This window comes from Rhodoferax sp., from assembly GCF_034519335.1.
GTDB lineage: Bacteria > Pseudomonadota > Gammaproteobacteria > Burkholderiales > Burkholderiaceae_C > Allorhodoferax.
The window spans coordinates 56,069-112,668 of sequence record NZ_JAXHOL010000003.1; the positions used below are offsets into that span (position 1 = coordinate 56,069).

At 59.3% G+C, this 56,600-nt stretch carries 58 protein-coding genes (1 of these 58 cut by a window edge); 14 read left to right on the forward strand and 44 right to left on the reverse strand.

The features are described 5' to 3' along the window. The 3 genes in view from ybgC to U5O12_RS04135 are tightly spaced (at most 53 nt apart) and all read right to left on the reverse strand, a layout consistent with a single transcriptional unit that may run on beyond the window. On the reverse strand, positions 1-235 hold the 5' portion of the coding sequence (gene ybgC, locus U5O12_RS04125; RefSeq protein ID WP_322577416.1) for a tol-pal system-associated acyl-CoA thioesterase. 197 nt of this gene lie to the left of the window's left edge; the window shows 235 of its 432 coding nt (coding positions 1-235); its start codon is at positions 233-235; the stop codon falls past the left edge of the window. Beyond that, positions 232-699 carry an SRPBCC family protein gene (locus U5O12_RS04130; RefSeq protein WP_322577417.1) on the reverse strand — a complete coding sequence of 156 codons (468 nt, stop codon included), beginning with the start codon at positions 697-699 and terminating at the stop codon, positions 232-234. Before U5O12_RS04130 ends, ybgC begins: the two co-directional genes overlap by 4 nt. Before the next feature lie 53 nt (positions 700-752). Then, complete coding sequence (locus tag U5O12_RS04135; protein ID WP_322577418.1) at positions 753-1,916, reverse strand: acyl-CoA dehydrogenase family protein; 1,164 nt, start codon at positions 1,914-1,916, stop codon at positions 753-755. 124 nt (positions 1,917-2,040) lie between these two features. Between U5O12_RS04135 and U5O12_RS04140 the strand changes: the two genes are divergently transcribed. The 7 genes from U5O12_RS04140 to U5O12_RS04170 all read left to right on the forward strand — a co-directional run bounded on the left by U5O12_RS04140 (position 2,041) and on the right by U5O12_RS04170 (position 8,439). Further along, positions 2,041-3,246, forward strand: a complete 1,206-nt coding sequence (locus U5O12_RS04140; RefSeq protein ID WP_322577419.1) for an acetyl-CoA C-acetyltransferase — start codon at positions 2,041-2,043, stop codon at positions 3,244-3,246. A gap of 69 nt (positions 3,247-3,315) precedes the next feature. Next, the gene (locus tag U5O12_RS04145) at positions 3,316-5,475 is read left to right on the forward strand and encodes a 3-hydroxyacyl-CoA dehydrogenase NAD-binding domain-containing protein (RefSeq protein WP_322577420.1); all 2,160 of its coding nucleotides are present in this window, start codon (positions 3,316-3,318) and stop codon (positions 5,473-5,475) included. Positions 5,476-5,487: 12 nt separating this feature from the next. Beyond that, on the forward strand, positions 5,488-5,637 hold the full coding sequence (locus tag U5O12_RS04150; protein WP_322577421.1) for a hypothetical protein: 150 nt from the start codon (positions 5,488-5,490) through the stop codon (positions 5,635-5,637). Continuing rightward, complete coding sequence (locus U5O12_RS04155) at positions 5,628-6,398, forward strand: esterase/lipase family protein (protein ID WP_322577422.1); 771 nt, start codon at positions 5,628-5,630, stop codon at positions 6,396-6,398. Before U5O12_RS04150 ends, U5O12_RS04155 begins: the two co-directional genes overlap by 10 nt. Next, a complete protein-coding gene (locus tag U5O12_RS04160; protein ID WP_322577423.1) occupies positions 6,398-7,222 on the forward strand; it encodes a metal-dependent hydrolase in 825 nt (274 codons plus the stop codon). Before U5O12_RS04155 ends, U5O12_RS04160 begins: the two co-directional genes overlap by 1 nt. A gap of 9 nt (positions 7,223-7,231) precedes the next feature. After that, positions 7,232-7,846, forward strand: coding sequence for a chromate transporter (locus U5O12_RS04165; protein ID WP_322577424.1), 615 nt, complete (start codon positions 7,232-7,234; stop codon positions 7,844-7,846). Beyond that, positions 7,843-8,439 (forward strand): chromate transporter, encoded by a 597-nt coding sequence (locus U5O12_RS04170; RefSeq protein ID WP_322577425.1) that lies wholly within the window; start codon positions 7,843-7,845, stop codon positions 8,437-8,439. The genes U5O12_RS04165 and U5O12_RS04170 overlap by 4 nt, the downstream gene beginning before the upstream one ends. A gap of 81 nt (positions 8,440-8,520) precedes the next feature. Here the strand turns inward: U5O12_RS04170 and U5O12_RS04175 are convergent, their stop codons facing one another. The 7 genes from U5O12_RS04175 to U5O12_RS04205 form a co-directional block, all read right to left on the reverse strand. Then, complete coding sequence (locus U5O12_RS04175; protein WP_322577426.1) at positions 8,521-9,102, reverse strand: hypothetical protein; 582 nt, start codon at positions 9,100-9,102, stop codon at positions 8,521-8,523. Between the two features lie 629 nt (positions 9,103-9,731). Further along, positions 9,732-10,223 (reverse strand): hypothetical protein, encoded by a 492-nt coding sequence (locus U5O12_RS04180; RefSeq protein ID WP_322577427.1) that lies wholly within the window; start codon positions 10,221-10,223, stop codon positions 9,732-9,734. Positions 10,224-10,234: 11 nt separating this feature from the next. After that, positions 10,235-10,585: a hypothetical protein gene (locus U5O12_RS04185; protein WP_416221441.1), complete on the reverse strand. Its 351-nt coding sequence runs from the start codon at positions 10,583-10,585 to the stop codon at positions 10,235-10,237. A gap of 32 nt (positions 10,586-10,617) precedes the next feature. Further along, entirely contained in the window at positions 10,618-11,397 is a 780-nt protein-coding gene (rlmB, locus tag U5O12_RS04190) for a 23S rRNA (guanosine(2251)-2'-O)-methyltransferase RlmB (RefSeq protein WP_322577429.1), read from the reverse strand. A 43-nt stretch (positions 11,398-11,440) separates the two neighbouring features. Next, entirely contained in the window at positions 11,441-11,809 is a 369-nt protein-coding gene (locus U5O12_RS04195) for a 2OG-Fe(II) oxygenase (protein ID WP_322577430.1), read from the reverse strand. A gap of 77 nt (positions 11,810-11,886) precedes the next feature. Further along, positions 11,887-12,879: an IS30 family transposase gene (locus tag U5O12_RS04200; RefSeq protein ID WP_322577431.1), complete on the reverse strand. Its 993-nt coding sequence runs from the start codon at positions 12,877-12,879 to the stop codon at positions 11,887-11,889. A 110-nt stretch (positions 12,880-12,989) separates the two neighbouring features. Further along, complete coding sequence (locus tag U5O12_RS04205; RefSeq protein WP_322577432.1) at positions 12,990-13,679, reverse strand: ABC transporter ATP-binding protein; 690 nt, start codon at positions 13,677-13,679, stop codon at positions 12,990-12,992. Between U5O12_RS04205 and U5O12_RS04210 the strand changes: the two genes are divergently transcribed. Then, entirely contained in the window at positions 13,678-14,319 is a 642-nt protein-coding gene (locus U5O12_RS04210) for an arylesterase (RefSeq protein ID WP_322577433.1), read from the forward strand. The genes U5O12_RS04205 and U5O12_RS04210 overlap by 2 nt on opposite strands. Before the next feature lie 6 nt (positions 14,320-14,325). After that, positions 14,326-15,381 carry a tRNA 2-selenouridine(34) synthase MnmH gene (gene mnmH, locus U5O12_RS04215; RefSeq protein ID WP_322577434.1) on the forward strand — a complete coding sequence of 352 codons (1,056 nt, stop codon included), beginning with the start codon at positions 14,326-14,328 and terminating at the stop codon, positions 15,379-15,381. A 58-nt stretch (positions 15,382-15,439) separates the two neighbouring features. Here the strand turns inward: mnmH and U5O12_RS04220 are convergent, their stop codons facing one another. The 23 genes from U5O12_RS04220 to U5O12_RS04330 all read right to left on the reverse strand — a co-directional run bounded on the left by U5O12_RS04220 (position 15,440) and on the right by U5O12_RS04330 (position 37,394). Then, positions 15,440-15,622 (reverse strand): hypothetical protein, encoded by a 183-nt coding sequence (locus U5O12_RS04220; RefSeq protein ID WP_296470801.1) that lies wholly within the window; start codon positions 15,620-15,622, stop codon positions 15,440-15,442. A 9-nt stretch (positions 15,623-15,631) separates the two neighbouring features. Further along, positions 15,632-16,486: a DUF2189 domain-containing protein gene (locus tag U5O12_RS04225; RefSeq protein ID WP_322577435.1), complete on the reverse strand. Its 855-nt coding sequence runs from the start codon at positions 16,484-16,486 to the stop codon at positions 15,632-15,634. A gap of 89 nt (positions 16,487-16,575) precedes the next feature. Next, on the reverse strand, positions 16,576-17,781 hold the full coding sequence (locus U5O12_RS04230; protein ID WP_322577436.1) for a PLP-dependent transferase: 1,206 nt from the start codon (positions 17,779-17,781) through the stop codon (positions 16,576-16,578). An 85-nt stretch (positions 17,782-17,866) separates the two neighbouring features. Then, positions 17,867-18,391, reverse strand: a complete 525-nt coding sequence (locus tag U5O12_RS04235; protein ID WP_322577437.1) for a phosphoribosyltransferase — start codon at positions 18,389-18,391, stop codon at positions 17,867-17,869. Positions 18,392-18,468: 77 nt separating this feature from the next. Further along, a complete protein-coding gene (locus tag U5O12_RS04240) occupies positions 18,469-19,845 on the reverse strand; it encodes an adenylosuccinate synthase (protein WP_322577438.1) in 1,377 nt (458 codons plus the stop codon). A gap of 11 nt (positions 19,846-19,856) precedes the next feature. Beyond that, a complete protein-coding gene (locus U5O12_RS04245) occupies positions 19,857-21,005 on the reverse strand; it encodes an ATP phosphoribosyltransferase regulatory subunit (protein ID WP_322577439.1) in 1,149 nt (382 codons plus the stop codon). A gap of 54 nt (positions 21,006-21,059) precedes the next feature. Further along, on the reverse strand, positions 21,060-21,251 hold the full coding sequence (locus U5O12_RS04250; protein WP_322577440.1) for a DUF2065 domain-containing protein: 192 nt from the start codon (positions 21,249-21,251) through the stop codon (positions 21,060-21,062). A 3-nt stretch (positions 21,252-21,254) separates the two neighbouring features. Beyond that, the gene (gene hflC, locus U5O12_RS04255) at positions 21,255-22,157 is read right to left on the reverse strand and encodes a protease modulator HflC (RefSeq protein WP_322577441.1); all 903 of its coding nucleotides are present in this window, start codon (positions 22,155-22,157) and stop codon (positions 21,255-21,257) included. Positions 22,158-22,167: 10 nt separating this feature from the next. Next, complete coding sequence (gene hflK, locus U5O12_RS04260) at positions 22,168-23,541, reverse strand: FtsH protease activity modulator HflK (protein ID WP_322577442.1); 1,374 nt, start codon at positions 23,539-23,541, stop codon at positions 22,168-22,170. 39 nt (positions 23,542-23,580) lie between these two features. Further along, complete coding sequence (hflX, locus tag U5O12_RS04265; protein ID WP_416221442.1) at positions 23,581-24,783, reverse strand: GTPase HflX; 1,203 nt, start codon at positions 24,781-24,783, stop codon at positions 23,581-23,583. 26 nt (positions 24,784-24,809) lie between these two features. Next, positions 24,810-25,055, reverse strand: a complete 246-nt coding sequence (gene hfq / locus U5O12_RS04270; protein ID WP_105263137.1) for an RNA chaperone Hfq — start codon at positions 25,053-25,055, stop codon at positions 24,810-24,812. A gap of 90 nt (positions 25,056-25,145) precedes the next feature. Then, positions 25,146-26,489, reverse strand: coding sequence for a ribosome biogenesis GTPase Der (gene der / locus U5O12_RS04275; RefSeq protein WP_322577443.1), 1,344 nt, complete (start codon positions 26,487-26,489; stop codon positions 25,146-25,148). A gap of 19 nt (positions 26,490-26,508) precedes the next feature. Then, the gene (gene bamB, locus U5O12_RS04280; RefSeq protein ID WP_322577444.1) at positions 26,509-27,642 is read right to left on the reverse strand and encodes an outer membrane protein assembly factor BamB; all 1,134 of its coding nucleotides are present in this window, start codon (positions 27,640-27,642) and stop codon (positions 26,509-26,511) included. 2 nt (positions 27,643-27,644) lie between these two features. Continuing rightward, the gene (locus U5O12_RS04285; protein WP_322577445.1) at positions 27,645-28,298 is read right to left on the reverse strand and encodes a tetratricopeptide repeat protein; all 654 of its coding nucleotides are present in this window, start codon (positions 28,296-28,298) and stop codon (positions 27,645-27,647) included. Between the two features lie 12 nt (positions 28,299-28,310). Continuing rightward, a complete protein-coding gene (hisS, locus tag U5O12_RS04290) occupies positions 28,311-29,636 on the reverse strand; it encodes a histidine--tRNA ligase (RefSeq protein WP_322577446.1) in 1,326 nt (441 codons plus the stop codon). 11 nt (positions 29,637-29,647) lie between these two features. After that, positions 29,648-30,910, reverse strand: coding sequence for a flavodoxin-dependent (E)-4-hydroxy-3-methylbut-2-enyl-diphosphate synthase (ispG, locus tag U5O12_RS04295; RefSeq protein WP_322577447.1), 1,263 nt, complete (start codon positions 30,908-30,910; stop codon positions 29,648-29,650). A 5-nt stretch (positions 30,911-30,915) separates the two neighbouring features. After that, positions 30,916-31,830, reverse strand: a complete 915-nt coding sequence (locus U5O12_RS04300; RefSeq protein ID WP_322577448.1) for a helix-turn-helix domain-containing protein — start codon at positions 31,828-31,830, stop codon at positions 30,916-30,918. Positions 31,831-31,837: 7 nt separating this feature from the next. Further along, the gene (pilW, locus tag U5O12_RS04305) at positions 31,838-32,665 is read right to left on the reverse strand and encodes a type IV pilus biogenesis/stability protein PilW (RefSeq protein WP_322577449.1); all 828 of its coding nucleotides are present in this window, start codon (positions 32,663-32,665) and stop codon (positions 31,838-31,840) included. Next, the gene (rlmN, locus tag U5O12_RS04310) at positions 32,658-33,818 is read right to left on the reverse strand and encodes a 23S rRNA (adenine(2503)-C(2))-methyltransferase RlmN (protein ID WP_322577450.1); all 1,161 of its coding nucleotides are present in this window, start codon (positions 33,816-33,818) and stop codon (positions 32,658-32,660) included. The genes pilW and rlmN overlap by 8 nt, the downstream gene beginning before the upstream one ends. An 8-nt stretch (positions 33,819-33,826) precedes the next feature. After that, on the reverse strand, positions 33,827-34,252 hold the full coding sequence (gene ndk, locus U5O12_RS04315) for a nucleoside-diphosphate kinase (protein WP_322577451.1): 426 nt from the start codon (positions 34,250-34,252) through the stop codon (positions 33,827-33,829). Positions 34,253-34,322: 70 nt separating this feature from the next. After that, entirely contained in the window at positions 34,323-35,603 is a 1,281-nt protein-coding gene (locus U5O12_RS04320; protein ID WP_416221443.1) for a pseudouridine synthase, read from the reverse strand. After that, positions 35,578-36,246, reverse strand: a complete 669-nt coding sequence (scpB, locus tag U5O12_RS04325) for an SMC-Scp complex subunit ScpB (protein ID WP_322577453.1) — start codon at positions 36,244-36,246, stop codon at positions 35,578-35,580. Before scpB ends, U5O12_RS04320 begins: the two co-directional genes overlap by 26 nt. Before the next feature lie 116 nt (positions 36,247-36,362). Further along, positions 36,363-37,394: an RluA family pseudouridine synthase gene (locus tag U5O12_RS04330; protein ID WP_416221440.1), complete on the reverse strand. Its 1,032-nt coding sequence runs from the start codon at positions 37,392-37,394 to the stop codon at positions 36,363-36,365. 13 nt (positions 37,395-37,407) lie between these two features. On the opposite strand from U5O12_RS04330, the gene U5O12_RS04335 reads away from it, so the two are divergent. After that, on the forward strand, positions 37,408-38,214 hold the full coding sequence (locus U5O12_RS04335; protein WP_322577454.1) for an outer membrane protein assembly factor BamD: 807 nt from the start codon (positions 37,408-37,410) through the stop codon (positions 38,212-38,214). Here the strand turns inward: U5O12_RS04335 and U5O12_RS04340 are convergent. Further along, positions 38,168-40,180, reverse strand: a complete 2,013-nt coding sequence (locus U5O12_RS04340; protein WP_322577455.1) for an ATP-dependent DNA helicase — start codon at positions 40,178-40,180, stop codon at positions 38,168-38,170. The two genes, U5O12_RS04335 and U5O12_RS04340, sit on opposite strands and share 47 nt — an antisense overlap. A gap of 3 nt (positions 40,181-40,183) precedes the next feature. Next, a complete protein-coding gene (locus tag U5O12_RS04345) occupies positions 40,184-40,387 on the reverse strand; it encodes a YdcH family protein (protein ID WP_322577456.1) in 204 nt (67 codons plus the stop codon). A 109-nt stretch (positions 40,388-40,496) separates the two neighbouring features. Between U5O12_RS04345 and U5O12_RS04350 the strand changes: the two genes are divergently transcribed. Next, the gene (locus U5O12_RS04350) at positions 40,497-41,261 is read left to right on the forward strand and encodes a PP2C family protein-serine/threonine phosphatase (protein WP_322577457.1); all 765 of its coding nucleotides are present in this window, start codon (positions 40,497-40,499) and stop codon (positions 41,259-41,261) included. A 25-nt stretch (positions 41,262-41,286) separates the two neighbouring features. Here the strand turns inward: U5O12_RS04350 and U5O12_RS04355 are convergent, their stop codons facing one another. The 6 genes from U5O12_RS04355 to U5O12_RS04380 form a co-directional block, all read right to left on the reverse strand. After that, positions 41,287-41,865: a hypothetical protein gene (locus tag U5O12_RS04355; RefSeq protein WP_322577458.1), complete on the reverse strand. Its 579-nt coding sequence runs from the start codon at positions 41,863-41,865 to the stop codon at positions 41,287-41,289. Then, positions 41,862-42,965 (reverse strand): cell division protein ZapE, encoded by a 1,104-nt coding sequence (gene zapE / locus U5O12_RS04360; RefSeq protein ID WP_416221444.1) that lies wholly within the window; start codon positions 42,963-42,965, stop codon positions 41,862-41,864. The genes U5O12_RS04355 and zapE overlap by 4 nt, the downstream gene beginning before the upstream one ends. Positions 42,966-43,040: 75 nt before the next feature. Beyond that, positions 43,041-44,468, reverse strand: coding sequence for a dihydrolipoyl dehydrogenase (gene lpdA / locus U5O12_RS04365; protein ID WP_322577460.1), 1,428 nt, complete (start codon positions 44,466-44,468; stop codon positions 43,041-43,043). 15 nt (positions 44,469-44,483) lie between these two features. Next, the gene (locus tag U5O12_RS04370) at positions 44,484-44,975 is read right to left on the reverse strand and encodes a hypothetical protein (protein ID WP_322577461.1); all 492 of its coding nucleotides are present in this window, start codon (positions 44,973-44,975) and stop codon (positions 44,484-44,486) included. 16 nt (positions 44,976-44,991) lie between these two features. Further along, entirely contained in the window at positions 44,992-46,254 is a 1,263-nt protein-coding gene (gene odhB / locus U5O12_RS04375; protein ID WP_322577462.1) for a 2-oxoglutarate dehydrogenase complex dihydrolipoyllysine-residue succinyltransferase, read from the reverse strand. A 45-nt stretch (positions 46,255-46,299) separates the two neighbouring features. Then, on the reverse strand, positions 46,300-49,194 hold the full coding sequence (locus tag U5O12_RS04380; protein WP_322577463.1) for a 2-oxoglutarate dehydrogenase E1 component: 2,895 nt from the start codon (positions 49,192-49,194) through the stop codon (positions 46,300-46,302). A 285-nt stretch (positions 49,195-49,479) separates the two neighbouring features. On the opposite strand from U5O12_RS04380, the gene U5O12_RS04385 reads away from it, so the two are divergent. Continuing rightward, on the forward strand, positions 49,480-50,763 hold the full coding sequence (locus tag U5O12_RS04385) for a tetratricopeptide repeat protein (RefSeq protein WP_322577464.1): 1,284 nt from the start codon (positions 49,480-49,482) through the stop codon (positions 50,761-50,763). A gap of 15 nt (positions 50,764-50,778) precedes the next feature. Further along, positions 50,779-52,089: a FecR family protein gene (locus tag U5O12_RS04390; RefSeq protein WP_322577465.1), complete on the forward strand. Its 1,311-nt coding sequence runs from the start codon at positions 50,779-50,781 to the stop codon at positions 52,087-52,089. On the opposite strand, the gene U5O12_RS04395 is transcribed toward U5O12_RS04390, so the two are convergent. The 3 genes from U5O12_RS04395 to U5O12_RS04405 all read right to left on the reverse strand — a co-directional run bounded on the left by U5O12_RS04395 (position 52,086) and on the right by U5O12_RS04405 (position 55,481). Beyond that, positions 52,086-53,987: a propionate--CoA ligase gene (locus U5O12_RS04395; RefSeq protein ID WP_322577466.1), complete on the reverse strand. Its 1,902-nt coding sequence runs from the start codon at positions 53,985-53,987 to the stop codon at positions 52,086-52,088. The two genes, U5O12_RS04390 and U5O12_RS04395, sit on opposite strands and share 4 nt — an antisense overlap. A gap of 150 nt (positions 53,988-54,137) precedes the next feature. Then, positions 54,138-54,746, reverse strand: a complete 609-nt coding sequence (locus U5O12_RS04400; RefSeq protein ID WP_322577467.1) for an isochorismatase family protein — start codon at positions 54,744-54,746, stop codon at positions 54,138-54,140. A 60-nt stretch (positions 54,747-54,806) separates the two neighbouring features. Next, positions 54,807-55,481 (reverse strand): helix-turn-helix domain-containing protein, encoded by a 675-nt coding sequence (locus tag U5O12_RS04405; RefSeq protein ID WP_322577468.1) that lies wholly within the window; start codon positions 55,479-55,481, stop codon positions 54,807-54,809. A gap of 217 nt (positions 55,482-55,698) precedes the next feature. Between U5O12_RS04405 and U5O12_RS04410 the strand changes: the two genes are divergently transcribed. Next, on the forward strand, positions 55,699-56,250 hold the full coding sequence (locus U5O12_RS04410; RefSeq protein ID WP_322577469.1) for a C40 family peptidase: 552 nt from the start codon (positions 55,699-55,701) through the stop codon (positions 56,248-56,250). The last annotated feature ends 350 nt before the right edge of the window (positions 56,251-56,600 follow it).

A 56,600-nucleotide genomic window follows, 5' to 3' on the forward strand; every position in this document is an offset into this window, starting at 1 on the left:
GCGCTAGGTAGCGCAATTGCACATCGGCCACCACGAACATGGCGCCGGTTTCGTCGCGAAGGGCCTGTTGGCCTACGCCCGCAGCGCGTAGCCATTCGGTGCGGGCACGCTCAAAAAACTTCAGGTAGTTGGCATAAAACACCACGCCACCGGCATCAGTGTCTTCCCAGTAAATGCGAATGGGAAAGGGATTGGGGATTGCGGGCACGGTGGCCACGCTGTCGACTGCGCTCACAGGGTTTGGGCCAGTGCCACCAGTTGGTCGGCGGCCACGCCCCAGCCTTCGTGAAAGCCCATGGCTTCGTGCTGCGCTTTGTCTTCCGCGCTCCAGTGCAGGGCGCGCGCGACATAGTGGGTGAGACCATCTGGCGTATCGGCCAGCGTGATTTCACCCACCATAAACGGCTTGGCCGGCACCCAGCCGGCCTGAAAGGCATCTGTAAACACCAGCTTGCGGCCAGGCACCACCTCCAGGTACACGCCTTCGTTGGGCACCTGTTCGCAGTTGGGGCCCACCATGTGGGTGAAGAAACGGCCGCCCGCATGCAGCTCCATCACCGCTTCGCTCACACCCCAAGGCTTGGGGCAAAACCATTGCACCAGGAGCGCGGGCTCCGTCCAGCAGCGCCAGACCGCGGCGCGCGGCACCGCCAGGTTGCGTTCCAGGGTGAGGCAATGGACAGCGGCAGAAGCAGTCATGGGCAGGCTCCAAAAGTTTCGCCGCAGTGTAGCGGAACCCTGCCCCGCGCGGCTTATTTGCCGCCCAAGCCCATGGACCGCGTGATCACCTCTTTCATGATCTCGTTGGTGCCGCCGTAGATGCGCTGCACGCGAGCGTCGGCATAGGCGCGGGCGATGGGGTATTCCCACATGTAGCCGTAGCCGCCAAACAGCTGGACGCACTCGTCCATCACCTTGCACTGCAGGTCGGTGGTCCAGTACTTGGCCATGCTGGCGGTGGCGGTGTCGAGTTGGTCCTGGCAGATCAACTCACAGCATTTGTCCACAAACACGCGGGCTACCTGCACCTCAGTTTGCAGCTCGGCCAGCGTGAAACGGGTGTTCTGGAAGGCCGCCACCGGCTGGCCAAACACCTTGCGCTCTTTCACATAGTCCACCGTCCAGTCGATGGCGGCCTGCGCAGAGGCCACCGCGCCCACGGCAATCTGCAAGCGCTCCCAGGGCAGCTGCTCCATCAGACAAATGAAGCCACGGTTCTCGTGTGCCTTGCCGCCCAGCAGGTGCTCCGGCCCCAACTTCACGTTGTCGAAGAACAGCTCAGAGGTGTCTTGCGCCTTCATGCCCACCTTCTTGAGCCGCTTGCCCACGCTGAAGCCGGGCATGCCGCGCTCCACCAGCATCAGGCTGGTGCCCTTGCCGCCGGCAGCGGGGTTGGTCTTGGCCACCACAATGACCAAGTCCGCATGCCAGCCGTTGGTGATAAAGGTCTTGCTGCCGTTGAGCAGATAGCTGCCGTCCGGCTGTTCCAGAGCCGTGGTCTTGACGCCTTGCAAGTCCGAGCCCGCAGCGGGTTCACTCATGGCGATAGCACCCACCAGCTCGCCAGTAGCCAGCTTGGGCAGGTACTTGGCTTTTTGCTCTGGCGTGCCGTAGTGCAGGATGTAGGGCGCCACGATCTCGCTATGCAGGCCAAAGCCGATGCCGGTAAACCCGCCACGCGCCAGCTCTTCCATCTGGATCACGGAATACAGCTTGTCCGCTTCAGACCCGCCAAACGCTTCGGGCATGGACATGCACAAGTAGCCGTTCTCGCCGGCCTTGTTCCAGACCTCGCGGGCCACATAGCCCTGCTCTTCCCACTCGGCATGGAAGGGGGCAATTTCTTTTTCCATAAAGCGGCGAAAGCTGTCGCGGAAGGACTCGTGGTCGGGGGAAAACAGGGTGCGTTCGATCATGGGGTTTCCTCGGGTCTTAGGGGGTTATTTTTACAAAGCGTTTGCTTGGTAAAAAGAATATACTGCAAATCAGCCAACAAGGGCAGGCCCTGACCTGCACCCGAACAACCCGAGGAGACACCCCATGAGCGAAGCATTTGTGTTTGACGCAATCCGCACCCCGCGCGGCAAAGGCAAGAAAGACGGCAGCCTGTACGAGGTCAAACCCGTCACGCTGCTGGCCGGCCTGCTCACCGAGCTGCAGCAACGCAATGGCTTTGACACCGCCCGCGTGGACGACGTGGTGATGGGCGTGGTGTCCCCCGTGGGCGACCAGGGAGCCGTGCTGCCCAAAGTGGCTGCGCTGAAGGCGGGCTGGGATTTTCAGGCTGCTGGTGTGCAGATCAACCGCTTCTGCGCCTCCGGCCTGGAGGCGGTGAACATGGCGGCGCAAAAGGTGCGCTCGGGCTGGGAAGACCTGGTGGTGGCCGGCGGCGTGGAGAGCATGAGCCGCGTGCCGATTGGGTCAGACGGCGGCGCCTGGGCCATGGACCCCGAAACCAATTCGCAAACCCTGTTTGTGCCGCAAGGCATTGGCGCCGACCTGATTGCCACGCTGGAAGGATTTACCCGCGCCGATGTGGATGCCTACGCGCTCGAATCCCAACGCCGCGCCACCAAGGCGCAAGCGGCGGGCTACTTTGACGCATCCGTGCGACCCGTGAAGGACGCGCTGGGCCAGACCATTCTGGCGCGCGACGAGTTCATCAAACCCGGCACCACGCTGGAAGGCCTGGCCGGGCTCAAGCCCGCGTTTGCCGACATGGGCGGCATGGGTTTTGACGCCGTGGCGCTGACCCGCTACCCGCAGGTGGAGCGCATCCACCACGTGCACCACGCGGGCAACTCGTCCGGCATTGTGGACGGCGCAGCCGCCGTGCTGGTGGGCAACGAGGCCGCAGCCAAGGCGCACAACTTGACGCCACGTGCCCGCATCGTGGCCACAGCCCTGAGCGGCGCCGACCCGACCATCATGCTCACCGGCCCCATGCCCGCCACGCGCAAGGCGCTGGCCAAGGCCGGGCTGACGGTGGACGACATCGACCTGTTTGAAGTGAACGAGGCCTTTGCCGCGGTGGTGATGCGCTTCATGAAAGAGATGCGCGTGCCGCACGAGAAGGTGAACGTGAACGGCGGCGCCATCGCCATGGGCCACCCGCTGGGCGCCACGGGCGCCATGATTCTGGGCACGCTGGTGGACGAGCTGCACCGCCGCAAACTGCGCTACGGCCTGGCCACGCTGTGCGTGGGCGGCGGCATGGGCATTGCCACCATCGTCGAGCGGATTTAAGGCTTTTTAGGCCTCTAGCCCCCGTATCTATTGCGCAAGCAGCTCCTCATTTGATAGCAGGTATCGACCATGAAAACCATCCGTTATTCCCTGGACGCCGGCATCGCCACCATCACCTTCGACGAGCCCGACTCCCCCGTCAACACCATGTGCCTGCAGTGGCAGGAAGACATGGACGCCGTGGCCGCGCAGGTGCTGAAGGACAAGGACGCCATTCAAGGCATCCTGCTCGCGTCCGCCAAAACCACCTTCTTTGCCGGCGCCGACCTCAAGGCCGCCATGCGCCTGACGCCGGCCGACGCGCCGCGCGTCTTTGAAGAAATCGAGCGCGTGAAAAAAAACTTCCGCACCATCGAGACCCTGGGCAAGCCCGTGGTCAGCCTCATCAACGGCACCGCGCTGGGCGGCGGCTGGGAGGTGGCGCTGGTGGGCCACTACCGCATTGCCGTGGACGACAAGAAGACCCAGCTGGGCCTGCCCGAGGTGACGCTGGGCCTGCTGCCCGGCGCCAGCGGCGTGACCAAGATGACGCGCCACCTGGGCCTGATGGGCGCGCAGCCCTACCTGGTGGAAGGCAAGACCTTTAACCCCAGCGAAGCCAAAGGCCTGGGCCTGGTGCACGACCTGGTGGCGCCCGGCCCCGATGCCGCTGCAGAGATGAAAGCCAAGGCACTGGCCTGGATTGCCGCCAACCCCACGGCCCAGCACCCGTGGGAGGCCAAAGGCTACAAGGTGCCCGGCGGCCTGCCCTCCTCGCCCGCCGTGGCCGGCATGCTGCCCATTGCGCCTGCCGTCATCAAGAAAAACACCCGCGGCCTCTACCCCGCGCCCGAGGCCATCATCGCCTGCATGGTGGAAGGCCTGCAGGTGGACATTGAAACGGCCCTGCGCATTGAGAGCCGTCACCTGGCCAAGCTCATGTCCGGCACGCAAGCCAAGGCCATGATCAACACCTTCTTCTTCAACCTCAACGCCATCAAAAGCGGCCAGAGTCGCCCGGCCGGCGTGCCCCGCTTCAAGCCCGCCAAGGTGGGCCTGCTGGGCGCCGGCATGATGGGCGCGGGCATTGCCTACAGCCAGGCCAGCAAAGGCATAACCACGGTGCTGAAAGACGTGAGCCAAGAAAAAGCCGACTTGGGCAAAAGCTACACCGCCAAAATTACCCAAGCCCGCGTGGACAAAGGCCGCATGAAGCCCGAGGCACAACAAAAGATCCTGGACCTGATCCAGCCCACCGGGAGCGTGGACGACCTCAAGGGTTGCGACCTGATCATCGAAGCCGTGTTTGAAAACCGTGAGCTCAAGGCCAAAGTCACCCAAGAAGCCGAACCGCAGTTGGCGCCCGGCGGCTTCTTTGCCTCCAACACCTCCACCCTGCCCATCACCGGTCTGGCCAAGGCCAGCCGCGATGCCAAGAAGTTCATCGGTATCCACTTCTTCAGCCCCGTCGACAAGATGAAGCTGGTGGAAATCATCAAGGGCAAAGAGACGGACGAAGAGACCGTGGCCCGCGCCTACGACTATGTGCAGGCCCTGGGCAAGTTCCCCATCGTGGTGAACGACTCACGCGGCTTCTTCACCAGCCGGGTGTTTGGCACCTTTGTGATGGAGGGCGCGGCCATGCTGGGCGAAGGCATTCCCGCTGCAGCCATCGAGAACGCCGGCATCCAATGCGGCATGCCCGTGGGCCCGCTCGCCGTGCTGGACGAAACCGCCCTAACACTGAGCCTGCATGTGATGGACCAGACCCGCAAGGACTTTGAGGCCGAGGGCAAAACTTATGTGGCCACGCCGGGCGAGCTGGTGGTGGAAACCATGGTCAAACGACACAATCGCCCCGGCCGCGCGGGTGGTGCGGGCTTCTATGCATACCCCACCGAAAAGGGCGCCAAGAAGTTCTTGTGGCCCGAACTCAAAGGCCTGTTCGAGAAAGCCGATGCCCCCTGGAACATCACCGACCTGAAAGACCGCCTGCTCTACCGCCAGGCCGTGGAGACCGCGCGCTGCCTGGCCGAGGGCGTGCTGACCAGCGTGCATGACGCCAACATTGGCTCCATCTTCGGCATCGGCTTTCCGGCCTGGACTGGGGGCGCCATGCAGTTCATCTACGGCATGGGAGTCGACACCTTTGAGGCACGTGCGGCCGAGTTGGCAGCCCAATTTGGCCCGGGCTTTGCTTTGGGGGATGATGTGAAGGCGGCCATCCGCCGCCATCAACCCCAGTACTGAAGAGATCGCTCCATGCTTGCCCAACTGCTGCGCCGTATTTTGCTGGTCCAAACCCTGGCGGGTGCAGCGCTGGGCTACTGGCTGCTGGGGCTTGGGGGCTGGGGTGCCATGCTCGGTGCCACGTGCTGGTGCCCTGCGGTGGCCGGGCCACCATGCTGCTGACGGATGTGCTGACCGCCCTGATCACCCGCAGCCCCGAACCCTGGCGCGACTGGTGGCGCGCACTGGGTGGAGAAATGGTGGCGGGCGTGGTGGTATTTTTGCTACGCCAACCGTGGGAGCGCCGTGCGCCCCGCTACCAGGCTGCGACCGGCAGCACCCCGCGGGTGCCAGTGGTGCTGGTGCACGGCTACCTGTGCAACCACCGCATCTGGGACACCACGGCCGCCCAATTGCGTGCCCAGGGCCACGCCGTATTTGCCGTGGACCTGGAGCCGGTGTTCACGTCCATCGACGACTACGCGCTCATCGTTGAATCTGCGGTCACCAGCGCACTGCTCAACAGCGGGCAGACCCAGGTGGCGCTGGTCGGCCACAGTATGGGCGGCCTGGCGATCCGGGCCTGGATGCGCAAACACGGCACCGAGCGTGTGGCCCGCGTGCTCACGCTGGGCACCCCGCACCAGGGCACAAAACTCGCCAAAGGCAGCGGCACCCCCAATGGCCTGCAAATGCTGTGGGGCAGCCCCTGGCTGGCCACACTGGCCCAGGAGGAGGATGATGCAGTTCGAGGCCTGCTGCGCATTGCCATTACCCCGCAAGACAACATTGTTTACCCGCAGCGACCGCAAACCCTGCCCGGCATCACGCCCACGGTGTTCCCCGGCATTGGCCATTTGCAAATGTGCCTGGACCCGGACGTGAACGCCTGGGTGCTGCGCGAACTGGCAGACTTGCCGCCTACCCTGGATGGAGCCCCGTGATGACTGACCTCGTGGTTCGCAAACTGCTGATCGACCTGAGCACGCCCTTTGCCGTGCGTTGGAATGGGGGCGATGCCTTTCGCTCTGCGTTCTTCAACGCACTGTCGATGAGTTTTCCGCTGGGCGAGCAGTACTTCATGGATTCGGTGCGCGCCGGGCTCAAGACCCTGCCCGAAGACCAGCGCGAACGCTTCGCCGCCGAGGTGCAGGGCTTTGTGGGCCAGGAGGCCACCCACCGCCGTATCCACAGCCTGTTCAACGGGCACCTGGAAACGCAAGGCTTTACCAACACGCTGGAGCGCCGCGCCGCCAAACGCATGCAGGCCAGTGCGCACATGGACGTGCGTGTGCACGTGGGCGCCACCGCGGCCACCGAACACCTCACCGCCATCTTTGCCGACTGGATGCTGGCCCACCCCGAAGCCTTGGAAGGCAGCGAAGACCGGCTCAAAACCCTGTGGCTCTGGCACAGCGCCGAAGAGAGCGAACACCGCAGCACCGCGTTTGACGTGTACCACGCCATTGGCGGCAACCACGAGTGGCGGCTACGCCTGTTCCGCTACATCACCTTCACATTTTTTGCCGATGTAACGCGCCAAACCATTCGCAACCTGTGGCACGACAAGGCGCTGTTTCGCTGGAGCACTTGGCGCAGTGCAGGTCGGTTCTTGTTCGGCAAGCACGGTTTTATTTCCAGCAACCGGGCGCAGTGGCGCGCCTACCTGCGCGCGGATTTTCATCCGCGCCAGCAAGACGGCACACGGTCGGAACAGTGGCTGCGCGACAATAGCGCCCAGTTCACTGTGGTGGGGCAACCCACCTAAACCGCCTGCATGTCCCCCAGCATTCCACCCGCCACTCCTCCTGCTCCGCGCCCGGCGCCCCGCTCCAAAACTGATTTGTTTGTTTCGTTTTCGCTGCTCGCCCTGCAGGGCTTTGGCGGCGTGCTGGCCGTGGCCCAGCGCGAGCTGGTGGAGCGCAAGCAGTGGCTCACCGCCGAAGAGTTTGTCGAAGACTGGGCCGTCGCCCAAATCCTGCCCGGCCCCAATGTGGTCAACCTCTCGCTCATGCTGGGCGACCGCTACTTTGGCTGGCGCGGCGCGCTGGCCGGTGTGGCGGGCATGCTGAGCTTTCCACTCATCTTGGTGCTCTTGCTGGCTGCGGCCTTTGCCGGTGTGGCCGACAACCCGCAGGCCCAGGGTGCGCTGCGCGGCATGGGCGCGGTGGCGGCGGGCCTCATCATCGCGGCGGGCCTGCGCCTGGTACCCGCCCTTAAGAGCAATGTGATGGGTTTGGGTGCCTGCGTGGCGTTGATGGCCGCCACCTTTGTAGCCGTAGCCCTGCTGCGCGTGCCCTTGCTTTGGGTGCTGCTGGGTATTGGAGGGCTGGGTTGCGTTTGGGCCTATGTGTGCTTGGGCCGCTTGGCCGCCAAGAAGGAGGCCCCATGAGCATCACCCTGACCGCCGCCCAGTGGCTGGAACTGTTCATGCACTTCGCCTCGCTGTCGCTACTGGCCGTGGGCGGCGCCATCACCACCGCGCCCGACATGCAGCGGTTTTTGGTGGTGGAGCAAGGCTGGCTGGATGCCGAGCAGTTCAGCAACAGCATCGCCCTCGCCCAAGCCGCGCCCGGCCCCAATATCTTGTTTGTGCCCCTGCTGGGCTGGTCCATTGGCCTCAACGCGGCAGGCGGCCTGGGTGCGGGCTGGTACGGCGTGGCGCTGGCCATGCTGGGCGTGTTCTTGTCCATGCTGGGCATCATGCTGCCCAGCAGCATCCTCACCTTCACCGCATCACGCTGGGGTCACCGTAACCGGGAGATGCGCGCCGTGCGCGCCTTCAAACAAGGCATGGCCCCGCTGGTCATCGCCCTGCTGGTTGCCACCGGCTGGATTCTGGCCGCCAACCACAAGGCCGACACCCACCACCTGGCCCTGTGGGCCGTGACCGCGGTAAGCACCCTGCTGGTCTGGAAGACCCGCATTCACCTGCTGTGGCTATTGGGTGCGGGGGCGATTGCGGGGTGGATGGGGTGGATTTAGGTATCAACAGTCTGCTCGATGCAGTCCTCAGCAGAACTAATGAGCGATCATTTCAGATCCTAAACTAGGCCAAGTCGCAATTTATTGAATTGACATTGAACGCCAATAATCCTTAAATAATTGAGAACAAGTGAGATCGTTCCTTAGTTGTACGCAATCCACTGGTGTTTCTGCATACTGGCTCAACTCCTCTGTAACGATTGTTTTGTCGGAATCAGAAAGACCCAATGCCGTTCCATATATTTTTCGAGAACCCAACGGCGGCAATCCACTCGGCGTATTAAATAGTAGTTGCATATTCAATTGGTGGTATGCAAAACCTAGAAAAACGATTCGATGGCACTTGCTCATTAACTCGCGAATACGCCTTATATGGCTGGCCGAATTGTCAGTACCTTCGGTAAAAGTCTTGATTTCTCTCGAAATTTGCAGAAGCTGCTCAGCTTGTACAGTTGCACCAAAAGCAGCTGCCGTACCGGCTCCTAAACCAGGTAGTGCGCCTACCACACCATATGGATGATGTATCTCCACTTCTTTTAATAGTTCCAAAGCCTCGGGCTCATCAATCGTGTAATAGTTTTGTAATGCCTGAAGCAGGAATACTTCAACACAGCGGTCATAGTTGAAAATTATTAAAGCTACCTTCTTTAGGCGCTCTCGCAAATCAACTTTTTTGCAGTTTTCTGTAAGAAGTTGGAAAAACGAGTTATGCCAAGTATTTGCTAGGGCCTTGAAGTTGATTCCTTCGTTCCGCTTGAATGAGGCTACTTTGAGTTTAGAACCCGACTCCGCTGCTAAAACTGAGGCTGAGGGGGGGGGGGGGAGGGGGGGGGGGGGGGGGGGGGGGGGGGGGGAGGGGGGGGGGGGGGGGGGGGGAGGGGGGGAGAATTACCAAGCTTTCCTGCCACTTCAACGAATGGATCATCGCTTCGGGCATCGATAAAGTTATCAATCGAGATCGCTTGGGGCATGGCATCACGAATCTTCCAGCATGTGTGCAGATATGAATTTATATCCCGCCGTTGCTCCTGACGTGTGAGAAGACGGAATACGTTTGTAATAGTTTGATTTCCGCTAACTTGCGAGTAGCCATCCGAAAATCGAATATCCAACTCCCTCGCAATTTTCTCCTTCAACTCATCGCCAGTTGGTAAGTCAAGCTCTTTACTGGCACCTGCACCAAGAACAAAAACAGTTTTCTGTTTTATTGACATAGTTTCTCCACCCCCCTAAGAATCAACCAATACAGCCACATAGCCCAATTTCAAGCTTAGCTAAAGTCTTAGCTATTACTACTGTGCATAAGCCATTAAAGAAGCTATACCAAAGGAAAGTATGGCTGCCCATTTCAATGTGGCACAAAGCCCCGCGATGTAATACAAGACAAATGCGCACGGAAGTGTCAGAACATCTCCCCCGGTCAACCCCCAGTGGAGCACGTTCTCCCCCGCGTCCCACACTGCCGCCAGCGGCAACAACAGGGCCACCCAGCGCAGAGGCATCTGCTGCGCCAAGGGTTCAAAGAAGCGAGTGCGCGCCACCGCCAGATAACCTGCCGCGCCGTAGCTCAGCAGCATCAGCCCGTCGAAGGCCAAGTGGTTGCGAAAGCGTTGCACGCCTTCGGGGCCCCAAGCATGCAGCACCTGGGTAAAGGCTTCGGGGGTGAAAGTGAGCTGCAGCGCTACCACGCTGGGCTGCAGCGGAGCCAGGTACACGCCCAGCCCGATAAACAAGAGCACGCAAGCCACAGCGGCCAGTTTCAGGGGCGCGGTGGATGCGGGCATGACGGGCGCGTTTAACGGGGGTTCTCGAAGAAGATGTAGTTGGAGCCGAAGTCGCTGATTTCGAAGTACACCTTCTTCTCACCAGGGTCGGCCTGCATGTTCAGGTTTTCGTCCAGCACGCCGTAACCAAAGCGGTAGTTGCGCGGCTTGCCGTCGTCGGTGCCCATGGCGGTGCTGAGTTTGTCGATTTTGAGGAAGCGGCGCACCAGCTTGTCACCGGCATAGAACTCCAGCACGCCGTCGGTACCGGTCCAGTTCTGGATATCGCGGCTGATCTTGTTTTGTTGCTCCTGGGTGCAGGCGCTCAGAAGAAAAGTAGCCACAACGCCCGCCAATATTGCGCGAGCAGCTCCCGATTTCATAGCAATCATCATCACTCCCGGATTGAACACGCTTATTTGGAAGCCGCAGTGCGCTGGCGCAGCGCCTCGTAAAGGCACACGCCGCTGGCCACCGACACGTTCAGGCTCTCCACCGCGCCCTGCATGGGGATGCTGACGAGCTGGTCGCAGGTCTTGGCGGTGAGCTGGCGCATGCCGTCGCCCTCGGCGCCCAGCACCAGGGCCACGGGGCCTTTGAGGTCTGCTTGGTACAGAGTGCCAGTGGCCTGGTCGCTGGTGCCGATGATCCAGATGTTGCGTTCTTTCAGCTCGTTGAGCGTGCGCGCCAGATTGGTCACCATGAAATAAGGCACGGTCTCGGCCGCTCCGCTGGCCACCTTGGCCACGGTGGCGTTGATGCCGGCCGCGTGGTCTTTGGGGGCGATCACGCAGTGCGCGCCCGCGCCATCGGCCACGCGCAGGCAGGCGCCCAGGTTGTGCGGGTCAGTCACGCCGTCCAGCACCAGGATCAGCGGGTTGGTGCGTTCCGCCACTGGCAGCTCGGCGTTGGCAGCTTCCAGGCTTTCCAGCAGCTCGTCCAGCGAATGGACTTGCTTGATCTCTTGCACGCGGGCGGCCACGCCTTGGTGGCCGTGGCTGCCGGCAATCTTGGCCAGGCGCATGCCGTCGGCCTCGACCACGCGGATACCGGCCTCAGCCACTTTCTCCAGAAACTGGCGCATGCGTGCGTCGCGGCGCGTGGGCTCGTAGAAGATTTCGATGATCGATTGGGGGGCGGTCTTGAGGCGCACGCCCACGGCGTGAAAGCCGAAAAGAACTTTGGGGGATGACATGCCCCGATTATCGGGCCTGGGGGGCCGAGGCGCCCTGCCCGTTTTAACGCCGCACCCAGCCCAGTGACAGCACATAGCGGCTGCCGCCCACCACGCGGGTCACGCTGTGCTCGCAGGCATCGGGGCGAAACAGCTTGATGCGGCGGCTGGCGTAGATGGGCGTGGCACACACAAACTCGCCGCCCGACGGGGACGACTTGAGCACGATGTTGAGCCGGTAGTGGCGCCCGGCCTGCACCGGGTCGGTGTGCGGCGGGATCTCGGAGCCGTCGGGATAACGGATCAGATAGCTGTCAAAGGGCAGCGGCCAGCGTGCGGTGAGCAGCAGCATCTTGTCGTAGCCCGTGCCCTGGCGGCCGCGCTGCCAGCGGAAGGCCGTTTGGAGGTACTTGCGTACACCATTCCAGGTCACAAAGGCGCCATGTATGCTACGTTTTCAGGAGCTGTTCGCGCAATATCCACGGGCTATAGAGGCCAAAATCTTGATTTCTAGTTCGAATCGCGACATTGGTTGCGCAGGCCCGAGAGTACCTCAGCAGGGGTTTTGAAGCCCAAACAGGCGCGCGGTCTTGAGTTGAGCAAACGCTCAATGCGGGCAATTGAAGCTGGCGTTTGCAGACTCAATGGCTCGCCCTTTGGGATGAACTGGCGTATCAGTCCTATGGTGTTCTCATTGGTACCACGCTGATTGGGCCGCTGCGCATCACACACGTACAAACGCTCGTGCTCAACCACTGTGTGTAACTTGGCGAACTCACTACCCCGGTCAGTGGTGATGCTCAAAACCGGCCAGCGCGCATCACCCAACAGACGTTGGTGCACTGCAACCGCAGTCGTTTCTGGCAATCCGTTATCTAGCAAGACCAGCCTGGTGTATCGGCTACTGCGCTCCACGCACACCAGCAAGCGGGCCTTGTAACCCCCGCGCATGCCCATCATGGTGTCTATCTCCCAATGCCCCACCTGCAGGCGCTGGCGCACCTGGAGCGGGCGTTGAGCGATGGGTTGCACCGAGCGAGCCCAGCCGAACACGCTCAGAGGCCCTGTCTTGCACCGACGGTTGGGACGGGCACGCCGCAGAGGTCGATCATCTCGCTTGGGCCACACCCGGGCAGCCCATGCATAAATGGTCTGCATGCTGGGCATGTCAGGACTACTGCAAGCCGGTGCCAAGGATGCTGTGAACTGCGCGCGCCCTGCAATCTGCTGAGGCGACCAGTAAGACTGGGTCATTGCTTTGCGCACATGCTTCCACACTGCAGGGGTGTAGCGTGGAGCATTGGCGGCACAGCGTAGGGCGCAGCCACTGCGATGACTCTGGGCGCGTTGGGCGTTGTAGGCACCTTCGCATCGTGTCAGTTCACGGTAGATGGTGCTGCGGTGACGGCCCAGGCGTAGCGCAATCTGGCATTTGCTTAAATCCTGTTCAAGCCAGGCTTGAATCTGGTAGCGTTCACTTGGGCTGAGGTGGTTGTGGGTCATTGGCAAACCTGTCGGTGTAGGAACCAAAAGGCTAACCAATTCACTCCATCCTCAGCCCTTCGTACTGCGCTCAGAGGTGTCGCAATTCGACTTGGAAATCAAGAAATAGCTTAAACCTCAGCCACCGGCTCTGCCACCACCCGGCCTGCCTCGATGGTGATGCGGCGGTCGCAGCGGGCGGCAATGCCGCGGTCGTGGGTGACCAGCACCAGGGTCGTGCCCTGTTCGCGGTTCAGGTCAAACATCAGTTCCATGATTTTTTCGCCCGTCGCAAAGTCCAGGCTGCCGGTGGGCTCGTCCGCCAGCAGCACGGCGGGTTTGACCACAAAGGCCCGCGCCAGCGCCACGCGCTGCTGTTCGCCACCGCTGAGCACCTTGGGGTAGGCGTTGAGCCGCTGCGACAAGCCCACGCGGGCCAGCATCTCGGTGGCAGCGCTGCGGGCATCTTTGCGGCCGTCCAGCTCCAGCGGCAGCATGACGTTTTCCAGCGCGGTGAGGTTGCCCAGCAGCTGAAAGCTTTGGAACACAAAACCCACCTGCTTGGCGCGCAGCGCGGCGCGGGCGTCTTCGTCGATGGCAAAAATATCCTGTCCGGCCAAGCGCACGGTGCCGCTGGTGGGCGTGTCCAGCCCGGCGATGATGGAGAGCAATGTGCTCTTGCCCGACCCGGATGCTCCGACGATGGCCGCGGTCTCGCGGGCTTTGAGTGCAAAATCAATGTCGCGCAGGATCTCCAGCGTGCCGGTGGAATCAGTCACCGCCTTGAAAACATGCTCAACCGAAATGATGGAATCAGACATGGGGCTCTCTGTAGTTCGACGACACTGTATCGCGCTGTTTATTGTGGCGGGATTTGCAGGGGCTTCTGTGGCCCAGCCCAAGCCCCACACCATCTTGGTGGTGGGCGACTCGCTGAGTGCCGAATACGGGCTCAAACGTGGTACCGGCTGGGTGGCACTGATGGAGCAACGCCTGGCCAAAGAAAGCCCGCAAACCAAGGTGGTCAACGCCAGCATCAGCGGCGACACCACCTCGGGCGGCCGCTCCCGCCTGCCCGCGCTGCTGGCCCAGCACAAGCCCACGGTGGTGGTGATTGAACTGGGTGGCAACGACGCCTTGCGCGGCCTGCCACTGGCCATGACGCAAGACAATCTGCAAGCCATGACCCAAGCCGCCCAGGCCGCTGGTGCCAAGGTGCTGATTGTGGGCATGCAGGTGCCACCCAACTACGGGCAGGACTACACCAAGCGCTTCAGCGACACCTTTGCCACGGTCGCCAAGGCCAACAAGGCTGCTTTGGTGCCGTTTTTGCTCAAGGGCGTGGCGGATGTGCCCAACGCGGCCAAGCTGTTCCAGGCCGACCGCATCCACCCCAACGAGTCGGCGCACCCGACCATCCTCAACACCATGTGGCCCGCCGTGCGCGCGCTGCTGCGCTAAGGCCGTATGAGTTTGAAATTGATGCCGGCCGCCCAGGCCCTGGCCCAGCTGGACCAGTTTGACGCGGTGATTGATGCGCGCAGCGAGGGGGAATACGCACTGGACCACCTGCCTGGTGCGCAAAACTGGCCCACGCTGCACGACGACGAGCGTGTGACCGTAGGCACCCTGTACAAGCAGGTCAGCCCGTTTGAAGCGCGCAAGCTGGGCGGTGTACTGGCGGCGCGCAATATCGCCAGCAACATCGAAGCCAATGCCCTGGACAAGCCCAAACATTGGGCGCCCCTGACCTACTGCTGGCGCGGTGGTCAGCGCAGCGGGTCGCTCAGCCTGGTGATGGACCAAATCGGCTTCAAGGTCACGCTGGTGGAAGGCGGCTACAAAGCCTTTCGCGCCGCCATGCTGGAGGACATTCCGCTGCAAGCCCAGCGCCTGCACTTTGAAGTGGTGTGTGGCACCACGGGCTGCGGCAAGACGCGGTTATTGCATGCGCTGGCGGCCGAGGGTGCGCAGGTGCTGGACCTGGAAGGCCTGGCCAACCACCGCAGCTCCCTCTTGGGTGCCGTGCCCGGCCTGCCCCAGCCCACGCAAAAGCGTTTTGACACGCTGGTGTGGGACACCTTGCGAAAATTCGATGCCGCCCGCCCCGTGTATGTGGAGAGCGAAAGCAAAAAGATTGGCAACCTGACGCTGCCCAGCGCCCTGGTGGAGCGCATGCACAACAGCCCCTGCATCCAGCTGAGCCTGCCCACCGAAGAGCGCATTGCGCTGCTGCTGGAGGACTACCACCACCTGGTGCAGGACACCGCCTACTTCTGCCAACGGCTGGACGTGATGGCCGAGTTCCGTGGAAAGGTGGTGGTACAGGGCTGGAAAGACCTGGTGGCAGCAGGCGACTTCCGCCCCGTGGTGCAAGACCTGCTGACGCAGCACTACGACCCGAGTTACCTCAAGTCCATGCAAAACAACTTCCGCCATTTCGGCACGGCGCGCAGCATCACCGCCAGCGACCGGTCGGCAGACGCGATGCGCCAGCTGGCGCAGGCGCTCTTGGCGCCCTGACAAATAAGGAAGGTGGGCGGAGCGGCGCTAAAGGCCCAGACCGCTCAATGCAGTTGGCTCAGGAGGCTTCGCCAGCGGCGTCGCCTTCTGCGGGCGTGCCGGGTTCAGCATCGGTCTCGTCGTTTTCGGGAGCGTCACCGGTCAGTTTGCGCTCGGCCTTGCTCTTGAGCTTTTCTTCTTTTTTCTTTCGCTTGGCCAGTTCTTTCTGACGCTTTTCGTAACCGTAATTGGGTGTTGCCAAGATGTACTTTCAGTTTGTTGGGGCCACTGTAACATCTCCAGGCCACTGTACGGCTCCTCGGTAGGCATGCCAACTGGCGTGCCCCAGCCACGGCCCCACCACCAGCAGCCCCAAACTCCAGGGCAGCAGCATGGCCAACACCACCAGCGCGGTGAGCAGCAGCCCCCACAGCACCATCACCGCGGTGTTGTGGAACACCACTTCCAGGCTGGTGATGGCGGCGGAGATGGCGTCGGTATCGCGGTCCAGAATCATGGGGATGGAGACCACCGCCGTCGAGAAGACCAACATGGCAAACGCGCCACCCACCGCCGCATAGGCGGCCACAAACTCCCAGTTCTGCGGGTTGAATACGGCCTCCAGCACCCCGGTGGTGGACGGCATGCCGGTATTGAAGAACACGGCAAACACCACCAGCGACGCCCTGCCCCACAGCAGCTCCAGCACCACCAGCACCAAGACCAGCAGGCCCATGCTGCCGAGATGGCGGTCCCAGCAGGTAACCGAAGCCCCCAGCTCCGGGGTGATACCCAGTTCGCGCCGACGGCTCACTTCGTACAGGCCCATGGCCAAAAACGGCCCCACCAGCAGGCAGCCCGAGGCGATGGACATGGTGTATTCGGGCTTGGAGCGAAACACTGCGGCCAGCACGATGGCCATGGTGCAAAACGCCACGCCGTAAAAGGCGGCGATGCCAGGGTGGGCCAGCAGGTCGGCAGCGCCTTTGCGCAGCCAGACGAAGGGCTGGCCCCAGCCCAGCGCAACAATGGTCTTGCGCGGAGCGTCTGAAGGCGGCGGCACATAAGGCTGCGCCATTACGGGGAGGCTTTGCTCGGGAGACTCTGGCGGGTTCGAGGGCTGCATGGCCACAGCTTAAAGTCGCGCTGGTCCCTTGCCTACTGAGGAAAACACGCAGATGCCAGGCTACGCCGTGGCATCTACGCGGGTTTGGTTCAGCGCAGCACGTTCAGCGCTTGCGCAATGTCGGCCTGCAGGTCAGCCACGTCTTCCAGGCCAATGGAAAAACGTACCAAGGTGCCGGGCAGCAAATGCGCTGGCCAACCGCTGCGCATGGTTTCCAGCTCGTAGGGAACCACCAGGCTGATGGGCCCGCCCCAGCTGTAACCCAGGCGGAAGAGCTGGAGGGCATCACAAAACGCATCGGTCTGCGCCTGGGTGAACCGCTTGTCCAGAATGACGCTGAACAAGCCGGCTGCCGTGCCCTCGGCACCACCGCACAGGGCTTTCCAGTGCGCGTGACCGGGAGACTCTTCAAGCGCCGGGTGTAGCACCTGCACAAACTCGGGCTGCGTCTGCGCCCAGGTCGCCAGCGCGCGGGTGGCTGCGTCGTGGGCGCGGTAGCGCAAGGCGATGCTGGGCAGGGAGCGCAGTACCAGTTCCACATCGTTCATGCCCACACCAATGCCAAAGCGCATGTGGGTGAGCTTCAGCTTGAGGTGCAAGCCAGCGTCGCGCGTGATGACGCTGCCCATGAGCACGTCACCGCCACCGCTGGGGTATTTGGTCAGCGCGTGGGCGGACACATCGACACCCACGGGCGGGCTTGCGCCAGGCACCAGGTCAAACGGGCAAAAGGCCAAGCCTGCACCCCAGGTGTTGTCCAGCGCGGTCAGCACCTTGCGGCGCTGGCAGATGCGCACCATCTCCACCAGATTGGGGAACTCCAGCGACACCGAGCCCGCTGCCTCCAGCCAGACCAGCTTGGTGCGGCTGGAGATTTGTGCCTCCAGGTCCTCGGGGTCCATGGGGTTGTAGTACTGGTGCGTGATGCCCCAGCCCATCAACTCGCCCTCCACCAAAGACTTGTTGGGACCATACACGTTGTCGGGCAACAGCACTTCGTCACCGCTCTTGAGCAGCGACAAGGCGACCAGACCCAACGCAGCCAAACCGCTGGGTACCAGCAAGCACTGCTTGCCACCTTCGAGCGTGGCCAGGCGTTCTTCCAGCGCGTAGCTGGTCGGTGTGCCGTGCAGGCCGTAGGTGTAGGCGGACTTGTCTTTCCACTCGCGGCTGCGCATGGCGGCCACGGTCGGAAAGAAAACCGTGGAAGCCTTGAAAACACCGGGCTGCGGCGCTTCAAAGCCCTCGGGGGGAACGTAGGGGTGGTGGATGAGGCCGGTTGTCGGGTGCGTCATAGCAATTCGCCGCCGGGCCGCCCCAAGGCGAATACGCCCCCTTGGGGGGCAGCGACCCGCGTAGCGGCGGAGCGTGGCGGCACGGTCACACGGACCATTTTTGGATCAGCTGTTGGGGACGCAGGGAGTCATAGCCCTCAAAAGGCTGGTGAATCCAGGGGTTGGTGGGCAGGAACTCGACCGAGTAGTCAGGCGTGAAGGTGCTCAAGGCCTTGGTCCAGATCACGGCGCTGCGCAGCTCGGTGATGGGCGAATAGTTGTTCCTGAGCTGGTGGATCACTGCGTTGAGCGTATGGCCCGAATCGGCAAGATCGTCCACCAGCAGCACCTTACCGGCAATCTCGCCCTTGGGCGTGGTGATGTAACGCGCAATGTCCAGGTTGCCTTGCTGCGTACCGGCTTCGGCGCGATAAGAGCTGGTGGACATGATGGCTAGGGGCTTGTCAAAGACGCGCGACAGGATGTCTCCTGGACGCATGCCGCCGCGGGCCAGACACAGAATGGTGTCGAACTCCCAACCCGACTGGAAAATCTTGATCGCCAGTTTCTCGATCAGGTTGTGGTACTCGTCGTAACTCACATAGAGGTGCTTGCCGTCTTCTGTCAACATCAGAATACTCCTAATTTTATAGCTGCTTACGCAGCATTTACGGGGGCTAGAGGGCTATTTGACTTAAAAACGGCAGATCAATCGGCCAGGTAGGGGTGGCGCATCATGATGGTGTGATCGCGGTCGGGGCTGGTGGATACCATGTGAATGGGCACGCCAGTGACCTGTTCGATGCGCTGCAGGTACAGGCGCGCGTTAACGGGCAGTTTGTCGTACTGCGTCACGCCCACCGTGCTGTCGCTCCAACCCTCAATCACTTCGTAAATGGGTTTGCAGCGCGCGATGTCATCCGCACCCATGGGCAGGATGTCTACGGTTTCGCCATCGAGTTCGTAGCCGGTGCACAGCATCAGCTCTTTCAGACCGTCCAGCACGTCCAGCTTGGTGATGCACAGACCCGACAGGCCATTGACTTGCGCGGAACGCTTGAGCAAGGCAGCATCGAACCAGCCACAACGGCGCGAGCGGCCTGTGGTCACGCCTTTTTCCGCACCAATGGTGCTCATGTGGTAACCGGGGGTGCCTTTCACTTCCCAATCCAGCTCGGTGGGGAACGGTCCGCCGCCCACACGGGTGCAGTAGGCCTTGGTGATACCCAGGATGTAGTGCAACATGCCCGGGCCCACGCCCGCGCCCGCAGCGGCGTTGCCAGCCACGCAATTGCTGGACGTCACATATGGGTACGTGCCATGGTCCACATCCAAGAGCGTGCCCTGCGCGCCTTCGAACAGCAGGTTGGCACCGTGGGCGTGTGCATCGTTCAATTCGCGCGACACATCGGCCATCATGGGCTTGAGCAGCTCGGCGTGGCGCATGGCTTCGGCGTACACCGGGTCGAACTGCACTTGGCCGTCCTTCATGTAAGGTGCCAGCGTAGGGCCGAAATCGAACGCAGCAGAACCCAGATAGCTGGTCAGCACATGGTTGTGCAGGTCCAGCAGTTCGCGCAACTTGGCGGCAAAACGCTCGGGATATTTCAGGTCCTGCACGCGCAATGCGCGGCGGGCAATCTTGTCTTCATAGGCCGGGCCAATGCCGCGACCCGTGGTACCGATCTTGGCGGTTCCGCCCTTTTCGCGGAAGGCTTCGCGGGCCACGTCCAGTGCGGCGTGGAATGGCAAGATAAGCGGACAGGCCTCGGAGATGCGCAGGCGCGAACGCAGCTCCACGCCAACTTTTTCCAGGCCTTCGATTTCTTCAAACAGCTTGGCCGCCGACAGCACCACGCCATTGCCGATGTAGCACTTCACGCCAGGGCGCATGATGCCGCTAGGAATCAGGTGCAAGGCGGTTTTGACGCCGTTGATGACCAAGGTGTGACCGGCATTGTGGCCGCCCTGGAAACGCACCACGCCTTGTGCGCTCTCAGTCAGCCAGTCGACCAGCTTGCCCTTGCCTTCGTCGCCCCACTGGGTGCCCACGACCACTACATTTCGACCTTTGGTTGTATTCATTTCGCTCTGCTTTAAATTGCTGTTACGACCCACTGACCGGCGGTTTGCACCAATTCGCGGTCGCACTGAAACTCATCGACTTCACTCTCATGCCCCGGCAGGACACACACCACGGTTTCGCCCTGCTGGCGCAGCTGCGCAATGGCAGCACGCAAGACAGGCGCCTCGCCCCACGGCGCACGCACGGCAGCGCGCAAAGGACGCACCGCTGCGGCACCGGCCAGCATCTTCACATCGAGGCTAAAACCTACCGCTGGCCGCTTGCGACCAAACACCGATCCCACCTCGTCGTAGCGGCCACCACGCGCCAGCGCATCACTGGCACCAGCGGCAAATACCGAGAAGCGTGCACCGGTGTAGTAGGCGTAGCCGCGCAGATCTGCTAAATCAAAAGAGACACGCACACCGTCCAGATGGCCCGCCAGCCACTCCAGATTCGCCAACGCTTCGCGGATGCCGGGCTGATCTGGCAATGCGCTGCGGGCTTGCGCCAATACGGAGGCATCACCATACAAATCCACCAGCGCAAGCAGGCCCTGGGCCGTGGCAGCCGGGCAGTGCTGCACCAAGGCAGCCAGCTCGCTACGGTCCTTGGCTGCCAAGGCCGCGTGCACCTGTACCTGCTGGGCCGCGGTCAGACCTGACGGCGCCAGCAAAGCGTCAACGATTCGGGCATCGGCCAAGTCCACAGTAAGCGCACCAACGTCGGCAGACTTCAGCGCATCCAATGCGAGGGTCAGAATTTCGAGATCTGCCTCCAGCCCGGAGTGACCGTAGATTTCGGCACCGAACTGCAGCGGCTCACGCGTGGCGTGTGGCGCTGCGGGCCGCGTGTGCAGCACAGGACCGCAGTAACACAGGCGGGTCACACCACGGCGATTGAGCAAATGGGCATCAATACGGGCAACTTGGGGCGTGCTGTCAGCCCGCAGGCCCATCATGCGACCCGAGAGCTGGTCCACCAATTTGAAGGTTTGCAGATCGAGCGCCTCGCCGGTGCCCGAGAGCAGCGACTCCAGGTGTTCCAGCAATGGCGGCATGACCAGCTCATAGCCATAGCAGCGCGCCATGTCCAGCAGGTCTCGACGTATTTCTTCGATGTGGCGCGCTTCAGACGGCAGCACATCGGCAATGTGATCCGGCAGGACCCAAGCAGACATGGAATTTGAGGGGGCTGTTAAAACAGCGATTTTACCGGGCTTGGGGCCCGCTTTTCAGGGCAGCAGCCACCAAATCGTCAACAAGCCCAACAAGATGCTGGCCAATCCGAAAAAGCGGATCTGGCCATCGTTGAGTTGCAAGAGCTGGGTGAACATGCGCCGCCACCCGGTGGGTGACAGAAAAGGGAAAAGCCCCTCCACCACCAACACCAAGCCCAGCGCCACCCACAGGGTGTCGGCGCTCAAGGCTTACTTCTTGGCAGCACCGGCGCCACTACCGCCGTTGCGAAACACCTTGAAGAATTCGGAAGACGAAGGGTCCAGCACCATCACATCGCTCTTGTTCGCAAAGCTGGACTTGTAGGCTTCCAGGCTGCGGTAGAACTGGGCGAACTGCGGGTCTTTGCCAAAGGCTTCAGCGTAAATACGCGCAGCCTCGGCATCGCCCTCCCCCTTGATCTTCTGGGCATCACGGTAGGCATTGGCAATGGTGATTTCACGCTGACGGTCTGCGTCGGCGCGGATTTTCTCCCCTTCTGCACCACCGGTAGAACGCAGTTCGTTGGCAACACGCTTGCGTTCGGCTTCCATGCGGCGGTAGACCGATTCGGTGATGGCCTCCACATAGTCCACACGGGTGATACGCACATCCACCACGTCCACGCCCCAAGGCTTGGCGCCACGCACTTTGTCCAACACCTCGGTCTTCACATCGGCCATCAGCGCTTCCCGCTTGAGCGACAGCAGCTCCTTCACGGTACGCTTGTTGATCTCTTCCTGGAAGGCGTTACGCACCACACGGTTGAGCTGGCTAGCACCGGCACTTTCGTTCAGGCCCACATTGCGGATGTACTCGGTGGGCTCTGTAATGCGCCAGCGCACGTACCAATCGATCACCACACGCTGCTTTTCCGCAGTCAACATGGGCTCAGCGTCAGTGCTGTCCAAGGTCAGCAGGCGCTTGTCGATATAAGAGACATTTTGGAAAGGCGGAGGCAACTTGAAGTTCAAACCGGGTTCGGTGATGACTTCCTTGATCTGGCCCAAGGCGTAGACCACGCCAAACTGGCGCTGGTCCACCACAAACAAGGTAGAGCTGGCCAAAGCCAGTAACACCAGCAGCGAAGAGAGGATAAATCCAATGCGGTTCATGGTCGGGGTCCTAGCGGGAGTCGCGTTCGCGCGAGCGGGCAGCGTCACGGCTGCGTGCATCGTTGTTCAAAACGGGCGCTGCGGGTGCAGCTGGCTGTGCTGCTGCGGGGGACGATGCAGCGTCGCCCTGAGGCGCAGCGTTCATCTGAAGGATTTTGTCCAGAGGCAAATACAACATGCTGTTGCCTTGGCGGGACTCCACCAGCACCTTGGTCACATTGCCGTAAATTTGTTGCATGGTGTCCAGGTACATGCGGTCACGCGTGACCTGCGGCGCCTTCTGGTACTCGGCAAACACAGAGCGGAAGCGTTGGGCATCACCCTGGGCCTGCGCTACCACACGGGCCTTGTAGGCGTCTGCCTCTTCCTTGAGACGGGACGCGGAACCGACAGCACGCGGCACCACATCGTTGGCATAGGCCTCTGCCTCGTTTTTGGCGCGCTCACGCTCTTGGCCGGCCTTGAGCACATCGTCAAACGAAGACTGCACCTGCTCGGGCGGACGCACACCACCTTGCTGCAAGTTGATGCCCACAATTTCTACGCCCACTTTGTAACGATCCAAAATGGTTTGCATCAAGGCCCGAACACGTGGCGCGATTTGGTCGCGCTCTTCGGACAAGGCCGCATCCATTTTCATCTTGCCAAGCACCTCACGCACGGCCGTCTCGGCAGCTTGAACCACTGCGTCGTTGGGGTTCTTGCTCTCGAACAAGAAAGCACGTGCATCGCTCAGTCGGTACTGCACTGCAAACTTGATGTCCAAGATGTTTTCATCTTCGGTCAACATGGCGGACTCTTTCAGGCCAGTGGCCTTGAGCACCGTGTCGCGCCCCACGTCGACGGAACGGATCTGGCTCACAAACACCAGCTCATGCTTCTCGATGGGGTAAGGCAGACGCCAATTGAAACCCGCATTGACCGTCGATTTGTATTTGCCAAACTGGGTAATCACCGCTTGCTGGCCTTCCTGCACGATGAAGAAGCCTGTGCCAAGCCAGATCAAGGCAAGCACACCCAGAATCAAGCCCACACCAATGCCAGCACTCTTCATGTCGGGTTGAAAACCACCGCCAGACGCGCCACCGTTACCGCCGCGTGGCTTGGAGCCACCACCAAACAGGCCTCCGAGCTTGCGATTGAAGTCACGCCACAACTCATCCAAGTCTGGGGGACCGGATTGCGCAGCGCCCCGGCGGTCCGGCTGCGACTGGGGTGCAGCAGCGGGCTTGGGAGGATCGTTCTCGGGCGCCGCGCCTTCGGGGCGCTCAGAAGGAGCTGAGGCATCGTCGCCTCTGCCCCAACGGGAATCGTTCAGGTTGAACATATTGCGCATCCACTGGGGCCACGTGACCTTGGGGGGATTTGGCAGTGATAGTTTCATGGTTATGTCTCGCGTACTACAGCTCGGGATTGTGCCCAATTACGAACCAGCCCCATGGGGCTCAGGGGAATACTCATCAACGGAACTTGCTCCGGGAGCCGCGCTGGCTACGGACGCCAGACGCTGGCGTAGCAGTGGCATGCCCAGATTCTCGCGGGCGCTGACAAACACCCGCGGTGTTTGTACTCCGTGCAAATCGTAGGTGTCCTCCATGCGGACGGGCTGCAACTCGGCAGGCAAAGCATCCATCTTGTTAAACACCAGCAATTGGGGAATCTGGTCTGCACCGATTTCTGCCAGCACGGACTGCACCTGCGCGATCTGCTCGGTGTAATTGGAATTGGAAGCGTCGACCACGTGCAAGAGCAGGTCTGCGTCCACCGCCTCTTGCAATGTGGCCTGAAAGGCATCCACCAGCCCGTGCGGCAAATCTCGTATAAAACCGACGGTATCCGACAAAGACACAGAACGCTGCGCATCACCAAGATACAGCTGGCGCGTTGTTGTGTCCAAGGTGGCAAACAGCTGGTCTGCCGCATAGGCTCGGGCTTTCACCAACGCATTGAAAAGTGTTGATTTGCCTGCGTTGGTGTATCCAATTAAGGAAATATTAAAAGCGTCACGACGCTCCCGCTGACGGCGCTGGGTTTGGCGTTGGCGCTTGACCTTGGAGAGGCGCTCTTTGGTGCGCTTGATGGTTTCGTCGATCATGCGACGGTCCAACTCGATCTGCTTTTCCCCAGGCCCGCCGCGAACACCTGCACCACCGGTCTGCCGCTCCAAGTGCGACCAGCGGCGAACCAGGCGAGTGCTGAGGTATTGCAGGCGTGCCAGCTCGACCTGCAACTTGCCTTCGTGGCTCCGCGCGCGCTGGGCAAAAATTTCGAGAATGAGGTAGGTGCGGTCATTGACCGGCAACTCCAGATGACGCTCCAAGTTGCGCTGCTGGCCAGGGCTCAGGCTTTGGTCAAACAGGATTTCGGTCGCGCCATGCTGCTGCGCCAAGAGCTTGATCTCATCCGCCTTGCCGGAACCGATGAACAAGGCAGCGTCGGGAGCGCGCCGTTTGCATGTGATACGGGCTACGGGAGTGAGCCCGGCGGTTTGGGCCAGTAAGCCCAATTCCTCCAGCTCGGAATCAAAGTTGGGCACACCCAAGTCGACTCCAACCAAAATGGTAGGAGCAACGATCGGTGAATTTCGGGGTGTCAAATGGGTCGGAGGCGTCTGGCCCAAACGCATGCTGCTGGGGCCCAAGCCCCAGTGCATCACGCAGCGGCGTTGTCTTCGGGAACGGCGGCCAAATTCACAGCACGTCCGGGAACAATGGTGGAAATGGCATGCTTGTACACCATTTGGGTAACGGTATTGCGCAAGAGCACCACGTACTGGTCAAACGATTCGATTTGGCCTTGAAGCTTGATGCCGTTGACCAAATAAATGGACACTGGCACATGTTCCCTGCGCAAGGCATTGAGGAACGGGTCTTGTAGAAGTTGGCCTTTGTTGCTCACGATATTCTCCGTGTTCAAGTAGTGAATGGAGCCTGACGATACCACAGCCGCCGAAGCCCGGATCCGTCCAAAGTCTTATGGACTAAGGACCTAGCGGTCGTTCTTGTCGGCATAGGGGTTGGCGGAGGACTTCATCTCGATACGCAAAGGTGTACCAATGAGGTTGAATTCCTTGCGGAAACGCCCTTCTAGGAAGCGCTTGTATGCCTCAGTCACATGCTCCAGCGAATTGCCGTGGATCACGATGATGGGTGGATTCATGCCGCCCTGGTGGGCATAACGCAACTTGGGGCGGTACGCTCCATTTTTCTTGGGCGTTTGAAACTGAACAGCTTCCAAAAGCAGGCGGGTTAGCACCGGTGTCGGCATCTTGCAGTTGGCAGCACGGTGCGCTTGGGCAATTGAATCCCAGACAGGCCCCAAGCCTTGACGCTTCTGCGCGGAAATCATGTGCAGCGCTGCAAATTTGAGGAAGCCTAAGCGGGTCTCCAGCGAACGACGCACCAGCTCGCGCTGGTAGTCGTCCACTGCATCCCATTTATTCACCGCCACCACGACGGCACGCCCGGACTCCAAAATGTAGCCTGCTATGTGCGCATCCTGATCAGTAACGCCTTGGGTGGCATCGATCAGCAAAAGCACCACACTGGCAGATTCAATGGCCTGCAAGGTTTTGACAACCGAGAACTTCTCGATCGCCTCAAACACCTGCCCCTTGCGACGCAAACCCGCAGTGTCAATCAATTCAAAGCGTTGGCCATTGCGCTCAAACGGTACCGATATGGCGTCCCGCGTCGTCCCAGGCATATCGAATGCCACCAACCGCTCCTCACCTAGCCAAGTATTGATGAGCGTGGACTTGCCCACATTGGGACGCCCGGCTACCGCCAGCTTGACGACGGCAGGGTCTTCTTCTGCCTCCGCCTCCTCAGGCAACACCCATCCCAAACGGTCTATCGCCATGTCGATCAGTGAGCGAATACCCTGACCATGCGCCGCCGAAACGGGGAACACATCCCCCAGGCCCAACTCAAAGAACTCGACCAGTTGGGCGCCCTCTTTCATGCCTTCTGCCTTGTTGGCAACTACCAAACACGGCTTGCCCAATTTGCGCAGGTATTTGCCAATGTCGTGATCTTGGGCGGAGAGCCCTCCACGGGCATCAACAACAAACACCACGACATCAGCCTCCGCCACGGCTTGACGGGTTTGTTTGGCCATCTCGCGGTAGATACCGCTGCTGGCATCGGGCTCAAAGCCCCCGGTATCAATAACAATGAATTCGTGCTTACCCTGCTTGCCACTGCCGTAATGGCGATCTCGGGTCAAGCCCGCGTAGTCGGCAACAATCGCATCACGAGTTTTGGTCATGCGATTGAAGAGCGTCGATTTACCCACATTGGGGCGCCCTACCAAGGCAATCACTGGTTTCATGGTTCAGAACCCTTCAAACTTATTCGGGTCGGAACGCAAAAACGCCGCCCTTTTGCGTAACGGCAATCAATGTCTTACCAACGAGAACCGGCGCGCCCAAGATGGCCGAGCCATCCGTCGTAGCCCGGTCCATGGGCGCACCATCGGTGCGGGAGAGGAAATGAAGTACCCCCAAACTGTCACCGACAGCCAAGGTCTGGCCAACAACGGCTGGCGTACCCAAACCACGCCAACGCAGTGCCTCATTCACCCATACGCGTTCACCAGATTTGCGGTTCCAGGCGATGAGTTTGCTGTCTGCCTCTGAACCAAAGACAAAGTCCGCATCGCCACCCAAACCTGTGGTGCCTGAAGCGGGTTTGTTCCAAACCATGGCGCCAGTGCTAGCATCAACACAGGCCACGGCTGCCTGGAAGGACCGTACGCACACACCCGACTGAACACGAGTCACACCAGCAACCAGATCCACAAGGCGCTCGACGTCATTGGTTCCGCGACTAACGGCTACCGGCGCTTCCCAACGAGAAGTCCCGTTCAAGGGATTGAGACCTAGCAAGCGTCCAGCGACGCCAGCCACCAGGGTGTCACCAACGGCGAGCAATACGCCAGCTTGCCCCAATACCAGGGGATCCGAAGTGCGCTGCAATTGCCACAAACGCTGGCCAGTTTCTGCGTCGAACGCGGTCACCGTGCGATCTGCGGACAAAGTGAAAATGCGAGCCCCCGCCACCAGAGGCGTCGTCAGACTCAAGGCACCCAAGCGTTGTCGCCACTTCAACTTGCCCGCTGACAACACAATCAGCTCCCCCGCCTCCGACATCACAGCAGACGTCTGCCCGTCGCTACCAACACCGGAAACCAAGGGCACGCCAACGCCGAGTTGCCAGGCAACGCTTCCGTTTTCCGCCTGCAGTGCAGTCACCATGCCGTCCGTGGAGGCAAGTAAAACTTGAGAGCCGACCACGCGTGGCTGCATAGAGGCTTCAAGAGGCCCCACACGGCTTGTCCATGCGGACTTCACCCCGATCAAACCAATGTTGGCACCCAATTCCTTGGGGACCGGTTTGCTGGGGCCGGAGCAAGCCGCTAGAACGGCTGCCAGCATGACAACAGTTACCCTAAGAGACATTTGGCGCAACACGAAACAAACCATAGTCAATTAGGCGCTGTTTCTGAGGCACCAAGAGCACCCAGCTTGACAGATACCAGGCGACGATATTCTGCTCGCGTGTCCAAGCCAGCCCAGGCTTTGCGGTACTCCACCACGGCATCAGCACCTTTCCCTTGCGCCATGAGCATGTCCCCTTTTTTGTCGGCCACCAATGCGACAAATGGAGCAGGGTAAGTCTCCGCAAGCACCTTGGTTGCCAGATCAAACTCTTTGGATTCGATGTACATGCCGGACAGACGCAATTTGGCAATGGCGGCATATGCAGGGTCACCTTGGCTGGCACTGACCCAAACCAACGTCGTTCTCGCAAGATCGCTTTTGTCGCTCTGGTACGCCAGCTTTGCCAAGGCGAGACCCGCTTGCTGTGTGTACACCGTTGATGCGAAACGGTCTTTCATGTCGCCAAAAACACGCTCTGCCAGCACCAAATCGCCGCTACGCAGCACCTTGTCAACTTCTTCGAACATTACCGAGGCTTGCGCTGCGGCACGCTTCTGCCAATATTGGTAGCCATTCCAAGCCGCAAAAGCACCCAAAACCACAATGAGCAGTCCCGTAATGAGATTGCCATACTGTTTCCAGAAATGCTTGATTTGGTCTAGCTGCTCTTGTTCTTCAAGGTCTAAATGATTTGCCATAACGGTCTTTGATTAGGTGGCGGATTGTAGGCCTTTGGCCCACAGGCTTAGATCGACCAAGGCCACGCTATGTTGTGCCTTCGAAGGGTCGCGCAAGTCTTTGATCGTGACCTGGTTTTGCAACAGCTCATCCTGTCCAAACACCAGCGCATAACGAGCACCAGAGGCATCGGCTTTTTTGAACTGGGACTTCAAGCTGGCCATGCCTTCCGCACCGGCAGGCTGCATTTGTACCGACGTACCATGGGCACGCAGCTGCTGAAGGGTAGCCATAACCCGCGGGAAGTCCTTGCTGTCACCCACAATCGCGTAGGCATCCAGAGGTGCCACGGCCACAGCAGCGTTAGTCTCCTTGAGCAACTCCAGAACCCGTTCAACACCCAAAGCCCAGCCCACAGCAGGGCTGGGTTTGCCGCCAATCTGCACAATGAGGTCGTCATAACGACCACCTGCACACACGGTGCCTTGGGAACCCAATCGATCGGTGACAAACTCAAACACGGTGAGGTTGTAGTAGTCCAATCCCCGCACCAAGCGAGGGTTGATGGTGTACGCAACTCCGTTGGCATTAAGGATGGACTTGAGACCTTCGAAATGCGCGAGCGATTCGGTACCGAGAAAATCCAGCAGACGAGGGGCTCCAGCCACCATTTCCTGCATTGTTGGGTTTTTGGTGTCCAAGATGCGCAATGGGTTGCTGTGCAGCCGGCGTTTTGCCTCTTCGTCCAGCAAATGGGCATGTCGCTCAAAATAGGCAATCAGCTGGGCCCGGTGCTGAGCGCGCTCCGCAGGCTGCCCCAAGCTGTTGAGCTCCAGACGAACATCGGTCAGACCTATGGATTTCCAAAGCGCGACAGCCAACAAAATAACTTCTGCATCCGTTTCGGGTCCACCAAATCCAAGGGCCTCAACGCCAACTTGGTGGAACTGGCGATAGCGCCCGCGCTGCGGCTTTTCGCGACGAAACATCGGGCCCATATAAAAAAGACGCTTGCCACCGTCATAAAGCAAATTGCTCTCAATGACAGCACGCACAACCGCCGCCGTTCCCTCAGGCCGCATGCTCAGATGTTCTGCTTGCCCATGTTTGTCTGAGCGGTCTTCGAAGGAGTACATCTCCTTCTCAACAATATCCGTGACTTCCCCGATGCCACGCACGAAAAGTGACGTGTGTTCGAGAATGGGGGTACGGATGTTGCGGTAGGCATACCGCACCATAAGCTCCCGCACGGCCTGCTCAAGCGCCTCCCATTGGGCCGACTCTGGCGGCAGAATGTCATTCATCCCCTTGACGCCAACCAACCTTTCCGCCTTGCGCGGAACTGCCTTCTCATCCATATGCATTCAAATCAAGTGTTGGGGACAGACGGTGCGAATCTCTGCCGAATATAGTTTTCGACCACCGTCTGGAACTCGGCGGCGATTGCATCGCCACGAAGCGTCATGCGCTTTTCGCCATCAATAAATACAGGTGCTGCGGGGGCTTCTCCGGTACCCGGCAGGCTGATGCCAATATCTGCGTGTTTGCTCTCCCCCGGGCCGTTAACGATGCACCCCATAACAGCAACCTTGAGGTTCTCAACACCAGGGTAGGCAGAACGCCAGATAGGCATTTTGTCGCGCAAAAAGTCATCAATCTGTTTGGTGAGCTCTTGGAAAGTGGTGCTGGTGGTGCGACCACAGCCCGGACAGGCGGTGACACTGGGGACAAACTTGCGCAACCCCAGAGACTGGAGAATCTCAGACGCGACCACCACTTCCTGCGTACGCGCTTCTCCGGGGGCGGGCGTCAACGACACACGGATGGTGTCACCGATACCATCTTGCAATAGAACAGCAAGTGCTGCAGTGGAAGCCACGGTGCCTTTCGTCCCCATGCCTGCTTCGGTCAACCCAAGGTGCAAAGCATAGCGCGACCGCTGCGCCAGCGCGCGGTATACAGCGATCAAATCCTGAACGCCGCTTACCTTGCAGGAAAGAATGATTTGCTCTGCGGGCAAACCGATCTCCTCGGCTCGCTGCGCAGACTCCAAAGCCGAGACGATCAGGGCTTCGTACATCACCTGCTTTGCATCCCATGGAGCTGCCCGCCGGCTATTTTCATCCATCAACGAAGCTAACAACTCTTGATCCAGACTACCCCAGTTCACACCAATCCGCACGGGTTTATCCCAACGGACGGCGGCTTCAATCATCTGGGCAAACTGGCGGTCTCGCTTGTCACCCTTTCCAACATTGCCAGGGTTGATGCGGTACTTGGAGAGCGCCTGGGCGCAGTCGGGAAACTCGCTGAGTAGCCGATGCCCGTTGTAGTGGAAATCACCCACAAGAGGCACATCAATTCCCATGCGATCCAACTGATTGCGAATGTGGGGAACTGCCTGCGCCGCTTCAGGTGTGTTCACGGTAATACGCACCATCTCGGATCCGGCCAAAGCCAATTCTTTGACCTGGATTGCGGTACCAATGGCGTCCACGGTGTCCGTATTGGTCATGGATTGAATACGAACGGGCGCACCACCACCCACCGTCACAGTGTTTCCGCCCCACACCACACGGGCTTGCAGGGAGTCCCTCAATTGGGGGACAACGATCGGTACAGGAGAACCCATTTGCACTACTTCACCTCAAATCGCGCGACATTGTCTTTGGCAATCGCAGCCAAATTGAAAGGTTTACCCTTGACTTCAACTTCTGTGACGTCTGCACGTCCCACTACAACCGACAAAGGCAACGCCCCCGAAATTCCCGTTGTGTCGCCTTGCGCCAGATTCCTTCGCATCAAAATCGCGCCCTTGGCATCCGTCACCTCCACCCAAGAGGGGCCCTTGACGCGGAACACCACTTGCTGGCCGGCGGCAGATGGTAGCGCCGGTGCACTCGCGGCTTTTACCTCCGGTATAGCACCAACTGTTTGGGCTGAGGATACCGACGCGACAGGCAACGCCGTGGGCGTCGAAGCGGCGACCATAGCAGCAGGTATAACAGGCTCGACCGCCACCGAAGGGGGAGGAGTATCCGCTGCAGGCATTTGCGCAAAGGGGACAACCTGCAAGGACTCCGAGGTCGCTGCAACGTCCTCGGGCGGAACTTCGGCCTGCAATTCTGGAAAGAACAGAACGCCCAAAGCTGCCGCCAACAACATCAGCACCACGATGACAACTGGCTGCTTCAGTGCGCTCGGTACAGATAGGGGGCGGCTTTCTCCAGCGGCATGAAACGGAGCGTTAATCCCTCCATCGCTGGTCCCTAATCGGGGGGCATGCTGATGTGGCAACAAGGACAATACAGGCGCCGGGTCGATTTTCAAATTACGACACACACTGGAAGCCAGCGCCCGAACAAACACCGCATCAGGCAAGAGATCAAAGCGGTCTGCTTCCAAGGCCTCCAGCTTCTTGACCGGGACTTTCATCGACACGGCCAATGCAGCGACATGCAGGCCGGCAGCTTCACGTGCCACACGTAGCAATGTTCCTGCCGTAGCCTGAGCCGTCGGCGGCTCATTTGCAGCCGACACTGTGGTCAGCAAAGTGTCCTCACTCATCAAATGCCCCACGTTCAAACAAAGACAGCTCCCTGGACTGGGGAAAACGCTTGCTGAGTTGCGTGCCCAATTGCGCAACGGCATCCCTATTGCCCAAGCTGCGCTCCACCTTGATTCCCAACCACAAAGATTCAGCGTTGGCTAGATCACCATTGTTGATGCGCCGGATGTAGAACTGTGAACGAACATACTCAGCACGCTGGAACAATACCAAGGCCAAGTTGTAGCCAGTCACAGGGCTGCTCGCGTCGAGTTCATAGGCTCTCAGCAGGCTGGCCTCAGCTTCAACGCGTTGCCCGGCCTTGGCTTGGCACACGCCCATGGCCATCCAGGATTTCGCCTTGTCGACATAGCCGGGCTCTGCTATTGCAGCCAAAAACTGTCGGTTGGCTTCAGGCATTCGGCCTTGCTGGCACAACATCCAACCCAGGTTGTGCTGTACGGAAGAAGCTTGCGGGTTAAGTTGCAGAGCTTTTCTGAAGCTTTCCTCTGCCAAGGCTGCATCATTCAAGCGCATGTAAATTAGCCCACGCAAATTATGAGCCTCCAGCAGTGTGGGATCCGCTGCGATTGACTGCTTCAATTCATCCAGGGCAATCGTGGTCTGACCGTTGTTATAGTAGCCCACAGCCAATTCAAGACGAATGCGTGCCCGCTTGCGAGCAACCGTCTCGTCCGACTCTGTCTGCAAATCACTGCCAGACGTCGCTGGCGGTGCAGTGGAAGCGCACCCCACAACAACTACCATCAGCGCTCCAAACACGAAAGCCCCAAGCAACCGGCACCACTTCGAACGGGCAGAAAAAAGCGAATCAGGCATCAGGTCCTTTCGTCTGCTCATTCAGAGCAGTGTCCATTACGGGCTGCAGCATAACGGTTCGTTGCTTGGAAATCCGCCTTGCGACATCGGTACGATCTTTCACATCACCCGCGAGCTGCCCACAGGCTGCATCGATGTCATCGCCACGCGTTTTGCGAACAGTGGTGACGATACCCGCGTCGCTCAGAATTTTGGAGAATGCCTGAACCTGTGCTGCGTTGGAACGCTTTAGACCCGATGCAGGAAATGGATTAAAGGGAATCAAGTTGAACTTGCAAGAAACTGCAGGCCCGTTCGCAGGCCGCACCAATGCAAGCAACTCCCTCGCATGTTCCGGCGTGTCGTTTACACCTGCCAACATGCAGTACTCAAAGGTAATGAAATCACGGGGTGCAAAAGCTAAATATCGACGGCACGCATCGAGCAGCTCTGCCAAGGGGTATTTGCGATTCAGGGGTACCAAGTTGTCGCGCAGGGCGTCGTTCGGTGCATGCAGGGAGACGGCCAAGGCCACCGGACAATCCGCCCCCAACCGATCCATCATCGGAACCACGCCAGACGTGGAGACAGTAACTCGACGACGAGATAGACCATAGGCGTTGTCATTCAACATGACATATAGGGCAGGAACCAACGCGGCATAATTTTGCAGGGGCTCACCCATACCCATCATCACTACGTTGGAGATGACCCGCTGGCTGACACCCAGATGTTTACGCAAAAAATGCTCAGCAAACCACAACTGGGCAATGATTTCCCCTGTTGTAAGGTTCCGACTAAAACCTTGATGGCCCGTGGAACAGAATCGGCATCCCACAGCACAACCCGCTTGAGAGGAAATGCATAACGTGCCGCGATCATCTTCGGGGATAAAAACTGCCTCAACAGCATCACCACCACCAACATCGAACAGCCATTTGATGGTGCCGTCACCCGATATGTGCTGGGTGATCACGGCAAGTGATTTCATTTCCGCACAGGTCTTGAGCTTTTCGCGCAAAGACTTTGCGAGATCACTCATGTCATCAAAGGATGACGCGCCTCTTTGGTGAATCCAGCGAAACAGCTGGGTGGCCCGGAAGCGTTTTTCTCCGAGCCGCTCACAAAAAGCGGCCAATCCCTCAAGATCGAATTCAAGAAGATTGGCCGTCATTGCATGTCTTAGCGGGAGTAAACGTTCATGCCAGCGAAAAAGAACGCGATCTCGACAGCAGCAGTTTCTGCAGCGTCGGAACCGTGCACAGCGTTGGCGTCAATGCTGTCAGCGAAGTCAGCGCGGATGGTTCCGGGAGCAGCCTTCTTGGGGTCTGTCGCGCCCATCAGGTCGCGGTTTTTCAGAATGGCATTCTCACCTTCCAAGGCCTGAATCATGACGGGGCCGGAGATCATGAAATCCACCAAGTCCTTGAAGAAAGGACGCGCTTTGTGAACGGCGTAAAACGCTTCTGCTTCACCGCGGGACAGGTGTGCCATGCGTGCTGCCACGACCTTCAGACCAGCTGCTTCAAAGCGGGCGTAGATTTGGCCGATCACGTTCTTGGCGACAGCGTCGGGCTTGATGATGGAGAGAGTGCGTTCGATAGCCATAGGATTCCTGTGTTATGAATGAATAGACATTTGCCCCAGCAGGGGCAAAGCGCTGGATTTTACACTGTGATTAACGGCTGCGTCCGCCTCGGCGCTGCCCACCTTGTCCGCCGCGGGGCCGGCCGGCAGCATCCTGACGCTGGCGTGAAAAGCTGTCAGCACCAATATAGCCAAATGCCGTTTTCATGGGATCTGGTTGCGCGCCGGCTTGACGATCCGCCGGTTTGTCTTTGCGTCCGCCAGCACTGCGACCAGGACTCGCCCCTTGGGTGGGGCCAGCCTTGGGATACGAAGGCCCACGACCACCGGCCGATCGACCACGGGCGGGGTTGCGACTACCTGGCGCTCGTGGCGGGCGAGCGGCTCCGTCTGCTGTCCCCTCGGCGCGAGGCCGGCCGGCGCCAGCCGCCTGCGCCAACGCGCGGATGTCAACATCATCCAACTCCATCCAAGCACCGCGCTTCAATCCCCTTGGAAGCAACATGGCACCATAACGAATGCGTATCAAACGGCTCACCGCATGGCCCACAGACTCCATCATGCGACGAACCTCGCGGTTGCGGCCTTCAGAAATAGTGACTCGGTACCAGCAATTCGACCCTTCGCCCCCCCCCTCTTCGATGGAGCCAAACTGCGCCATACCGTCATCCAATTGAACACCGCTGAGCAACGCCTGTTTTTCCTCTTTACTCAAAGCCCCCAAGACACGCACGGCATATTCACGCTCCAGACCGAATCGCGGGTGCATCAGATTGTTGGCCAATTCACCAGAGCTGGTAAACAACAAGAGCCCTTCGGTATTGAGGTCCAAGCGCCCCACCGACTGCCATTTGCCTTGCTGCAGTTTGGGCAGCTTGCGAAACACGGTCGGACGGTTCTGGGGGTCGTCATGGGTAACCACTTCCCCTGCGGGCTTATGGTAAGCAATCACGCGGGCGGGTGGCGGGTCTATGCGGTAGCGGATGGGCTTCCCGTTCACCTTGATGCTGTCACCAAACTGAATGCGTTGGCCAATGTGGGCCGGCTCGTTATTCACCGAAATGCGCCCCTCCAGAATCAGCTGCTCCATTTCCAGGCGCGAACCCATTCCCGACTGGGCCAGGACCTTGTGTAGCTTGGGCGTTTCGGCCTGCGGCAAAAGAACCCGCTTGGGGGGAGGCAAATCTTCCAGCGCATCGTCTGCATCAAACTGGCCAGACACCACATCCTCAAAGCGATATACGGTGCTTTCGCTCACAGGCGCCACTACGGGAGCGGAGCGATGCTCGTGCGCAATAGCCTCCGCAGTAGGCTCTGCAGCAGCATGGGGCAGAGATTCAGGAACTTCATTCATGTTGGGGTCCCATTTCAGTTTCGGGGGCAATTTGTTCGTCGAGCGACATGATCATTTGAGGGCCGGCATCGTCTATGGCCGGAACAGTGGGCGCGGCTTCGGCAGGTTCGTCCAACGCAGATGCCAAATCGCCGAGCGCCGCCCCTTGTGAAGGGTGCTCAAGCAATGGCAATTGATCCAATGACGCTAAGCCAAGATCGTCCAAAAATTGCTTGGTAGTCGCAAACAGAGCCGGACGCCCGGGTGCATCGCGGTGTCCGATGACTTCCACCCAGCCGCGATCTTCAAGTTGCTTAATCAACAAGGAACTGATGGTCACGCCCCGGATATCTTCCATATCACCGCGCGTAACCGGTTGACGATAGGCAATGATGGCGAGCGTCTCCAGCGTCGCCCGGGTGTACTTTGGAGGTTTTTCAGGGTGTAAACGGTCCAGAAACTCCCGCATTTCTGGACGGCTCTGGAAGCGCCAGCCAGTGGCTACGCTTACCAATTCCATCCCCCGTCCCGCCCAGTCATTTCGCAGGTCATCCAGCATCTGTTTGATGGAGTCCACTCCAATGGAGTCCGCAAACAATTCCCGCATGTTTTTCAGCGGCAAAGGTTGTTGGGCACACATCAGGGCGGTCTCTAGGACTCGCTTGGCATCGACCATGTTCATAGTCAGGGCGTTTCGAAAAAGTCACCAGCAAATTGAGCGACCACAGTGATCGTCGTTGGCAAACAGCGCGTCGTCAGCGCTTGGGTGTCAGACCACAAGCGGCTGGCTTGGGTCTATCAGCGTCCTCCCGGACCTGTCGGCACATTGTAACTGAGCCCCCACAATGCCAAAAGTGCCAAAAAATCTGTGGCGGGCTGGGCGAGAAATTCGTTCCAAACACCCGTTATGGGGTGGTGAAATGCCAAGCGAAACGCATGCAAGGCTTGGCGGCTCATCCCGGACTCCGGGCTGCCACCGTAAAGCGCATCACCCACCAAAGGATGCCCGAGTGAAGCCATGTGCACGCGAATTTGGTGCGTGCGCCCTGTATGCAGGGCACAACGCACCCAGCAGCCAGTCACTGAATTGGCCTGCCAAAAGACATCGGTCCTTGCCTGTTTGCCGGACGAGACTGATAAATCCACTACCGCCATACGCAGGCGGTTCCGAGGATCTCGCCCAATCGGCTTGTCGACACTCACCTGGGTTGCGCCTTTCCACGGGTTGTGGGCCAATGCCAAATACTGCCGGCTAACCTCACGCGCAGCGATGGCCTTCACCAGTGCGTCCATGGCGAGCCGGGTGCGGGCCACCACCATCAATCCACTGGTGTCTTTGTCCAAGCGATGCACGATACCGGCCCGCGGAACACTTGCGAACAGGGGGTCCCGGGCCAGCAAACCATTCAGCAAAGTACCAGACCAATTGCCAGGCGCTGGGTGCACCACAAGACCCGCTGGCTTGTTGATCACCAGCACATGCTCATCTTCATACACAACGTCCAAGTCCATGGGCTGTGCCTTGAAAGCCTGGCTTTGCTGGGTAGGGCGCAATTCGACAGCAATTAAATCTCCTGCTTTGACGCGTTGAGAGGACTTGGCCACGGTCTGCCCATTCAGCGCAACGGCCCCCTCTTCAATCAATTGCTGCAAGTAACTGCGCGAGAACTCTGCGGCAGCTTGAGCCAGTGCGCGGTCAATACGATCGCCATGCTGGGCGGAACTGACAGTGAGATTGCGGAGTTCTGTCTCAGAGACCCCATCCAGAACCTCGTCTTCCGAATCGGGCTCATTGGAGTGCGTCGATATAATTCCGGCGGTCTGATTCAAGAAGGTCCCCAAGATGCTGCGTGTGAAATTATCGGTCGTTTATGCCTCTCTATTGGCGGCCGTATTGCTGGTCGTAGCAGGATGCTCCTCTGCCCCTATCGACAAAACAGCTGGCATGAGCCCCAACCGTTTGTACGCTGAGGCCAAGGATGAAATGGGCTCATCCCAGTGGGACAAAGCGGTGCCCTTATTGGAAAAACTGGAAGCCCGCGCAGCGGGTACACCATTGGCACAACAGGCCCAGCTGGACAAGGCCTATGCCCACTACAAAGCTGCCGAGCCGGCGCAGGCATTGGCTACGTTGGATCGATTCATCAAGCTTCACCCGGCCAGTCCCGCTCTAGATTACGCGATTTATCTCAAGGGCATCATCAATTTCAATGACGATCTGGGCCTGCTTTCTTCCATCACGCGACAAGATCTGTCGGAACGAGACCAAAAGGCGGCCAAAGAATCATTTGAATCGTTCAAAGAGCTGACCACCCGCTTCCCAGATTCACGCTACAGCCCCGACGCGCGCCAGCGTATGGCGTACATCGTGGGTTCACTGGCACAGTATGAAGTGCATGTGGCCCGTTATTACTACAAGCGGGGTGCCTACTTGGCTGCTGCCAACCGCGCGCAACAGGCGGTCACCGATTACCGGGATGTACCTGCCATTGAGGAGGCATTGTTCATTCTGTATAAATCTTACGATGCACTCGGCATGGATCAATTGCGTGATGACGCCAAGCGCATTCTTGAAAAGAATTACCCCACCTCCGACTACGTCCTCAAGGGGGAAAAGACGAATACGGATCCGTGGTGGAAGGTTTGGTAAGCGCGCGCAGCGCCCTCTGAAACTCGCTGTCTTGCTCCAGCAGAGGCATGCCGGGGAGACTAGCCAACAGGGACCGGCCGTAACCCATCTGTAAAAGTCGCACATCGCAGATCACCAACACCCCGCGATCCGATTCGCGGCGGATCAATCGCCCCACACCTTGCTTTAGTGCCATGGCCGCTTGCGGCAATTGATAGTGGGTAAAGGCACTTTTACCCTCTAACTCCAATTGCTGGCAGCGCGCTTCCACAACGGGATCATCAGGAGGTGCAAAGGGGATTTTGTCGATCACCACCATTTGCAAAGCATCGCCCGGTATGTCCACACCCTCCCAAAAGGCGCCGGTGGCTACCAAGATATGGCCTGGCGCTGAATCTTCCATAAAACGGGCGAGCAACTCACGTTTGGAGGCCTCACCCTGCAAAAGCACTCGCACGTGGCCACTTTCCGGCAAATGGACACGCAACAATTGCACGATGCGTCGCATGGCACGTAGCGTGGTGGTCAGCACCAAGGTCCGCCCCCCAAGAACCCCCGCAGCTTGCGCAACCAGTTCAGCCACCTGCTCACTGTGGCGTGGATCTGAGGGCTTGGGAAAGATGGTGGGAATGTAGAGCCGTGCTTGACGCGCATAGTCAAAAGGGCTGGAAATTTGCAATACACGAGCTTCATCTAGCCCATGTGCGGCCAAGAAAGAGGCCAGCCCGGGATCGTTCCCCAAGGTCGCGGAGGTAAAAATCCAAGCAGGTCCTGCCGCGGAGTCGCCGCGCTCCGCCAGACGTTGGCGCAAAGCACTGGCAATCGTCAAAGGCGATTCGAACATACGCAGTCGCAAACCGCACTCAATCCAGCGGACGCCGCCTTCCGAGAGTGGCTGCATAAAATGGGCAAGACGTTCTACCAGCACCTGGCTGCGTGCATGCAGGTTGGCAAGCTCGTCTGCAGACTCTGCCACGCCCCCTACGGCCACACTTGCCGCAGACAAAGCAGACGCTACCCGGGACAGCGCCTGGTGCCACTGGACAGGCGCAATCCCCTGCGGTGATTCCCCAACCCAGCGCGAACGTGTCTGCGGTGCCACGGGTGCTTGGCACACCAAATGCCAATCCGCCAGCGCCCCTTCCAGCCGCATGGCCAGATCAGGCCAATCGGCAAAACCTCGCGCGTGCAACAGCCCAGTCGTGACAAGGTCCCTGCCCCACGCCAACAATTGGCCCGTGCCCAACTGACGACCCAGAAACTGAATGCCGATTTCGTTCAGCTGGTGCGCCTCGTCAAACACCACCGCATTCACAGTGGGCAAAAGCTCCGCGACTCCAGACTCACGGATATTCCAGTCTGCAAAAAAAAGGTGATGATTGATCACCACAATGTCGGACGCCATGGCTGCGCGGCGGGCCCGGTACACATGGCAACTCTGAAATTGTGGGCACTTTGTGCCGGTGCAGTTGTCCCGTGTCGATGTCACCAACGGGATGACGGGCGACCGCTCGTCCAACGTTGACAGCTCTGCGAGATCACCGCTGCGTGTGCTCAATGCCCAGACCTCTACAGTGGCGAGACTCTGCAAGTCTGATGCACGCGATAACACGCCAGCGTGGCGAGCCAGTTGCAACCGACTGAGGCACAGGTAACTGGCCCGCCCTTTCAGCAAAGCCACGCGCGAAGGCAAGCCCAAAGTGGATACAAGCTGCGGAATATCACGACCAAACAACTGGTCCTGCAAGGCTTTGGTCGCTGTGGAAAGCAGGATGCGCCCACCGCTCAGCAACGCAGGTAACAGGTAGGCAAAGGTTTTCCCAATGCCGGTACCAGCCTCCACCACCAGCACGCCGCCTTGCTCAAGGGTCTGTGCCACGGCATCCGCCATGGTACGCTGCCCTTCACGCGGCGCAAAGCCATGAATCGATCTCGCCAGTGGCCCATCGGCCTCCAGCGTTTGCACCACGGTATCACGCAGACTCACAGCTCAGGCAGGCTCATCTGGTTGAAGGGCATTTTCCAAACGTGCGATTTCATCCCGCAATGCAAGACGCTTCTTTTTAAGTCGACGCATCATCAACTCGTCAGTCGGCACATCTCCATCCGCGCGGTCAATAAGCGCGTCCAGGTCACTGTGTTCCATGCGCAACTCAATCAGTCGCCGCTGCGGGGAGTGGTGATTCGTTTCCAAAGCAATTGGGGGAGTACGTGGTTAAATGGTGCAGATTTGTGAGGCGTCCGCTTGATAATACGGCCGGACTGTTACTTCCCAGACAAATACCGACTAATTGCCCTTCACCATGGCCACCACTGGATACCGACTAACCGCCTCTACCGGCATCCACAAGGGTGACCGCGAATACCAGCAAGATCAGGTGGCCCTGCTCAAGCATCCCCGCGTCAATGGCTGCCTGCTTGCCATCGTGGCAGATGGAATGGGTGGACGCAGCGGTGGACGCAAGGCGTCCGATCAGGTAATGATGACTGCCAAACAATTGTTTGAGCGCTACGACCCGGACACGGATGATGCATCGGCCACCCTCCTGCAAGTGGTGCAAGAAGCCCACATTGTCATTAAGTTGACTGCCATCTCTGCGGAGGAAGAGCCGCACAGCACACTGGCGGCCTTCCTGATCAATCCCGGAGGAGATTGCCATTGGGCACATACCGGTGACTCGAGGGTCTACCAGTACCATGGCAATCGCTTCGTCAAACGCACTATGGACCATTCCTATGTGCAAGCCTTGGTAAACCGGGGAGAACTGACCGAAGAGCAGGCTGCGGTGCACCCGCAGTCCAACATCCTCATGGGCTGTCTGGGCACCGAGAGTGACCCACCGGTGGACTTTCACTTTATTTCAAAACTGCGCCCTGGCGATGTGTTGATGGCATGTAGCGATGGGGTGTGGCACTACTTCAACAACGGGGAGTTGGGGTCAGTGCTGTCCACCTTGTCTGCACGCGAAGCCACGGAATTTCTGATCGAGAAGGCGCGCTCCCGCGCCCATGGCGGCGGTGACAATCTCTCACTGGTGATCGTCAAAGTTGAGTCACTGCACACCTGAAAACAGGCCCCTTGGCCTCTAGCTTCTACTTCGGCAAGGGCAGCGCAGATGGTTTTTCGGTGGACTCACGCAGGCGTTTGTCGCGTGCAGCACGCCGTTCTTGGGCAGCACGCTGTTTGGCTGCGTACGCTTCCCGCAATGAGGCTTGTTCAGCGGCTGAAGGGGTGATGGGTGTCTTCTTGCTGGCATCTCCGGAAGATCGTCCTGCCTCCAGATGCGCCCGCTGTTTCTCTTCCTGGGCTTGCACTCGCTCTGGCTGAACGTCACCAGTGGGTTCGGTCTGCCGGTTCTGGTGGTCGCGCGCCTTATCAGCGCTCCGCTGCAATTGATCTTGCGCAGCCTGCTGCCGGTCCACTGCGTTGAGTGACGCTTCACGCCGCTTGAGCTCTCGCTCCAGCGTGCGACGCTGGGCCGCAACATCATCCAAGCAGGCTTGCACCACAAAACGGCCCTGGCAGGCTTGCTCTTGGCTGGAAAATCTCACGTCTGCAGCTGCGCGTTCAGCACTGATACTTTGGCGCTCACGCTGAGGATCGCCCTGCGCTTGGGCGGCCTGAAGTCCGCAGCACAGTACCCAAGCCCACAACGCAGCCAGACGCATCATGTCAGGCGCGTGTCCACAATACGGCGCTCGAGGTCGAGAAATTCCTTAGATTGCATTTCCGTCAATCGGGAAACGGTACGCGGAAACTCGTGGGACATCGGGCCTTCGGTGTAGAGGGCTTCCGGGGGTACCGCGGCAGACATGATGAGCTTCACGCGCCGGTCGTACAACACGTCCACTAACCACGTGAAACGCCGAGCCTCTGACGCCATGCGAACCGGCATGTGAGGCACATCACTCAAAAATACGGTATGAAAGCGAGAGGCAATTTCCAAGTAGTCATTTTGCGAGCGAGGACCACCGCAGAGGGTTTTGAAATCGAACCAGACCGCGCCGCCAGCCAAACGCCGCGCATGAATCTCACGCGACTCGATATGCAGCACAGGGTGCTCATCATGCTGCTCTGCCAGCGCGTTGAAAGTAGCGGTCATTGCCGCATCAGCATCTGAGCCATTGGGCGTGTGGTAAAGCTGTGCGTCTTCCAGCGTACGGCGTCGGTAGTCAGTGCCGTTGTCCACGCTCAGAACTTCCAGCTTGGCGTTGAGCAAGGCAATCGCTGGCAGGATACGGTCGCGGTGCAGGCCACCTGGATACAGGTCGTCGGGCTTGAAATTAGAGGTGGTGACAAATCCCACCCCGTTGTCAAACAAGGCCGTCAAGAGGCGGTGCAGGATCATGGCGTCGGTGATGTCAGCCACATGGAACTCGTCGAAGCAAATCAGGCGGTAGCGCTTGGCCATACGCTTACCCAACTCGTCCAGCGGATTCACCGTTCCCTGCAGATTCACCAGCTCGTGGTGCACCTCACGCATAAACTCGTGGAAATGCAGGCGGGTTTTGCGCTTGAGCGGTACGGCGTTGTAGAAGCAATCCATCAGAAAGCTCTTGCCCCGCCCCACCCCGCCGTACATATAAACACCGCGCGGAATCTCCGGTCGGTTGATCAGCTTCTTGAGCGCGTTGGACCGCTTGGCCTTGTACTGCGCCCACTCCTCTGCACAACGCTCCAAGGCTTCAACAGCGCGCAGTTGCGCTGGATCAGCGGTGTAACCGCGCGCCCGAAGTTCGGCTTCATAGGTTGCTCTGACGCTCAAGAATATCTCCAATACGCTATAAAAAAAGGAGCTGCTAGCGCAACATCCATGTGCGCTAGCAGCCCATTTGGCTTATAACAATCAGAAGTTCAGCGTACGCTTGTCTACGGCCAACGCTGCTTCCTTGGTAGCTTCACTCAAGGAGGGGTGTGCATGGCAGATTCGGGCGATGTCTTCCGCGCTGGCCTTGAACTCCATGGCCACCACGGCTTCCGAAATCAGCTCGGAGGCTTGGGGACCCACGATGTGCACGCCCAGGATTTCGTCCGTCTTGGCGTCTGCCAGGAACTTCACGAAACCGGTGGTGTCGCCCAACGCGCGTGCGCGGCCATTCGCCAGGAAAGGGAACTGACCGGACTTGTAAGCCACGCCGTCTGCCTTGAGCTGCTGCTCGGTGCGGCCCACCCATGCGATCTCGGGGCTGGTGTAGATGACCCAAGGAATGGTGTTGAAGTTGACGTGACCGTGCTGACCGGCAATGCGCTCAGCCACGGCAACGCCCTCTTCTTCCGCCTTGTGTGCCAACATCGGGCCGCGCACCACGTCACCCACCGCCCAGACACCGGGCAGGTTGGTTTTGCAGTCAGCGTCCACCACGATCGCACCGCGCTCGTCCAACGCCAAGCCGACTGCTTCGGTGTTCAAACCGATGGTATTGGGCGTGCGGCCGATGGAAATGATGAGCTTGTCCACGTCCAGCGTCTGGGCTTCGCCCTTGGGATTGGTGTACGCCACGGACACGCCCTTCTTGCCATTCTTGATCTCGCCGACCTTCACACCCAGCTCGATCTTCAGGCCCTGCTTGGTGAATGCCTTGAAAGCTTCCTTGGCCACACCTTCGTCCACCGCGCCCAAGAACGTGGGCAGGCCTTCGAGGATGGTGACTTCTGCACCCAGGCGCTTCCACACAGAGCCCATTTCCAGGCCGATGACGCCAGAGCCGATCAGACCCAGCTTCTTGGGCACTGCACCGATATTCAGCGCGCCGTCGTTGGACAACACGTTCACTTCGTCGAACGGTGTGCCGGGCAAGGCGCGCGCATTGGAGCCGGTGGCGATGATGATCTGCTTGCCGGTGATGGTTTCTTCGGCGGCACCAGCGACCTTGATCTCGTAACCGCCATCCACTTTGCCTGCAAAGGAGCCGCGACCATGGAAGAAGGCAATCTTGTTCTTTTTGAACAAGTACAAGATACCGTCGTTGTTTTGCTTCACGACAGCGTTCTTGCGGGCAATCATCTTGGCCACATCCATGCTCACACCCTTCACCTCGATGCCGTGCTCGGCAAAGTGGTGGTTGGCGTGGTTGAAATGTTCGGACGATTGCAGCAAGGCCTTGGAAGGAATGCAGCCCACGTTGGTGCAAGTACCGCCGGGAGCGGGGCCGCCGGCGGCGTTCTTCCACTCGTCGATACAGGCCACATTGAAGCCCAGCTGGGCAGCGCGGATGGCGGCGATGTAGCCACCGGGGCCACCGCCAATGACGATGACGTCGAATTGTTTAGACATGATTACTTTCTAAATTTACTGTTTGACAGCCATTGCCACTCTGAAATCCGCATCAATTTCAGACCTGGATGCCAACGCATCCTGCACGCTGGCTGTCCACTGGTTTCTAGGAAGATTCTTCCAAACGAGCATTTGGTATTGTCCAGAGACAACAGAAACCGGGAACTTCAAAGTGCCATCGCATCTTGAGCCATGTGGACCAGGAATAGAAAAGCAAAGCTCAAAGACGTAGCTCCCGGGTTCCATGTGAAATTGAACTCTCTCCCCCGAAAGCAAGCCCAACTTCTTCCCATACCGCTGCATCTTGTCAAGAGGACGGCCATCAATGGAAACCACATCAATAATGGAGTCAGTTACAACAACACCTAGCTCAGCAGCGTTACGACTTTCGCCCGCGTAAGTTTTATAAACAGCGGGATTGCTATTGTTGAAAAAACTGTTGTAGCTTTGAGGCGTACTGCAAGCAGACAACGCCGCAGAAACAATCAATATTGCTATCTTCTTCATACAGAGAAGATTCCGCTCAAATATCAAACAGCAAGCGTGCCGGATCTTCCAGCGCTTCCTTCATCGCCACCAGGCCCAGCACGGCTTCACGGCCGTCGATGATGCGGTGGTCGTAGGACATGGCGAAGTAGTTCATGGGGCGCACCACCACTTGGCCGTTCTCAACCATGGCGCGGTCTTTGGTGGCGTGTACGCCCAGAATGGCGGACTGGGGCGGGTTGATGATGGGGGTGGACATCATGGAACCGAAGGTGCCACCGTTGGAGATGGAGAAGGTACCGCCAGTCATTTCTTCAATGCCCAGCTTGCCGTCCTTGGCCTTCTGGCCGAACTCGGCAATCTTTTTCTCAATATCGGCAAAGCTCATCTGGTCTGCATTGCGCAGGATGGGCACCACCAAGCCACGGGGCGAGCCCACGGCGATACCGATGTCGAAGTAGCCGTGGTACACGATATCGGTGCCATCGACAGAGGCGTTCAACACAGGGAACTTCTTCAGGGCGTGCACAGCCGCCTTGACGAAGAAGCTCATGAAACCCAGCTTGCAGCCGTGCTCCTTCTCAAAACGCTCTTGCATGCGCTTGCGCATGTCCATGACCGGAGCCATGTTGATTTCGTTGAACGTGGTCAGGATGGCGTTGGTGGACTGGGACTGCAGCAGACGCTCAGCAACACGAGCACGCAAACGGCTCATGGGCACGCGCTGCTCAGGGCGCCCAGCCAACGAATCAGCCAGGTTCACGGAAGGCGCTGCCACTTGAGGCAAAGACTTGGTGGGAACGCCCGTCGGGATTGCGGCAGCAGCTACTACTTTAGGAGCAGCCGCAGCGGCCAACACGTCACCCTTGGTGATGCGGCCGTCTTTGCCGGTGCCTTCGACGCTGGAAGCAGCAATGCCGTTGTCAGCCAGCAATTTGGCTGCAGCGGGCATGGCAACACCGGCCTTGGAATTTCCGGCTGCGGCAGCTGCGGCCACAGGGGCTGCAGCTGCAGGCGCAGCGGCGGGAGCGGCTGCAGGCGCTACGGCACCGGCAACCGCCGCAGTATCAATGCGGGCAATCAGCTGCTCGGCAGCGACGGTGGCGCCATCGGCGGCCACCAATTCCACCAGCACGCCGGCTGCGGGAGCGGGCACTTCCATCACGACCTTGTCGGTTTCGACTTCGATCAGGATTTCGTCGACAGCAACTGCTTCGCCGACCTTCTTTTTCCATTGCAACAAGGTTGCTTCCGCCACAGATTCAGACAGCTGTGGGACTTTGACTTCTACGATTGCCATATCAAATTCTTTCCGTAATGTGTTGGGGGATGAAGTGCGGCTGACTTACTTGGTCAGAACAAAGCCCTTCAACTTGCCGAATGCGCCTTCAACCAGAGCTTTTTGTTGCTCTTGGTGCAAGTGGGAGTAGCCCACTGCCGGCGACGCGGACGCTGCGCGTCCGGAGTAGCCGAGCTTTTGGCCTTCCAACATGTTTTCGTGAATGTAGTGCTGCACGAAGAACCAGGCACCCTGATTTTGCGGCTCGTCCTGGCACCACACCACGTCGGTGGCATTAGGGTACTTCTTCAGTTCTGTCGCAAATGCCTTGTGCGGGAAGGGGTACAGCTGTTCCACGCGGATGATGGCGACTTCGTTCTCGCCCTTTTCTTCGCGCTTCTTCACCAGGTCGTAATACACCTTGCCGGAGCAGGCAATCACGCGTTTGACCTTGTCACTCTTGAATTCTTTGCTCTCAGGGATGACAGTCTGGAATGCACCCTTGGTGAACTCGGACAGCGGCGATGTCGCGTCCTTGTTACGCAACAGGCTCTTGGGCGTCATGATGATCAATGGCTTGCGCAGGTTGCGCACCATCTGACGACGGAGCACGTGGAAGATCTGGCTGGCCGTGGTGGGCTGCACGATCTGCATGTTGGTGTCAGCTGCCAGTTGCATGAAGCGCTCCAGGCGTGCCGAGCTGTGCTCAGGGCCTTGGCCTTCGTAACCGTGCGGCAACATCAAGGTGATGCCGTTGACACGGCCCCACTTCACTTCACCAGACGCAATGAACTGGTCAATCACCACCTGGGCACCGTTGGCAAAATCGCCGAACTGGGCTTCCCAGATCACCAGGGTGTTCGGGTCGTTGGAGGCGTAGCCGTACTCAAAGCCCAACACTGCCTCTTCAGACAGGATGGAGTCGATCACCACAAACGGAGCCTGGTTGTCGGCCACGTTTTGCAAGGGCACGTAGGTACCGGCATCCCACTTCTCACGCTTCTGGTCGTGAATGACTGCGTGGCGGTGGGTAAAGGTACCGCGTCCGCAGTCTTCACCCGACAGACGCACGGGGTAACCGCTGGCTACCAAGGAGGCGAAGGCCATGTGCTCGCCCATGCCCCAGTCCACATTGACTTCGCCGCGGCCCATGGCTGCGCGGTCGTCGTAGACCTTCTTCACCAGCTGGTGGGGGGTAACACTCTCAGGAATGGTCGTCAGCTTTTCGGACAGGCGCTTCCACTCGGTCAATGGAATGGCGGTGTCGCCAGCGTCAGTCCACTTCTTGCCCAAGAACGGAGACCAGTCCACAGAGTACTTGCTCTTGAAGTTGGTCAGCACGGGGTCTACCGTGTGCTTGCCGGCATCCATGGCAGCACGGTATTCCTTGACCATGGAGTCGCCGAGGTCTGCACCCAGACCTTGGGCAGCCAGCTTGTCTGCGTACAACTTGCGAGTGCCGGGGTGCGCACTGATTTTCTTGTACATCAAGGGCTGAGTTAGCGACGGAGTGTCTTGCTCGTTGTGGCCCAGCTTGCGGTAGCAGGTGATGTCCACCACCACATCCTGACCAAACTCCATGCGGTATTCCAGCGCAAGTTGGGTAGCCAGTACCACAGCTTCGGGATCATCGCCGTTCACGTGCAGCACGGGCGACTCCACCATCTTCACGATGTCGGTACAGAACGCGCTGGAGCGCATGTCTCGCGGGTCAGAGGTGGTGAAACCGATCTGGTTGTTGATGATGATGTGCACCGTGCCGCCCGTGGTGTAGCCACGGGTTTGCGCCAGCGCCAAAGTTTCCTGGTTCACACCCTGGCCGCCGAAGGCCGCATCCCCGTGCACCAGCACGGGCAGCACCTGGTGACCCTTGGGGTCGTCACGGCGGTCCATACGGGCCCGCACCGAACCTTCGACCACTGGGTTCACAATTTCAAGGTGAGAAGGATTGAAGGCCAGCGACAAATGCACCGGACCGCCGGGGGTCGACACGTCGGAGCTGAAACCTTGGTGGTACTTCACATCGCCGGCGGGTAATTCTTCAGGGGCTGTGTGGTCAAACTCGGCAAACAGGTCCGCGGGCATCTTGCCCAAGGTGTTCACCAACACGTTCAGACGCCCACGGTGGGCCATGCCAATCACGATTTCCTGGATGCCCTTGGCACCGGCTTGCTGGATCAATTCATCCATGGCAGCAATGAAGCTCTCGCCACCTTCCAGCGAGAAGCGCTTCTGGCCCACATATTTGGTGTGCAGGTAACGCTCCAAGCCCTCGGCCGCAGTCAGGCGGTCCAGAATGTGCTTCTTCTTGTCGGCGGTGAAGTTCGGTTTGCTGCGAATGGCTTCAAGCTTCTGTTGCCACCAGCGCTTCTGGTTCTGGTCGGTGGCATACATGTACTCCACACCGATGGTGCCGCAGTAGGTTTCACGCAGCGCGTTCATGAGCTCTCGCAGGCTCATGGACTCTTTGCCGAAGAATGTATTGCTGATATTGAAGACCGTTTCCTGGTCTGCATCGCTGAAGCCGTAGAAAGATGGCTCCAGCTCGGGAATCTTGTCGCGCTCCATGCGCTTGAGGGGATCGAGGTCCGCCCAACGTGCACCCACATTTCGGTAGGCCGCAATCAACTGCTGCACTGCGGTGCGCTTGCGGCCCATTTCGGAGTCCGCGCCGGTCGCCATGACCGTCTGTTTGACACCTTTTTTCGCCAGATCAACAAATGCGTTGATCACTGGCATATGGGCTACATCTTTGGAAGTGGTGCCGTCTGCAGCAGGGACGTTTTGCAAGGCGTCGAAGTAATCACGCCAAGTATCGGGAACGCTGCCGGGGTTGGCCAAGTAGTTTTCGTACATCTCTTCGACATACGGGGCATTGCCACCGAACAGGTAGGTATTGCCTTGGTAGGTTTGATACACAGACGCAGCCGTGCTCGCACCATTGGAGCTGGAATCACTCATATTTCGCTGACCTCCGTTCCCCTTCAGGGAACATTAGCTGGTTAAAGCTGGTTAATTAACCTTCCGCGACACGGCTGAACCGATTGGCGGATGCGACTGTGGCATGGGAAGGGCCTTCATTGCAGGGCGGATTGTGCCACTTTATATTGCCATGGCAAAGGTTATTTTCACTGCGCAGTTTCTTCCACACCGAGCACCCCTGTGGCATAAAATTCGCATCATGTGGAGGATATTGCCCTCCGCAAGCTGTTTGTTAGCGGCGTTTCCAGCCACAAAGCCCCATCTATGCGCACACCTACCCGTTCACTGCTTTTGTTTACGCTGTGCAGCATCATATGGAACACCCCGGTGCATGCTGCATGGGACGGCACATTGCGCAGCGCTCTGGCTATGACGGAATCTGGTGCAGCCCAGCGAGCTTTTGAGTTGCTGGAGCCCCTGGAAATGGAACGCTCGGGCGACCCGGACTTTGATTTGGTTTTGGGCATTGCTGCAAACCAGGCTGGGCACCATACCCGCGCCATCTTTGCCCTGGAGCGCGCCCTCATGGTGAATCCCAACAACGCACGCGCCCGAGCCGAACTCGGCCACGCTTTGTACGCCGTAGGCGACATTGCCGGAGCCAAAGCTATGCTGGGTCAGGCGAAAACGCAAGGGATTCCCACAGAAGCCGCGCGCACCATTGACCAGTTGCTTCAAACCATCGACCGCATCGAATCCGAGGCAGGCTCCTCGACCCGGGCGTACATAGAAGCCGTGGGGGGCTATGACGACAACGTCAACAGCGCACCATCAAGCAAGGTATTCGGACTCAAACCGGTTTCAAGTGCGTTTTCCGGATTAGGTTTCCATGTTTCGGGCCGCAAAACAATCGCCCCACGCTGGTCAGCGCTTGGGAGTTTTGGCTACTCAACCCGCGGACATGACACAAACGCCTTGTCCTATGACTCCACGCAAATGGATGCCTCCATCGGCGCAAGCTACCGCGTGGACCGCAACGAGTACGCCACGGCCTTACAGGTAGGCAACAGCACCATTGCCAGTGCGCCAGCCCGCTCCAGTTGGAATATCACGGGGGAATGGACACACCGGTTGGATGCCTTCCGGCAAGTCAACGCCTACGCCCAAGTCGGCCAACTGATGTACCCCCAAAAAACAAGGAATGTCGACCGTTATGTTTTTGGTGCGTCGTACGGGCACCAATTCCGCTCTGAACTATCGGTATACGCAAGCGCCTACCTTGGCCAGGAAGTGACGAGCCAACCAGGCGTCGGTCATTTGGGGCACCAACTGGTGGGGGGACGTTTGGGATTGCAACAGCCATTTGGCAGTGCACTGGCCGTGTTTGCCACTGTCAGTCTGGAAGATCGCAGTTACAACGGCCCGGACCCATTCTTTTTGAGTACCCGCCATGACCAGCAATGGGGGCTAGGGGCTGGCGCACACTGGATACCCGCCAAAGCCTGGCGCGTGACACCGCAATGGAGTTACTTGCAGACAGTATCCAATATCAGCACATCGTCTTCGGAAAAACACACTGTGTCAGTCACGGCACGACGTGAGTTTTGACACAAGGAACCCGCCATGTCCAAAGTCCGGCTCTTCACGCTCCCTTCTGCTTGCCTGTTGATTGCCACTGCACTCCCCGTCAGCGCGCTGGCCAATGCCGGCGTTGCCAATTTTGTTTTTGGCGATGTGGCTGTCCGCTCTGCCAATGGGAGCAGCACCCCTCTTCAAAAAGGTCGTGCGGTACAAAGCGGCGATGACATCGTGACAGGCACGGGCGCACAAGCCCAGATTCGCTTCAGCGATGGGGGCATGGTGGCGATTCAGCCCAACTCACAATTCAAGTTGGCCAGTTATGCCGACAAAAATGACCCAAAGACAGACAGTTTTCTGGTGGAGTTAGCCAAAGGTGGCATGCGCGCAATCACTGGATTGATCGGCAAACGCAACCGCGAGAACTACAAGGTCATCACCAGCACCGCCACCATCGGGATTCGTGGCTCCTCGTTTCTGATCAGCTACAACACAGATGGATCAGTCACCGTGAATGCCGAGCAAGATGCGATTGTGGTGTGCACCAATACAGGCTGCACAGGCCTCACTGCAGGCGAAACGGTGGTTGTGAAAGATAAAAACCAGGACCCCGCTAGGACTGTGGAGCGGGCGACCACGGAAGCGTCTGTCCCCCCACCCCAGAGTCAGACAGTTTCTGGTGACAAGATTTTTATTGCAAACGGCCTGCAAGCCATTTTTGACAGCAGTGTTGCGAGCAATACAGATGGAAAAGCCGTCGCCATCATTGCTGACCTCCCCTTGGTGAGTTACACAGGTACAGATGGCAATCTTTACAAAGCCGGAACCGCGGGCGTATCCAGCTTCAATACTTCTGGAGATCCGTTCGCCGCAGACTATGTGGGCTGGGGCTACTGGGCAGTTGGCACCAAAACTGTGAATGGCAACACCACGGATTTGAGCGATATCCACTACGCCGTCGCGCGCCCTACCCCCGAATTGTCCATGCCCAATACGGGTACCTTTGACTACAACCTGGTAGGCGGCACGGCGCCGACCGCATTATCCAACGGTGTGCTGCAGGTGGGCACGCTCACCAGCGCATCCATGACGGTGAATTTCAGCGGCGGATACACCTCCATCAACAGCATCACCGTAAACACCGTCTTCAACGGCACTAGCTACAGCGGAAACGGCTACGGCTCTGGAACCGGTGCAAGCTTTTCAGCCTCTGGCTCCTTGGTGGCAAATGGCGTTTTCAGCGGCGAAGGAGCGGCCAAAGCCGCCCTCACCTACAAAATTACCGGCACCGCCATTGGTGACATCAAAGGCGCAGCAGGTCTGGCCAAAGGCGCCGAAAGCACCTATAACCCCTAGGCCGGGCTTCCCGCCTGATCCCGGATCTGCTGCAAGGCGGCGGGATCTTCCATCGTCGTCAAGTCGCCAGGGTCCCGCCCCTCGCACACGGCCTGAATGGCGCGACGCAGTAGCTTGCCGCTTCGCGTTTTGGGCAAAACACTCACAAAGCGCACACGTGCGGGGCGACCAACGGCACCCAGGGTCTGATCCACCACTTTCATGACCTCGCCTTCGAGCCTCAGGCGCGCAGCTTCGTCTACCAGCATGCTGGCATCTTTGACCACCGCAAAGGCCATCGCCACCTGGCCTTTGAGCGCGTCGGCCACCCCCACCACTGCTACCTCCGAGATATTGGGATGGCTGGAAATGCTTTCCTCAATTTCCCGCGTGCCCAAGCGGTGGCCGGCCACATTAATCACATCATCGGTACGGCCCAGGATGAAGTAGTAACCGTCCTTGTCGCGCACACCCCAGTCAAACGTGCTGTACACCAGCTTGCCGGGAATGCTGCTCCAGTAGGTTTTCACAAAACGTGCATCGTCTTGCCAGACGGTCTGCATGCAACCGGGTGGCAGCGGGCCTTCAATCGCCACCACGCCTTTTTGGTCGGCCCCGGTCAGCTCTTCGCCAGTGTTTTCGTCCAACAGCTTCACGTTGTAGCCATACATGGCCACGCCTGGGCTGCCGAATTTGCTCGCGGCTTTTTCCACGCCATTGGCAATGCTGAGAATGGGCCAGCCAGTCTCGGTCTGCCAATAGTTGTCGATGATGGGCTTGCCCAGCGCACTGCTAATCCACTGTGCAGTCGGCTCGTCCAGCGGCTCGCCTGCCAAGAACAGGGCGCGCAGACTGGAAAGATCGTATTTGTGGAGCAGCGCCGGGTCCTGCTTCTTGAGCACCCGCACCGCCGTGGGCGCGCTGAACATCACCGTCACCTTGTACTTCTCCACCAGACTCCACCACACGCCGCCGTCCGGCCGGGTGGGCAGGCCCTCGTACATGATGGTGGCCATGCCGGCAATCAGCGGACCATAGATGATGTAGCTATGACCCACGACCCAGCCAATGTCGCTGGTCGAGAAGTAAGTCTCGCCTGCGTTACCGCAATAGATATGCTTCATGCTGGCCGCCAGCGCCACGGCATAACCGCCAGTGTCGCGCTGCACGCCTTTGGGCTTGCCCGTGGTCCCGCTGGTGTAGAGCGTGTAGCTGGGGTGGGTGGCGTCTACCCATGTGCAAGGCACTTGCGTTTCCAAGTGCTTTTGCCGCATATCCGCCCACAGATGGTCGCGGGCAGCTACCAAATCCATAGCAGCGAGCGACCGATCCACCAAGAGCACCGCAGCCGGCTTGTGGCTGGACAGACGAATAGCCTCGTCCAGCAAGGGCTTGTACTCCACCACCTTGCCGCCGCGCGAACCAGCATCGGCACTCACGATGACCGTGGGCGATGCATCTTCAATACGGGAGGCGAGCGAGCCCGAAGCAAAACCACCAAACACCACGGAGTGGATGGCACCAATGCGCGCACAGGCCAGCATGGCAAATGCCGCTTCCGCCACCATAGGCATATAAATCAGCACCCGGTCGCCCTGGCGCACCCCCAATGCCAGCAGGCTGGCCGCCATGCGCTGCACCTCGGCGTGCAGCTGCCGGAAGCTGTAGACCTGCTCGGTATTGGTTTCGGTGGAGACCGCAATCAGCGCCGCCTGGTCGGAGCGGGTGGCCAGATGGCGATCGACCGCGTTGTGGCACAGGTTGGTCGTGCCGCCCACAAACCAGCGGGCGAAAGGCGGATTGCTGTAATCACATACCTGCCGGGGTGGTGTGTGCCAGTCGATCAGGGCCGATTGTTCAGCCCAAAAGCCATCGCGGTCATCGATGGAACGGCGGTGAAAGTCGGCGTAGCCTGTCATTGTGTGTCTCCGGTCGGGCCTGTCAAAACTGAATTCATAATTATGGATAAGCAACTTGCTACAAGCTGACTTACCTGAATTCTGTCCACCGACACCGGGTCGCGGTGTGCCCACCGCGCCCAGAAGCCACCCTCAAAGACCCAGGCTGCGCTATTTAATCAGCGCTTGCATTTCCTTGAAGGCGGGGTGTTCGGCTGAACGCAGCCATTCAAAGCCCACCATCTCGGTGGTCACCAGCTCAGCCCCCGCGCCGGCCAGGCGGTCAAACGCAGCATCGCGGTTACGCTCGGTGCGGGAGGTACAGGCATCCGTCACCACCCACACATCAAACTCGTCTTCCAGCAAATTCAAGGCGGTTTGCAGCAGACAGACATGGGCCTCACAGCCGGCAATCACCACCATGCCACGCTCAGAGGCCGCAGGTTTCTGCAGGTGTTTGGGCAGGCTGCGGGCATTGCCCTGCACCGGCTTGGCCGGTGGACGCAACCATTCGCCCAAGCCCTCTTCCACCGCACTGAACTGCATTTTGCTCAGCAAACGGGCATTCGCCGATTGCAGCGCCGGCGCCAACTCTGGCACCGTTGCGCCCAGGCCGCTGGGGTATTGTTCGGTGTAGAACACCGGCACCTCCAGCAGCGCCGCCCACTGCGCCAGGCGCACGGCATTGGCCACCACCGCGGCCTGCTCAAACATGGCCGGCATCAAGCGGGCCTGATAGTCCACCAGCACCAGCTGGCTCTCTTCCAATTCAATCAACATCGCCATTCTCCTTGCGTTGCGTGTGAGCATAACCTCCAGCCAACGCCGTGCAGTCCAGCCTCAAGCAAACAGATCCACCTGTGCAAACCCCTCTGGGGCGAGTGCCGGGGCTGACTGCTCTGGCGCCGCCACCAGGCGCAACTGCACGCTCTCTATATAAGAGGCCAATGCCTCCACCGCCAATGCGTTGGTCCCGCTGAGCTTGCTGGGGTCGTGGATGAGCAGCACCCCCATGGCCATGGACAACAAAGCCATGGTTTCGCGCTGCAGCAGCACCGGGCTACAACCCAGCACCACCAAAGCCTGGGTCACAGGCGCCAGCGAATCCATGAGTGCCGTGGCCAGCCCCTCCCCCACACGCCCCAGCCCGCGCCCGTCACTGGACAACACGTGCAGCAGCAAATGCGCCTCAGCCGGATGCGCCAGAAAGTAGGCAAACCAAGCCTGAGCACGCGCGGCAAAGGCGCCTTCCGGCGCGCCCTTGGCCACTTTGGCGGACTGGGCCGCCGCCTGCGCCCGCGCCAAACTGTCGGCCAATACCGCTTCAAACAGCGCCTGCTTGCTCGGAAAGTAAGCGTACAGAGCACCTGCGGTGTAACCCGCCCGCTTGGCAATGTCGCGCACATTGGCGTTGGTCACGCCCCCTTCAGCCACCGCTTGGCGCACAGCACGCAGCACCAAGTCGCGCCGGGTTTGCGCCATGGCCTCTTGCCGGGATCGACGGGAATCACTCACAAATGGCCTTGCTTTCAAACATAAGCTGATTATTGCAAACTTCGTTTTATAAAAAACCGGTAGTTTTAAATAATGAACGTTGTTCAAATTTAATTACATACAACTTCACACATTTTCGCCAATTGCAGCCAAGTTGTTATAAATCAATCACTTAGAGAAGTAATTTGAGAAGTCACTTTGCTTGACAAGCAAGGCCCCTGCCCCTAAAGTGCGCCGCATGCGAAAACTCATCCTCATTGCCCTGCTCGCCGCCTGCGCATCTGCCCAGGCCAGCCCCCAAGGCACAGGTGACGAGATGGGGCACTTCATGAACGAACGTGGCCTGTTATCGCGGATTGGCTCTGTGGGCGAAAAGGTGGAAGCCAGTGCCACGGAGCTGGTCATGAACTCCATGGCCTTCCTGGGCGTGCCATACAAACGCGGTGGCAACACTGCAGACACCGGGTTCGACTGCAGCGGCTTTGTCCGCGCCATTTATGAGCAGACCGCTGGTTTGCTCTTGCCGCGACGCGCCGAGCAACAAGCTGCCGCCACCCAAAAAATCGACAAGACTGACCTCAAGCCCGGCGATCTGGTGTTCTTCAACACCATGCGCCGCGCCTTTAGCCACGTGGGCATCTACGTCGGCAACGGCAAGTTCATCCACTCCCCCAAGCCCGGCGCAGAAGTGCGTGTCGAGGATATGGGCGTGAGCTACTGGGCCAAGCGCTTCGACGGCGCACGCCGCGTCAGCCCCGACGACACCCAGCAGCAGGCCACCGCCCGCTGAACCTGACGGCGCACGCCGTTTCATCCCAGCCAGACGCCCTTAGGGTCAACCCGCAGTTCGTTTGGAGCGGGCGCTCAAAACGCAGCGCATGCGACAGACTTCGCGCTGCTTCGCCCCCACAATGCCGGCTGCCACCGTGCGCGCCTGACCCCGGGCGCGCCTTCCTCGCACACCTAGCCTTTGGAGCCCGCATGAGCCAACCGATTCAAGATGCCGACCCGCAACGGATGCAAACCACGTTTGAGGCGCAGCGGGCCACCGCCCTGGCCTGGCGCCAGTCCACCGCGGCTGAGCGTATTGAACGCTTGGAGCGGCTGCGCACCAGCCTCTTGGCCCACAAAGAATCCCTG

Bases quoted from the DNA above. Each gene is read 5' to 3' on its own strand.
- U5O12_RS04130 (WP_322577417.1), bottom strand. From the start codon at position 699: ATGACTGCTTCTGCCGCTGTCCATTGCCTCACCCTGGAACGCAACCTG.
- U5O12_RS04135 (WP_322577418.1), bottom strand. From the start codon at position 1,916: ATGATCGAACGCACCCTGTTTTCCCCCGACCACGAGTCCTTCCGCGAC.
- U5O12_RS04140 (WP_322577419.1), top strand. From the start codon at position 2,041: ATGAGCGAAGCATTTGTGTTTGACGCAATCCGCACCCCGCGCGGCAAA.
- U5O12_RS04145 (WP_322577420.1), top strand. From the start codon at position 3,316: ATGAAAACCATCCGTTATTCCCTGGACGCCGGCATCGCCACCATCACC.
- U5O12_RS04150 (WP_322577421.1), top strand. From the start codon at position 5,488: ATGCTTGCCCAACTGCTGCGCCGTATTTTGCTGGTCCAAACCCTGGCG.
- U5O12_RS04155 (WP_322577422.1), top strand. From the start codon at position 5,628: ATGCTGCTGACGGATGTGCTGACCGCCCTGATCACCCGCAGCCCCGAA.
- U5O12_RS04160 (WP_322577423.1), top strand. From the start codon at position 6,398: ATGACTGACCTCGTGGTTCGCAAACTGCTGATCGACCTGAGCACGCCC.
- U5O12_RS04165 (WP_322577424.1), top strand. From the start codon at position 7,232: ATGTCCCCCAGCATTCCACCCGCCACTCCTCCTGCTCCGCGCCCGGCG.
- U5O12_RS04170 (WP_322577425.1), top strand. From the start codon at position 7,843: ATGAGCATCACCCTGACCGCCGCCCAGTGGCTGGAACTGTTCATGCAC.
- U5O12_RS04180 (WP_322577427.1), bottom strand. From the start codon at position 10,223: ATGCCCGCATCCACCGCGCCCCTGAAACTGGCCGCTGTGGCTTGCGTG.
- U5O12_RS04185 (WP_416221441.1), bottom strand. From the start codon at position 10,585: ATGAAATCGGGAGCTGCTCGCGCAATATTGGCGGGCGTTGTGGCTACT.
- rlmB (WP_322577429.1), bottom strand. From the start codon at position 11,397: ATGTCATCCCCCAAAGTTCTTTTCGGCTTTCACGCCGTGGGCGTGCGC.
- U5O12_RS04200 (WP_322577431.1), bottom strand. From the start codon at position 12,879: ATGACCCACAACCACCTCAGCCCAAGTGAACGCTACCAGATTCAAGCC.
- U5O12_RS04210 (WP_322577433.1), top strand. From the start codon at position 13,678: ATGGGGCTCTCTGTAGTTCGACGACACTGTATCGCGCTGTTTATTGTG.
- U5O12_RS04205 (WP_322577432.1), bottom strand. From the start codon at position 13,679: ATGTCTGATTCCATCATTTCGGTTGAGCATGTTTTCAAGGCGGTGACT.
- mnmH (WP_322577434.1), top strand. From the start codon at position 14,326: ATGAGTTTGAAATTGATGCCGGCCGCCCAGGCCCTGGCCCAGCTGGAC.
- U5O12_RS04225 (WP_322577435.1), bottom strand. From the start codon at position 16,486: ATGCAGCCCTCGAACCCGCCAGAGTCTCCCGAGCAAAGCCTCCCCGTA.
- U5O12_RS04230 (WP_322577436.1), bottom strand. From the start codon at position 17,781: ATGACGCACCCGACAACCGGCCTCATCCACCACCCCTACGTTCCCCCC.
- U5O12_RS04235 (WP_322577437.1), bottom strand. From the start codon at position 18,391: ATGTTGACAGAAGACGGCAAGCACCTCTATGTGAGTTACGACGAGTAC.
- U5O12_RS04240 (WP_322577438.1), bottom strand. From the start codon at position 19,845: ATGAATACAACCAAAGGTCGAAATGTAGTGGTCGTGGGCACCCAGTGG.
- U5O12_RS04245 (WP_322577439.1), bottom strand. From the start codon at position 21,005: ATGTCTGCTTGGGTCCTGCCGGATCACATTGCCGATGTGCTGCCGTCT.
- hflC (WP_322577441.1), bottom strand. From the start codon at position 22,157: ATGAACCGCATTGGATTTATCCTCTCTTCGCTGCTGGTGTTACTGGCT.
- hflK (WP_322577442.1), bottom strand. From the start codon at position 23,541: ATGAAACTATCACTGCCAAATCCCCCCAAGGTCACGTGGCCCCAGTGG.
- hflX (WP_416221442.1), bottom strand. From the start codon at position 24,783: ATGCGTTTGGGCCAGACGCCTCCGACCCATTTGACACCCCGAAATTCA.
- der (WP_322577443.1), bottom strand. From the start codon at position 26,489: ATGAAACCAGTGATTGCCTTGGTAGGGCGCCCCAATGTGGGTAAATCG.
- bamB (WP_322577444.1), bottom strand. From the start codon at position 27,642: ATGGTTTGTTTCGTGTTGCGCCAAATGTCTCTTAGGGTAACTGTTGTC.
- U5O12_RS04285 (WP_322577445.1), bottom strand. From the start codon at position 28,298: ATGGCAAATCATTTAGACCTTGAAGAACAAGAGCAGCTAGACCAAATC.
- hisS (WP_322577446.1), bottom strand. From the start codon at position 29,636: ATGGATGAGAAGGCAGTTCCGCGCAAGGCGGAAAGGTTGGTTGGCGTC.
- ispG (WP_322577447.1), bottom strand. From the start codon at position 30,910: ATGGGTTCTCCTGTACCGATCGTTGTCCCCCAATTGAGGGACTCCCTG.
- pilW (WP_322577449.1), bottom strand. From the start codon at position 32,665: ATGCCTGATTCGCTTTTTTCTGCCCGTTCGAAGTGGTGCCGGTTGCTT.
- rlmN (WP_322577450.1), bottom strand. From the start codon at position 33,818: ATGACGGCCAATCTTCTTGAATTCGATCTTGAGGGATTGGCCGCTTTT.
- ndk (WP_322577451.1), bottom strand. From the start codon at position 34,252: ATGGCTATCGAACGCACTCTCTCCATCATCAAGCCCGACGCTGTCGCC.
- scpB (WP_322577453.1), bottom strand. From the start codon at position 36,246: ATGAACATGGTCGATGCCAAGCGAGTCCTAGAGACCGCCCTGATGTGT.
- U5O12_RS04335 (WP_322577454.1), top strand. From the start codon at position 37,408: ATGCTGCGTGTGAAATTATCGGTCGTTTATGCCTCTCTATTGGCGGCC.
- U5O12_RS04350 (WP_322577457.1), top strand. From the start codon at position 40,497: ATGGCCACCACTGGATACCGACTAACCGCCTCTACCGGCATCCACAAG.
- U5O12_RS04355 (WP_322577458.1), bottom strand. From the start codon at position 41,865: ATGATGCGTCTGGCTGCGTTGTGGGCTTGGGTACTGTGCTGCGGACTT.
- lpdA (WP_322577460.1), bottom strand. From the start codon at position 44,468: ATGTCTAAACAATTCGACGTCATCGTCATTGGCGGTGGCCCCGGTGGC.
- U5O12_RS04370 (WP_322577461.1), bottom strand. From the start codon at position 44,975: ATGAAGAAGATAGCAATATTGATTGTTTCTGCGGCGTTGTCTGCTTGC.
- odhB (WP_322577462.1), bottom strand. From the start codon at position 46,254: ATGGCAATCGTAGAAGTCAAAGTCCCACAGCTGTCTGAATCTGTGGCG.
- U5O12_RS04380 (WP_322577463.1), bottom strand. From the start codon at position 49,194: ATGAGTGATTCCAGCTCCAATGGTGCGAGCACGGCTGCGTCTGTGTAT.
- U5O12_RS04385 (WP_322577464.1), top strand. From the start codon at position 49,480: ATGCGCACACCTACCCGTTCACTGCTTTTGTTTACGCTGTGCAGCATC.
- U5O12_RS04390 (WP_322577465.1), top strand. From the start codon at position 50,779: ATGTCCAAAGTCCGGCTCTTCACGCTCCCTTCTGCTTGCCTGTTGATT.
- U5O12_RS04395 (WP_322577466.1), bottom strand. From the start codon at position 53,987: ATGACAGGCTACGCCGACTTTCACCGCCGTTCCATCGATGACCGCGAT.
- U5O12_RS04400 (WP_322577467.1), bottom strand. From the start codon at position 54,746: ATGTTGATTGAATTGGAAGAGAGCCAGCTGGTGCTGGTGGACTATCAG.
- U5O12_RS04410 (WP_322577469.1), top strand. From the start codon at position 55,699: ATGCGAAAACTCATCCTCATTGCCCTGCTCGCCGCCTGCGCATCTGCC.